General features: G+C 60.4%; 59 protein-coding genes. 31 read left to right on the top strand and 28 right to left on the bottom strand.

What is annotated here, in order from left to right; translation table 11 throughout:
- Nucleotides 1-36: 36 nt before the first annotated feature.
- On the bottom strand, nucleotides 37-294 hold the full coding sequence (locus tag E1832_RS04815) for a helix-turn-helix domain-containing protein (protein WP_076535506.1): 258 nt from the start codon (nucleotides 292-294) through the stop codon (nucleotides 37-39).
- Between the two features lie 124 nt (nucleotides 295-418).
- Nucleotides 419-670, bottom strand: coding sequence for a hypothetical protein (locus E1832_RS04810; RefSeq protein ID WP_133358606.1), 252 nt, complete (start codon nucleotides 668-670; stop codon nucleotides 419-421).
- A 210-nt stretch (nucleotides 671-880) separates the two neighbouring features.
- Here E1832_RS04810 and E1832_RS04805 point away from each other — a divergent pair, with 210 nt between their 5' ends.
- The 17 genes from E1832_RS04805 (at nucleotide 881) to E1832_RS04730 (ending at nucleotide 15904) form a co-directional block, all read left to right on the top strand.
- Entirely contained in the window at nucleotides 881-1249 is a 369-nt protein-coding gene (locus E1832_RS04805; protein ID WP_133358594.1) for a hypothetical protein, read from the top strand.
- 43 nt (nucleotides 1250-1292) lie between these two features.
- Complete coding sequence (locus tag E1832_RS04800) at nucleotides 1293-1907, top strand: lytic transglycosylase domain-containing protein (protein ID WP_133358593.1); 615 nt, start codon at nucleotides 1293-1295, stop codon at nucleotides 1905-1907.
- A complete protein-coding gene (locus tag E1832_RS04795) occupies nucleotides 1904-2197 on the top strand; it encodes a TrbC/VirB2 family type IV secretion system protein (RefSeq protein WP_110281104.1) in 294 nt (97 codons plus the stop codon). Before E1832_RS04800 ends, E1832_RS04795 begins: the two co-directional genes overlap by 4 nt.
- Nucleotides 2190-2468: a VirB3 family type IV secretion system protein gene (locus E1832_RS04790; RefSeq protein WP_009808059.1), complete on the top strand. Its 279-nt coding sequence runs from the start codon at nucleotides 2190-2192 to the stop codon at nucleotides 2466-2468. The genes E1832_RS04795 and E1832_RS04790 overlap by 8 nt, the downstream gene beginning before the upstream one ends.
- A complete protein-coding gene (locus tag E1832_RS04785) occupies nucleotides 2458-4821 on the top strand; it encodes a VirB4 family type IV secretion/conjugal transfer ATPase (protein WP_133358592.1) in 2364 nt (787 codons plus the stop codon). The genes E1832_RS04790 and E1832_RS04785 overlap by 11 nt, the downstream gene beginning before the upstream one ends.
- Complete coding sequence (locus tag E1832_RS22415) at nucleotides 4818-4985, top strand: hypothetical protein (RefSeq protein WP_165978795.1); 168 nt, start codon at nucleotides 4818-4820, stop codon at nucleotides 4983-4985. Before E1832_RS04785 ends, E1832_RS22415 begins: the two co-directional genes overlap by 4 nt.
- A gap of 55 nt (nucleotides 4986-5040) precedes the next feature.
- Nucleotides 5041-6129 (top strand): lytic transglycosylase domain-containing protein, encoded by a 1089-nt coding sequence (locus tag E1832_RS04780; RefSeq protein WP_133358605.1) that lies wholly within the window; start codon nucleotides 5041-5043, stop codon nucleotides 6127-6129.
- The gene (locus E1832_RS04775; RefSeq protein WP_133358591.1) at nucleotides 6129-6938 is read left to right on the top strand and encodes a type IV secretion system protein; all 810 of its coding nucleotides are present in this window, start codon (nucleotides 6129-6131) and stop codon (nucleotides 6936-6938) included. Before E1832_RS04780 ends, E1832_RS04775 begins: the two co-directional genes overlap by 1 nt.
- A gap of 14 nt (nucleotides 6939-6952) precedes the next feature.
- Nucleotides 6953-7609, top strand: coding sequence for a VirB8 family type IV secretion system protein (locus tag E1832_RS04770; RefSeq protein ID WP_133358590.1), 657 nt, complete (start codon nucleotides 6953-6955; stop codon nucleotides 7607-7609).
- A 101-nt stretch (nucleotides 7610-7710) separates the two neighbouring features.
- Nucleotides 7711-8406 carry a TrbG/VirB9 family P-type conjugative transfer protein gene (locus tag E1832_RS04765; RefSeq protein ID WP_133358604.1) on the top strand — a complete coding sequence of 232 codons (696 nt, stop codon included), beginning with the start codon at nucleotides 7711-7713 and terminating at the stop codon, nucleotides 8404-8406.
- The gene (locus tag E1832_RS04760) at nucleotides 8403-9782 is read left to right on the top strand and encodes a TraB/TrbI/VirB10 family type IV secretion system protein (RefSeq protein WP_133358589.1); all 1380 of its coding nucleotides are present in this window, start codon (nucleotides 8403-8405) and stop codon (nucleotides 9780-9782) included. The genes E1832_RS04765 and E1832_RS04760 overlap by 4 nt, the downstream gene beginning before the upstream one ends.
- A gap of 4 nt (nucleotides 9783-9786) precedes the next feature.
- A complete protein-coding gene (locus tag E1832_RS04755) occupies nucleotides 9787-10773 on the top strand; it encodes an ATPase, T2SS/T4P/T4SS family (RefSeq protein WP_133358588.1) in 987 nt (328 codons plus the stop codon).
- Complete coding sequence (locus tag E1832_RS04750; RefSeq protein WP_133358587.1) at nucleotides 10770-10964, top strand: DUF4177 domain-containing protein; 195 nt, start codon at nucleotides 10770-10772, stop codon at nucleotides 10962-10964. The genes E1832_RS04755 and E1832_RS04750 overlap by 4 nt, the downstream gene beginning before the upstream one ends.
- Nucleotides 10961-11374, top strand: coding sequence for a hypothetical protein (locus E1832_RS04745; protein WP_133358586.1), 414 nt, complete (start codon nucleotides 10961-10963; stop codon nucleotides 11372-11374). Before E1832_RS04750 ends, E1832_RS04745 begins: the two co-directional genes overlap by 4 nt.
- A gap of 12 nt (nucleotides 11375-11386) precedes the next feature.
- A complete protein-coding gene (locus E1832_RS04740; protein WP_133358585.1) occupies nucleotides 11387-12463 on the top strand; it encodes a TrbL/VirB6 family protein in 1077 nt (358 codons plus the stop codon).
- Nucleotides 12464-12566: 103 nt separating this feature from the next.
- Nucleotides 12567-13553 (top strand): AAA family ATPase, encoded by a 987-nt coding sequence (locus E1832_RS04735; RefSeq protein WP_133358584.1) that lies wholly within the window; start codon nucleotides 12567-12569, stop codon nucleotides 13551-13553.
- A 227-nt stretch (nucleotides 13554-13780) separates the two neighbouring features.
- Nucleotides 13781-15904 (top strand): S8 family peptidase, encoded by a 2124-nt coding sequence (locus tag E1832_RS04730; protein ID WP_206021001.1) that lies wholly within the window; start codon nucleotides 13781-13783, stop codon nucleotides 15902-15904.
- 83 nt (nucleotides 15905-15987) lie between these two features.
- On the opposite strand, the gene E1832_RS04725 is transcribed toward E1832_RS04730, so the two are convergent.
- The 4 genes from E1832_RS04725 to E1832_RS04710 form a co-directional block, all read right to left on the bottom strand.
- Entirely contained in the window at nucleotides 15988-17988 is a 2001-nt protein-coding gene (locus tag E1832_RS04725; protein ID WP_133358602.1) for a type IV secretory system conjugative DNA transfer family protein, read from the bottom strand.
- Nucleotides 17989-17996: 8 nt separating this feature from the next.
- The gene (locus E1832_RS04720) at nucleotides 17997-20330 is read right to left on the bottom strand and encodes a relaxase/mobilization nuclease domain-containing protein (protein WP_133358583.1); all 2334 of its coding nucleotides are present in this window, start codon (nucleotides 20328-20330) and stop codon (nucleotides 17997-17999) included.
- Nucleotides 20317-20910, bottom strand: a complete 594-nt coding sequence (locus tag E1832_RS04715) for a helix-turn-helix domain-containing protein (protein ID WP_133358582.1) — start codon at nucleotides 20908-20910, stop codon at nucleotides 20317-20319. The genes E1832_RS04720 and E1832_RS04715 overlap by 14 nt, the downstream gene beginning before the upstream one ends.
- 562 nt (nucleotides 20911-21472) lie before the next feature.
- Complete coding sequence (locus E1832_RS04710; RefSeq protein WP_133358581.1) at nucleotides 21473-21679, bottom strand: hypothetical protein; 207 nt, start codon at nucleotides 21677-21679, stop codon at nucleotides 21473-21475.
- 705 nt (nucleotides 21680-22384) lie between these two features.
- Between E1832_RS04710 and E1832_RS04700 the strand changes: the two genes are divergently transcribed.
- Both E1832_RS04700 and E1832_RS04695 read left to right on the top strand, forming a co-directional pair.
- Entirely contained in the window at nucleotides 22385-22630 is a 246-nt protein-coding gene (locus tag E1832_RS04700; protein WP_133358579.1) for a type II toxin-antitoxin system ParD family antitoxin, read from the top strand.
- Nucleotides 22617-22937: a type II toxin-antitoxin system RelE/ParE family toxin gene (locus tag E1832_RS04695; protein ID WP_133358578.1), complete on the top strand. Its 321-nt coding sequence runs from the start codon at nucleotides 22617-22619 to the stop codon at nucleotides 22935-22937. The genes E1832_RS04700 and E1832_RS04695 overlap by 14 nt, the downstream gene beginning before the upstream one ends.
- Before the next feature lie 32 nt (nucleotides 22938-22969).
- On the opposite strand, the gene E1832_RS04690 is transcribed toward E1832_RS04695, so the two are convergent.
- Both E1832_RS04690 and E1832_RS04685 read right to left on the bottom strand, forming a co-directional pair.
- Entirely contained in the window at nucleotides 22970-23962 is a 993-nt protein-coding gene (locus tag E1832_RS04690) for a nucleotidyltransferase family protein (protein ID WP_245513822.1), read from the bottom strand.
- A 157-nt stretch (nucleotides 23963-24119) separates the two neighbouring features.
- The gene (locus E1832_RS04685) at nucleotides 24120-25049 is read right to left on the bottom strand and encodes a DUF2493 domain-containing protein (RefSeq protein ID WP_133358577.1); all 930 of its coding nucleotides are present in this window, start codon (nucleotides 25047-25049) and stop codon (nucleotides 24120-24122) included.
- A 625-nt stretch (nucleotides 25050-25674) separates the two neighbouring features.
- Here E1832_RS04685 and E1832_RS04680 point away from each other — a divergent pair.
- Both E1832_RS04680 and E1832_RS04675 read left to right on the top strand, forming a co-directional pair.
- Entirely contained in the window at nucleotides 25675-25950 is a 276-nt protein-coding gene (locus E1832_RS04680) for a hypothetical protein (RefSeq protein ID WP_133358576.1), read from the top strand.
- Entirely contained in the window at nucleotides 25950-26282 is a 333-nt protein-coding gene (locus tag E1832_RS04675; RefSeq protein WP_133358575.1) for a type II toxin-antitoxin system RelE/ParE family toxin, read from the top strand. Before E1832_RS04680 ends, E1832_RS04675 begins: the two co-directional genes overlap by 1 nt.
- Nucleotides 26283-26794: 512 nt before the next feature.
- Here the strand turns inward: E1832_RS04675 and E1832_RS04670 are convergent.
- The 4 genes from E1832_RS04670 to E1832_RS04655 all read right to left on the bottom strand — a co-directional run bounded on the left by E1832_RS04670 (nucleotide 26795) and on the right by E1832_RS04655 (nucleotide 29563).
- Entirely contained in the window at nucleotides 26795-27553 is a 759-nt protein-coding gene (locus E1832_RS04670) for an HpcH/HpaI aldolase family protein (protein WP_133358574.1), read from the bottom strand.
- Nucleotides 27550-28332, bottom strand: coding sequence for a fumarylacetoacetate hydrolase family protein (locus E1832_RS04665; RefSeq protein ID WP_133358573.1), 783 nt, complete (start codon nucleotides 28330-28332; stop codon nucleotides 27550-27552). Before E1832_RS04665 ends, E1832_RS04670 begins: the two co-directional genes overlap by 4 nt.
- A gap of 3 nt (nucleotides 28333-28335) precedes the next feature.
- Nucleotides 28336-28782 (bottom strand): hypothetical protein, encoded by a 447-nt coding sequence (locus tag E1832_RS04660; protein ID WP_133358572.1) that lies wholly within the window; start codon nucleotides 28780-28782, stop codon nucleotides 28336-28338.
- Between the two features lie 139 nt (nucleotides 28783-28921).
- The gene (locus tag E1832_RS04655; RefSeq protein ID WP_133358571.1) at nucleotides 28922-29563 is read right to left on the bottom strand and encodes a TetR/AcrR family transcriptional regulator; all 642 of its coding nucleotides are present in this window, start codon (nucleotides 29561-29563) and stop codon (nucleotides 28922-28924) included.
- 271 nt (nucleotides 29564-29834) lie between these two features.
- Between E1832_RS04655 and mhpA the strand changes: the two genes are divergently transcribed.
- From mhpA to E1832_RS04615, 8 genes are all read left to right on the top strand, one after another.
- A complete protein-coding gene (gene mhpA / locus E1832_RS04650) occupies nucleotides 29835-31466 on the top strand; it encodes a bifunctional 3-(3-hydroxy-phenyl)propionate/3-hydroxycinnamic acid hydroxylase MhpA (RefSeq protein ID WP_133358570.1) in 1632 nt (543 codons plus the stop codon).
- The gene (locus E1832_RS04645) at nucleotides 31463-32536 is read left to right on the top strand and encodes a maleylacetate reductase (protein WP_133358569.1); all 1074 of its coding nucleotides are present in this window, start codon (nucleotides 31463-31465) and stop codon (nucleotides 32534-32536) included. The genes mhpA and E1832_RS04645 overlap by 4 nt, the downstream gene beginning before the upstream one ends.
- On the top strand, nucleotides 32533-33378 hold the full coding sequence (locus E1832_RS04640) for a dioxygenase family protein (protein WP_133358568.1): 846 nt from the start codon (nucleotides 32533-32535) through the stop codon (nucleotides 33376-33378). The genes E1832_RS04645 and E1832_RS04640 overlap by 4 nt, the downstream gene beginning before the upstream one ends.
- Before the next feature lie 125 nt (nucleotides 33379-33503).
- Complete coding sequence (locus E1832_RS04635) at nucleotides 33504-34790, top strand: ABC transporter substrate-binding protein (RefSeq protein ID WP_133358567.1); 1287 nt, start codon at nucleotides 33504-33506, stop codon at nucleotides 34788-34790.
- 65 nt (nucleotides 34791-34855) lie between these two features.
- Nucleotides 34856-35572, top strand: a complete 717-nt coding sequence (locus E1832_RS04630) for an ABC transporter ATP-binding protein (protein ID WP_133358566.1) — start codon at nucleotides 34856-34858, stop codon at nucleotides 35570-35572.
- Nucleotides 35569-36273 carry an ABC transporter ATP-binding protein gene (locus tag E1832_RS04625; RefSeq protein ID WP_133358565.1) on the top strand — a complete coding sequence of 235 codons (705 nt, stop codon included), beginning with the start codon at nucleotides 35569-35571 and terminating at the stop codon, nucleotides 36271-36273. Before E1832_RS04630 ends, E1832_RS04625 begins: the two co-directional genes overlap by 4 nt.
- Before the next feature lie 3 nt (nucleotides 36274-36276).
- Nucleotides 36277-37140: a branched-chain amino acid ABC transporter permease gene (locus E1832_RS04620; protein ID WP_133358564.1), complete on the top strand. Its 864-nt coding sequence runs from the start codon at nucleotides 36277-36279 to the stop codon at nucleotides 37138-37140.
- On the top strand, nucleotides 37140-38138 hold the full coding sequence (locus E1832_RS04615; RefSeq protein WP_133358563.1) for a branched-chain amino acid ABC transporter permease: 999 nt from the start codon (nucleotides 37140-37142) through the stop codon (nucleotides 38136-38138). Before E1832_RS04620 ends, E1832_RS04615 begins: the two co-directional genes overlap by 1 nt.
- A 3-nt stretch (nucleotides 38139-38141) precedes the next feature.
- On the opposite strand, the gene E1832_RS04610 is transcribed toward E1832_RS04615, so the two are convergent.
- On the bottom strand, nucleotides 38142-38897 hold the full coding sequence (locus E1832_RS04610) for an IclR family transcriptional regulator (protein ID WP_133358562.1): 756 nt from the start codon (nucleotides 38895-38897) through the stop codon (nucleotides 38142-38144).
- 89 nt (nucleotides 38898-38986) lie between these two features.
- Between E1832_RS04610 and E1832_RS04605 the strand changes: the two genes are divergently transcribed.
- A complete protein-coding gene (locus E1832_RS04605) occupies nucleotides 38987-40729 on the top strand; it encodes an FAD-dependent oxidoreductase (protein ID WP_133358561.1) in 1743 nt (580 codons plus the stop codon).
- Nucleotides 40726-41550, top strand: a complete 825-nt coding sequence (locus E1832_RS04600) for a 3-oxoadipate:acetyl-CoA acetyltransferase (RefSeq protein ID WP_133358560.1) — start codon at nucleotides 40726-40728, stop codon at nucleotides 41548-41550. Before E1832_RS04605 ends, E1832_RS04600 begins: the two co-directional genes overlap by 4 nt.
- Before the next feature lie 539 nt (nucleotides 41551-42089).
- Here the strand turns inward: E1832_RS04600 and E1832_RS04595 are convergent.
- From E1832_RS04595 to E1832_RS04525, 15 genes are all read right to left on the bottom strand, one after another.
- Complete coding sequence (locus E1832_RS04595) at nucleotides 42090-42818, bottom strand: DUF736 family protein (protein ID WP_133358559.1); 729 nt, start codon at nucleotides 42816-42818, stop codon at nucleotides 42090-42092.
- A gap of 125 nt (nucleotides 42819-42943) precedes the next feature.
- Nucleotides 42944-43249: a hypothetical protein gene (locus E1832_RS04590; protein ID WP_133358558.1), complete on the bottom strand. Its 306-nt coding sequence runs from the start codon at nucleotides 43247-43249 to the stop codon at nucleotides 42944-42946.
- Between the two features lie 15 nt (nucleotides 43250-43264).
- On the bottom strand, nucleotides 43265-47527 hold the full coding sequence (locus E1832_RS04585) for a strawberry notch family protein (RefSeq protein WP_133358557.1): 4263 nt from the start codon (nucleotides 47525-47527) through the stop codon (nucleotides 43265-43267).
- A 74-nt stretch (nucleotides 47528-47601) separates the two neighbouring features.
- On the bottom strand, nucleotides 47602-47997 hold the full coding sequence (locus E1832_RS04580; protein ID WP_133358556.1) for a type II toxin-antitoxin system death-on-curing family toxin: 396 nt from the start codon (nucleotides 47995-47997) through the stop codon (nucleotides 47602-47604).
- Nucleotides 47994-48218, bottom strand: a complete 225-nt coding sequence (locus tag E1832_RS04575; protein ID WP_108693368.1) for an AbrB/MazE/SpoVT family DNA-binding domain-containing protein — start codon at nucleotides 48216-48218, stop codon at nucleotides 47994-47996. Before E1832_RS04575 ends, E1832_RS04580 begins: the two co-directional genes overlap by 4 nt.
- Nucleotides 48219-48269: 51 nt before the next feature.
- Nucleotides 48270-48416 carry an antitoxin PaaA2 family protein gene (locus tag E1832_RS04570; protein ID WP_133358555.1) on the bottom strand — a complete coding sequence of 49 codons (147 nt, stop codon included), beginning with the start codon at nucleotides 48414-48416 and terminating at the stop codon, nucleotides 48270-48272.
- Nucleotides 48417-48551: 135 nt separating this feature from the next.
- On the bottom strand, nucleotides 48552-49070 hold the full coding sequence (locus tag E1832_RS04565; protein WP_133358554.1) for a type II toxin-antitoxin system YhaV family toxin: 519 nt from the start codon (nucleotides 49068-49070) through the stop codon (nucleotides 48552-48554).
- Nucleotides 49067-49393 (bottom strand): type II toxin-antitoxin system PrlF family antitoxin, encoded by a 327-nt coding sequence (locus tag E1832_RS04560; RefSeq protein WP_133358553.1) that lies wholly within the window; start codon nucleotides 49391-49393, stop codon nucleotides 49067-49069. Before E1832_RS04560 ends, E1832_RS04565 begins: the two co-directional genes overlap by 4 nt.
- 125 nt (nucleotides 49394-49518) lie before the next feature.
- Nucleotides 49519-50172, bottom strand: coding sequence for a DUF6927 domain-containing protein (locus tag E1832_RS04555; RefSeq protein ID WP_133358552.1), 654 nt, complete (start codon nucleotides 50170-50172; stop codon nucleotides 49519-49521).
- 103 nt (nucleotides 50173-50275) lie between these two features.
- On the bottom strand, nucleotides 50276-50869 hold the full coding sequence (locus E1832_RS04550; RefSeq protein ID WP_133358551.1) for a regulator: 594 nt from the start codon (nucleotides 50867-50869) through the stop codon (nucleotides 50276-50278).
- 74 nt (nucleotides 50870-50943) lie between these two features.
- A complete protein-coding gene (locus E1832_RS04545; protein WP_133358550.1) occupies nucleotides 50944-52926 on the bottom strand; it encodes a ParB/RepB/Spo0J family partition protein in 1983 nt (660 codons plus the stop codon).
- A gap of 465 nt (nucleotides 52927-53391) precedes the next feature.
- On the bottom strand, nucleotides 53392-54423 hold the full coding sequence (locus tag E1832_RS04540) for an IS110 family RNA-guided transposase (protein WP_133358549.1): 1032 nt from the start codon (nucleotides 54421-54423) through the stop codon (nucleotides 53392-53394).
- A 217-nt stretch (nucleotides 54424-54640) separates the two neighbouring features.
- Nucleotides 54641-55030 carry a DUF3768 domain-containing protein gene (locus E1832_RS04535; protein ID WP_133358548.1) on the bottom strand — a complete coding sequence of 130 codons (390 nt, stop codon included), beginning with the start codon at nucleotides 55028-55030 and terminating at the stop codon, nucleotides 54641-54643.
- A gap of 87 nt (nucleotides 55031-55117) precedes the next feature.
- Nucleotides 55118-55327, bottom strand: a complete 210-nt coding sequence (locus tag E1832_RS04530) for a DUF6330 family protein (protein ID WP_133358547.1) — start codon at nucleotides 55325-55327, stop codon at nucleotides 55118-55120.
- A 23-nt stretch (nucleotides 55328-55350) separates the two neighbouring features.
- The coding region (locus tag E1832_RS04525) for a zincin-like metallopeptidase domain-containing protein (RefSeq protein ID WP_245513820.1) at nucleotides 55351-55761 on the bottom strand (411 nt) is incomplete at its 5' end.

Raw genomic sequence — 55761 nt, 5'->3', positions numbered from 1 at the left:
GAAGTCACCTCCCGTGTTCTCGATTGATGAAATCGCTTAAATCCTGTGGTCGGGCTCCGTGGCGGCTTCGACGATCGCCAAGACATCGAACGGGTCAAAGCCGATGGCGCGCGCCAGAACGACCAGTTCGACGACGTCGATCCGGCGTTCGCCGCTCTCAATGCGCGCCACGAGAGATTGATGGCACTTGAGCCTGTCCGCCAAGTCGTCCTGGCCCAAGCCTGCGCTTTTGCGCGCGTCGACCAACGCCTGGCAGAGTGCCACCTGCCCTTTGCTTCTGATTGTTTTTGCCACGCGTCACATACCTTTTGTGACGTCGCTAGCGGATGAAATCTGTTATCTAAAAAGTAGATATTTGAAGGTGTTATCGGCGTCTGGTTTCCACGGGCTGCTAGTCTGATGCTCCCAAGGCTGCCCATCAATCCCCTACCAATTGCAGAAATCGGCCATAGTCCTCGCTGACTTCCCGCGCTTCTTCGAACGCGCGGGCGCGTTCGCTGTCGAGGCAACGGAAATAGCTCTGGATATCCTGGATGTAATTTTCGAAATCGCTGCGGATGATAGCCGCATAGTCCCGCGCGGCCTGCGAATCACTTGGCAGGAAAGGACGGGGTGGAGCGAAGCAGGATTCCGCCAAAACCGGCCCGGGAACGCAGATCAGAAGGGCCAGAGCTTGCAATGGGAGCAGGCATATCAACCTCGGGTTTCTCAAACCTGTTATCTCCTTGATCGCGGACACTGGCCGAGACTAGTGTTTGCGTGACCAAACTACAGCCAAAGCATGATATTACATCTTGCGGTTGATAATATACTATCGTAACTCTGGGCTTCAAGTGGGAATGCCTAGGGTTGCGCCATTGGAGAAAGCGTGAGCCGGGCCATGAACTGGGACATCGAAGCACCAAATGTGGTTACGGAAGCACGTTTCCGCGAACTCGTGGAAAGCGGCTATAGCGCAGAAATCCTGTGCCAAGAATCGGCACACAAGAAAGGCCCCAGTTATTACGGGGTCTGGATCATGCGCGTTGTCTCTGATGATGGGGTGGAAAAGCTCCTCGTCACCGCCCGTACACGGACGACCTATAACGACATCAAGATCCGCGAGTTCAAGACGATCTCCGGCGTGGTGTCTTTCTTCATTGGTCTTGGTTTTGCGCATGTCGACCTGCCGCTTGAGGCGGGGACAAGCCGTACGCACAAACTTGCGCCGTCAGAAAAAGCCCCATCAGACAAGGGCGCTGACACCTAGCCTTGTCTGTCTCTGGCTGGTCGCCGCGCCAGCCTCAGCGCAAATGGTCCTGGTCATGGAGAGCGACGGCTCTCTGACCCCATCCCGGTCTCAGAACAGTTTTGCCCGGAACTACAATGACGGCATTGGTCAGGGTTCGGCCTACGATGGGATCGCTATCTTCGGCGAGTTAGAGGCCGAGCAAGAGGGCGTCCAAGTCGCGGCCCTTGCCCGCCCGACTCCCCTGCCCCACGCAGATGTCCTCTCCGGGATTCAGACCACGGCTTTGCGCTATGCCGGCCATCCCGGCCTGCGTCGCGCGGGGCTTTCCGTGACGGATTGGCTGGCTCTCTATCGGGCCAATATCGAGGTTGAGAGCGCCTACCGGCAGGATGCGATTTCAAGTGCAGGTGCCATTGGCCTTGGCCAGCTGATGCCCGCCACTGCCCGTGATCTCGGCGTTGACCCACGCGACCCGCTGCAGAACCTCGACGGGGCCGCCCGCTACCTCGCGATGATGTTGGACACGTTCGGCGATCCACGCCTTGCCCTTGCAGCCTACAACGCCGGACCCGATGCGGTCCGCCAGTACGGCGGCATTCCCCCCTACCGAGAAACCCAGAACCACGTGGCCCGCGTCATGACTGTCGTGGCCCGATTGGAAGGATCAAATTCATGAAACAGATTTCAAACCTCTTCGTCGCCGCGCTGGCGATCTTCCTGCTCATTGCAGAACCGGCCCTGGCGCAAAGCATCGACCTCTCCCCAATCCAGAGCCTGCTGCAAGGTATCGTCGATGCGTTGACCGGCCCGCTTGGCGTCGTCATCGCCACACTCGCGGTCCTCGGCGTTTTCTTGAGCTGGTTCTTCAATATCATCGACCTGCGACAAGCGCTTTGGGTGCTTGTCGGCATCGCTGGTGTCGCCGCCGCCCCCACCATCGTTGCGGCGGTCTTTGCCGGTGGCTGAGCGCTCGCCTCTCTTTCTGGGCCTCGTACGCCCGCCCAAGCTCCTGGGCCTGCCCATCATGTATGCGATGGTCTGGCTCTTCGGCTCCGTGCTTCTCTTCGTCTGGGTCCAGCATATCGCGGTGCTGGCTGTCGCGGCCCTGCTCTACCCGGTGCTTTGGAAGGCCGCAGACTGGGATCCTCGCTTCATCGACGTGATGATGACGGCGCTGCAGGAAACCCCGCCCACGCGGAACCGCAGCATTCACGGCGGGGACAGCTATGCCCCGTGATGCTGCGCTCGATCCCCGCACGATGACACCGGAGTGGTATTCACGCGAGACCCGCCTCGCGCACATGCTGCCCTATGTGAGCTTAGTTGATGACCAGACCGTGCGGACGCGGGTCAACGAGCTTTTCCAGTGCATCCGGCTCGACGGGGTCAATAGCTACACGACCGATGACGCCTATCTCGACAAGGTGACCGCGCTCTTTGCTCGGATCATTGCGCAATTGGGGCCGGAGTTCAGCTATTACGTCCATAAAGTCTCGAAGGCGATCACGCCGGACCTCGAGCCGCTGCGCGAGGACAGTTTCGCGGGAGAAGTCGACCGGCTCTGGCGCAAGAAGCTAGAGACCAGCGGGCTGCGCGACAAGACGCTCACCCTTACGATCATCCATCGTCCGCCTCAAAAAAGCGTCCTGCCATTCCTGAACCGCAGCGCGCCTGATCGTCTCAAGGAAGCAACCGAGAAGCGCCTGCGCCGTCTGGGCGAGGCCGTGAGTGTGTTTTTGTCGGGCCTAACGGAGCTGAACCCACGCGTACTAACGGCCGAAAGTGGCGAACTCATCGGCTTTCTGGGGGCGCTCAATACCGGCCAGGAACTGCCGCTTTATCCGGCCAATACCTATGGCTTTCTGTCCTTCAACGTGGCCAACACGCGAGTGACGTTTCAGGGCGATCATTTCGAGCTTTCCGAGGGCGTCGTGGGGCACCGCTTCGGGAAAAGCTTCACCATCGGAGAATATTCCGAGGCCACCTCCTGCACCATGTTCGACATGCTGAACTTGCCGGTCGACATGATCGTCACCCATTCCTTCACGCCGATCAATTCGAACCTCATGGCGGGCCGCATCAAGCGGCAAAAGCGTCAGATGCAGGCCAGCCAAGATGCGGCGCTCTCGCTGATGGAAGCACTCGACATCGCCGCAGATGATCTCGAGGCCAAGCGCCAGAGCTTTGGCGAGCACCACATGATCGTGACGATCTTCTGCGATACAATCGATGAACTGCAGACGCTCAGCGCCGAAATTGTCAACGCCGCCGCCGCCGAAGGCGTGAAGATGATCGGCGAGCGCGTCGCGGCCAAAGCGCATTACCTCAGCCAGCATCCTGGCAACCAGCCCAAGCGCGTGCGCGCCAGTGCCATCACCAATCGCAACTTCGCGGATTTCGCGGCCTTCCACCGGACCCAACTCGGCAAACCCGCCACGAAAACCCCCTGGGGCCGGGTCATCACCTATCTGCCGACCCCCGAACAGAGCGCCTACCGGTTTTCCTATCACGAGCAAGGCTCGCCCGACAAAGAACCCACCAGTGGGCATACGCTCATCATGGGGCGGCCCGGCTCAGGCAAATCGGTGCTCTCGGCCTTCCTCATGACGCAAGCCCGTCGAGCAGGGGCGCGGATCTTCGTCTTCGACTACCGTCTCGGTATGGAGATGGCGGTCCGCGCCAATGGCGGGCGCTACGCGTCTTTGAAAGCCGGACAACCCACCGGCCTAAACCCGCTCTGGACTGAGGTCGACGCGCGCGGCACGGCCTGGCTTTCAGACTGGCTCGCCACCCTGCTCTATCGCGCAGACAAGCCGCTGACGCCGGCACAGACCAACCGCATCCAAGAAGTCGTGCGTCAGAACGCGCAGGCCTCCAATCCGGCCCTGCGGAACTGGCGGGATTTTGCATCGCTCTTTGTGTCCACCGATGATGGCGGCGATCTTCACCAGCGCCTGCTCGAATGGACGGAAGAAGGCCGCTACGGCTGGATATTCGGCCAGACATTGGAAGACACCTTCTCGCTCGAAGGCGATGTGGTGGGTTTCGATCTCACTGGCATTCTCGACAGCGAGGCCGACAAGGAACGGATGGCGGTCCTATCCTATCTCTTCCGCCGGGTCGAGCGCGAGATCGAGGATCGTCGCCCCACAATCATCGTGATCGACGAGGCCTGGAAGGCGCTCGATAACGCGTATTTCGCCGAGCGGCTGTCGAACTGGCTGGTGACCGCGCGCAAGCAGAACACCGTCGCGGTGATGATGACGCAATACGCGAGCCAGCTCGAACGCACCCGGACCGGCAAGACCATCGTCGAGGCGGTGCCGACGCAGATCTTGCTCCCGAACATCCGCGCCCATGCCGCCGACTACGCGATGCTGAACCTCTATGAGAAGGAACTCGATGTGCTTCTCAACACCGGCAGCGACAGCCGCCTTGCGCTCATCCGCGACGACCAGGGATCAATCGTCGTCGATGCCGATCTGAGCGCCCTCGGGCCCAATCTCACCATCCTCGGCGGCATGGAAAAAGGCGAGGCGATGGTCGGCGCCGATTACCGCGACCGCCCAGACTTTTGGAGGCTTTCATGATTCGTACTCTGTTCCTTCTCACCGCGCTCGGCGCTTTGGCCTCCTGCGCCCAGTACCAGGAACCGCAGGCGAACTGCTTCACATTCCTCGCGTCCACGGCACCTATCGCGCCTGATTGCACCTTTACGCCTCTAGATGCGCCGGAGGGCGACATTGAAGTCTAAACTGCCCCATATCCTCGTGCTTTGCCTGCTGCCCGGCATCGCCCTTTCCCAAGGCGTGCCGACCAATGACAGCGGGCTGACCGCGCGTGACATCGTCGAGACTGGCGATCGCGAGGCTGACTTGGCCGTTCAGGCGGACAAGCTTGCCGTGCGCGAACTCATTGCCGAGATCGAACGGGAGCAGCTGGAAACCCTGCAGCGCATCCTCGATGCCCAGACAAGCTTCGGCGGTCAGGGCCTACCAGCGATGATCTCTGGGCTAGAGGACGGCAGCGGCGATCCGGACCGCTCTGTCGAGGCGGTCTATGGCAGTGCCGAGATCGACCCCAATCCCGGCGGCGCACAGATGTTCGGAGACGCCGCCGAGAACATCGAGCAACTCATCATCCGCGTCGCCCAGGAAACCAGCGGGTTTGCCGGTGTGGGCCGCGCGGGCCTCTCCCCCGTTCAATGGCGCGCACTCCTACAGGCGCTCATCTGGCAGGAAAGCCGCTTCACCATCGGCGCGCGCTCGCCGGTCGGCGCCTTCGGCCTCACGCAGATCATGCCGGGCACAGCCAGCGATCTCGGGATCAACCCTGAATATTATGACAGCCCCTATCTGCAGGTGCATGGCGGCGCGCGGTATCTGGCGGCTCAGCTCAACACCTTTGACGGCAATATCATCAACGCCCTCGCGGCCTACAACGCCGGACCCGGTCGCGTGTTCGAATATGGGGGCGTGCCACCCTTCCGCGAGACCCAGCACTACGTTCAGGTCATCCCCGAACGCTACAATCTCTATCTGGGCCGCATCGGCGGGATCGAAGCGCTCGGTACGATCGACTCCGCGCTTCTGGCAAATGCAAACCTCTCCCTCACGGGTCATGGGGCGGCCTTTTATGGCAACAACTCACCCGCTGCGATCCGGCAGGCCGCCCTGCGCATTGCGGATATCGTCGAGCGGATTTCTGAGACGGAAGACGTGCAGGAAAGCGTCGCGCTCAACACCTATGCCCGCGCCGAACTCGTGCGTCTCGTCGCCGCGCGTATTCGTCTTCAAGCGGCGCGGACCCGCGTGCTTTCGGCCGAGGAATTGGCACAGGCCAGCGCCCGCATGGCCGAGGGCGCCTTCATGGAATTCACGATCAGGGAGATAGACTGATGAGAGATTTGCTCGTGAGAATGGCCTTGGCCACAACGCTTGGGGCTTGCCTGCATCTCGCAACCCTCTCCCCTGCCGCAGCGCAAGGCGTGCCGGTCGTCGATACCCAGAACATCGCGCAAAACATCCAGCAGCTCCGGCAGATGATCGAAGACGAGATCCTGCAGAACGAGCAGCTGACGCAGCTCCGCGAACAGCTTGCCACACTCACGGACCAACTCGCGGAGCTGCAAAGAACCTATGAAGCACTTACCCGCCTTGCCGAGCTTCCCGAGATTATCCGCACCGAGATGGAGGACGAGCTGAACGGCCTGCTCGATCAGGAATTCGGCGATATCCTCGCCACCATCGAGGCCATCAAGACGGGGGATTTCTCCGGTCTGTCCGGTTCCGGTGCGGGCGAGATCGAAACCCAGATGGACCGGGTACTGGCCGATCTCGGATTTGACGATGAGACCCTCTCGGAAATGGCCACCAGCGGAAATCCCGCGGCCAACCGCGTGGCGACGCAGGCCACAACCGGCGCGCTCGTCTCGGCCGCGGCCCAGAACAGCTACGAGGACGCGGGCCAATCGCTGGAACGCGTCGACCGGTTGGTCGGGCTGATCGATGACATGGACGAACTGAAGGAAAGTATCGACCTCAACACGCGGGTGACGGCGGAACTGGCAATTGCCCTCGTCGCCATGTGGCAGCTTGAGGCCGTGCATACCGTGGGTGACGGCACCGGCGGCGTGATTGATGCCGCCACAATCGCCGAAGAACAGCGCTTCATGGATTTCACCTTGCCGGACCTTCGGGCCGAATAATCGTGGGGGCATGAATGGTGGCGAGTGAACAAGAAATCATCGAAGAAGAGCTGGTCTATGGTGCGCTGCGCCGCGAACGGCTCTGGCAGCGCCTTGGGCTGATCGGGCTCATCTTCGGCATTCTCGGATGCCTGAGCGCGGCGACTGTCGCAATTCTCGATGTCGATCCGCCGCCTGTGGTCGTGCCCTATGATCCCGCCACCGGCTTTGCACTCCCAGAAGCCTCGGTCGGCGCCTCCTCGGTGACCGCCAACCAGGCGATCATCGAGGCGGAGGTGTTCCGCTATGTGACCGACCGGGAGGTCTATAACCAGCTCGACAACGATCTGCGCATCCGCAGCGTTCTGCGCCGGTCGGACGCGGCCGCCGAGAGCGGGCTGCGCCAGATCTGGAACAGCGCCAATGAGAACTACCCGCCGACGGTCTATGGCCCCAATGCGCGGCTCGACGTGGAGATCCTCAGCATCAACCGGATCGGAACCAACCGCGCGACGGTCCGCCTGCGCAAGCGCCTGACATCTATCAACGGCGTCCAAACCGGGCTTTTCACCGCCACCCTCCTCTTCGAGTTCCGCCCCGAGACCCGCCGCTCCATAGATGAGGTCTGGACCAACCCCTTCGGCTTCACGGTCCTCGAATATTCCATCCGCTCCGACAGATTGGAGAATTAATGCGTTTCTGGAATTCACTTCAAAGTATCTTGTCGCCAATGTCCCGAGAGCGCGCAGCGCGGCAGGGTATTGGCGACGCAACTCATTCCGGAAACGCATGTTTGTTGTTCACAAGATCGCTTGTTTTTGTCATTGCCCTGTTGCCCGGCCTTGCCTCCGCCGAAGCCATCCCGCGTGGCGGTCCCAACGATAGCCGGGTGCGCTTGGCCACCTACCAGGAGGGTCAGGTCTACCGCCTCAGCGTGTCGCTCACCCATGTGACCACGGTCGAGTTTGGAGAGGGTGAAAGCATCCGTTCGATCATCGCTGGCGACACGGAGGGCTTCGAGATTGACGGCGTGCCCGGCGGTCAGGCTTTCGCGATCAAGCCCGTCGCGCGCGGCGTCCATACCAACGTGACCGTCTATACCAACCGGCGCAGCTATTATTTCAACGTCCAGGAGACCCGCAGCCCGACCTTTTACGTGGTCCAGTTCCGTTACCCCGAGGATACCAGCCGCCCCACAGGTGCCATCGCGGCCCAAGCGCCGAACTATAATTACGGTGCCAGCGCGCGGACCGAGTTCACCCCGACCCGTGTCTGGGATGACGGGACGTTTACGTATTTCGAATTTCCGCGGAACGCGCCGGTGCCTGCGATCTTCCGCTACGCCAATGGCCGTGAGCGCACGGTCAACACGCAAGCCACCGAGGACGGCGTGATCCGGGTTTCAGGCGTGAACCGACAATGGGTGCTGCGGATCGGAGAGGAGGTGGTTTGCATCGAGGCCACACCACCTGCGGGGGTAGGCTCATGAGCGATACTGGAAACGCAGACCTCGAGAAACGCCTTGCTGCTCTAGAACAAGGCAAGGGCGCTGGTTCGCCCCCTGCCCCACGGCGCTCACCGCTGCTCGCTTTGGTCGTCGTCCTCGTGATCGGCGCGGGCGGTGCGTTGCTCTATCTCATGTCCCAACCCGAGGAAGAGGAAGCCCTTCCCACGGCCACGCCGGACGTGTTCCAGAACGAAGGCGACGGGTTCGGCGCCATCGAGACCTTGCCCCCGCCCGAGCCCGAGGTTGTGTTCGTCGCACCCGATCCGGTCGAGCCCAATGCTGAGCTTTTGGCGCAGATCACCGCGCTGCAGGATCAGATCGAGGAATTGCGCAACGCCCCCGAGCCGGTCGTCGAGGAAGACACCGCCGCCGCAGAGGCGATCGACGCGCTGACCGCTCAGATCACTGCGCTCCAAGCCGCCTCGGAAGCCGCACAGCAACGATTCCAGGACGAACTGACGGCGCGGGATCGCAGCCTTGACCAACTCCGCATGGATCTGGAACTGGCCCAACTCGAGGCCAGCCGACCCCAACCCGCCCCAGCGGGCCCCACGGAAGATGAGCTGCGCGCACGTGAGCAAGAGCGACTGCGTCGGGAGGAAGAAGCCCGGCGCATAGCCGAGCTGGAACGCCGCGCCGCAGAGGAACGGGCGTTCCAGGAACGCCGGATCGCGTCGCCCACCATCGCCTTTGGCGGTACCTCGGGCGCAAATGAGACGGCTCTGACCGAACGGACTTTTGGCGAGGTTACAGATTTCGTGCTGAACGGCGCGCTGCCCACGTCGGTGACGCAAGCTGAGGTCATTGCCAACCCGTCCAACACAATCATCCAGGGCACGATGATCCAGGCCGTCATGGAAACCGCCCTCGACAGCTCCCTGCCCGGCCAGACCCGGGCCGTTGTTTCCGAAGACGTGTTCAGTTTCGATGGCGCGCGCCTTTTGATCCCGCGAGGCTCCCGCCTGATCGGTCGCTATCGCTCTGGCGTCGATATCGCGCAGCGCCGGGTCACCATCGCCTGGGACCGGATCATCCTGCCTGACAACCAAACCATCCAGATCAGTTCCTTCGGAGGTGATGAACTTGGCCGCTCCGGCGTGACCGGCTTTGTCGACACGCGCTTTGATGAGCGCTTCGGGTCGGCAGCTTTGATTTCGCTGATCTCCGCAGCCCCAAGTGCTGCCGCCGCAAATGTTCAGGACGAGTCCGCGGCGGATGTGCTGGAAGACGTGGGCGATGATCTTGCCGATGCCACGGACAGCGTGATCGGCGACTACCTCTCCATCGGCCCGGTCATCTATGTCGACCAGGGCGCGCGCGTCACCGTGATGGTCGACCGCGATCTGGAGATATTCTGAGCCCATGTCGCTGAGCTATCTCGAAACCTCCCTCGACCGGATCGAAGCCGCCGCCCGCGACGATGTCATCGAGATCTGCATCAACCCCGACGGCTCCTGCTGGGGCGAATTCCAGGGCGATCATTTCATGCGAAAGCTGGACCAGGCGCTGACCGCGACGGACGTGAAGGACCTCGGCAACCAGATCGCCTCCTCCGCCAACACAACGTTGAGCAAGGACCGCCCGATCGTCTCGGTCTCGATCACCTACAAGGGGCGCCCGATCCGCGCACAGGTCATCACCCCGCCTGCCGTGCTCTCGGCCATGTCGATCAGCCTTCGGTTCTTCTCAAGCCTGCCGCTTGACGGGATTGCGCTTGATTTCCTCTACGGCAAGGAACGCAAGCTTGAAGAACTCCGCCTCGAGAAAACCCACGAACTGCGCGAAGTGGTGGCCGCGGGCGTGATCGACGATGCGCTGGCCTTCTGCGTCGACAACAAGCTCAACATGATCGTCTCGGGCGGCACCTCCACCGGCAAGACCGTGGCCGCGCGCAAGATCCTGTCGCACGTGCCATCCGAGGAACGCATCGTCACCATCGAGGAAGCCGCCGAGCTTCTGCCGACCCAGCCCAACGCCGTGACCCTCATCGCCAATCGCGATGCGGAGTTCCAGACCGCCGATGTGCTGCTCACCGCAACGTTGCGCATGCGCCCCGACCGGATCATCCTGGGCGAGGTGCGCGGCAAGGAGGCCATGACCTTCCTCGAGGCGATCAACACTGGCCATGGCGGGTCAATGACCACGCTGCACGCAGAAACCCCGCAACTTGCCGTGCAGCGTCTGGCCATCGCCGCACTCAAGACCGAGATCCCGATGACCTATGCGGACATGATCCAGTACATCGAGAACTCCATCGACGTGATCATCCAGGCCGGTCGTCATGACGGCCGGCGCGGTATCACCGAATTCTACCTCCCCGGCACAAGCGAAATCGGAGCATCCCAATGAAGACCTTTGAATATGACATCCTTAGTTTCCCCATGACCCGTAAGACCAGCCTCGCTGACATGCAGGCCAGCCTGAATGCCAAAGGTGCAGAAGGCTGGGAGGTCGTGTCGATCAGCTCCTCGGAATTCGCCAACGTGGGACACACTGTCTTCCTGAAGCGCGAGACCACACCCGCCGGATCCAAGACATGAGGCAGGCGGGCTGTACCCTTGTACTGACTGCGCTGGTTCTGGGCCTGACGTCGGCACCCGGCTTCGCTGAGCGCAATCTCGTGCCGACCCTCGAGCGCAGTTTCGACGTCTGTCCAGACCGGCCCGCTGAACCCATGTGGATGCAGGAGATCCCCCTGCGCCAAGCCTATCAGCGCGTGTTGGTTCAAGACATCTACCGCGCCCAGAATCTCGAGCGCATCGTCGAGATCGGCAACTGCGCCTGCGAAATCCGGTTCCCGTTTTGGGACGCGGCCGAGGCGGAGTTTCATGAGCAGCACGCGAGTGACGAACGCTGGAAAATGCTGGAAGCATCCGACGCCTACAACCGCCGCGCCAACGACGTTCGCCTTGAGGCTAAAGCCATCTGCGAAACCGCAGGCAATTGGTAAGGCAGCCCCGTCATGAGCGTCGTCACCTATTTCGTTGAAACCTCCCAGGGCTATCTCGACACCGCCGCCGAAACCCAGTTCGGATCGGTTGCGGCAACGGTGGGCACACTTCTGGTACTGGGAACAACACTCGTGGTGATCCTCGTCTTCCTGAACATGATCTACCAGTACAAGGCGATGGACGGGCGCACGGCCTTTTGGCTCGCGGTCAAGATCGGGCTCATCGGGATATTCGCGACCAACTGGGTGCAGTTCAATGCCCTCTCCTCCGCCATCCTGGCCGGGATCGACAGCATTGCGGGGGCGCTCGTGGCTTCGGTCGGCGGTGGAACTCCTGGCCCTTCTGGAACTTTCGCCGAAGAATTCGACCGTTTGATCGCCGAGTTGGGGGACTACTTGAATGCCGCAGGTTCAGAGTTGAACTGGATGGCCGGCGCCATGCTCGACATTGTCGGGGTCCTCTTGCTCTCGATACTCGGCGGGCTGGCCGCCTTCATCCTTGTGGCATCCCGCCTGATGATCGCACTTCTAATCGGGATCGCGCCGGTGATGATCTTCCTCACCCTCTTCGAGGTGACTAAAGATTACTTCGCACGCTGGCTGTCGGCACTGGTTTCCTTCGCACTCTACCCAATCGTCGTCGCAGGGGTGTTCGCAACGATCACTGGCGTCTCTTCCGCTCTGATCGGTGAGCTTGGCGACCCGGAAGGGGCTTCAAACATAGGCGCGCTCATCCCCTTCTTCATGATGGTCCTCATGGCCAAGGGCTTCATCATTGCCACGCCCTTCATCGTCCGCGCGATCTCCGGAAACATCATGATGCCCGCCCTCTCCGGTGGTCTCGGCGGCGGCTACAGCTTTGCCCGCGCCGCAATGGGCAGCCAGCAGGCCTACAATCGCTATCTGATCGGCGGGGCAAGTGGCGCAGAATACGCCGCCCTCAGGGCGCGGCAGTTCTTCGGCGTGCAGCAGATGCCCGTGAGACAAGGCATGGGGCAGACGGGTTCCGCAGGAGGAACAGGATCCGCTAACTCGGGGTCAAAAATGCTGGCGCAGCTGGCCAGACTTGGAAGGTTGGGGCGCCGGTGACCCCACTAGAGACTAGCAAGGAACACAATGACTACTCTGCTGCGCAATATTTGGTGGTTTCCCCTGTAGGTTTTCGCTAATCTTGAGCCTAGGAGGGCGCCGAATGGCTCGTGGCGAATTGATGAAGAAGCTTTTGCTGAATTACGGTCGGGACGATGAGTTCCGAGCCGTTGTCGAACAAATCATCACCGAAGAAGAGAAGAAGAATAACAAGGTTCTCGCGCGAGGGCTGCGCAAGGCCCTAGATGGATTGTCCAGCAGTACCGCTCCGAAAGAGTTTAGCCGTCTTGTCCCTTTCCCTGATGACGCGAACGAGTTCATCCAGCGCGTTGAACCCCGCTTCTCTCCAGAGGACATCCAGCTTAGCATTGAGAATGTCAGCCTTTTTTCAGGTTTGATCGAGGAATATCGCAAGAGCGACATGATCAAACGAAACGGCCTGCCCGTGCGCTCGAAGCTGCTCTTCTGTGGCCCTCCCGGCACCGGCAAAACTCTCTGTGCAGAGATTTTTGCTGGCCAGCTTGGTCTGCCATTCTTTCACGTCAAACTCGATCGCCTGATATCGTCCTTTCTTGGTGAGACTGCTTCCAATATTCGCAAGACGTTTGAGTTCGCTCGCAGGCAACCCAGTGTCTTGTTTTTCGATGAGTTCGATGCGCTTGCCCGATCTCGTGAAGAAGGAAACGACCACAGTGAGTTGCGCCGCGTCGTCAACTCACTTCTGATTTTCATTGATCAAATTCAGCCAAGCGGTTTTCTTATCGCAGCGACAAACTTGGACGGCCAGCTCGATCCTGCGATCTGGCGTCGCTTTGACGAGGTAGTTTGGTTTGATCACCCCGATGAGAACATGACGCGGAAATACCTCATCAATGCGATGAAAAACGTCACTCTCGATTTCGACATTGAGGACATGGTGCAGAGCACCACTGATTATTCCTATGCAGAGCTCGAAAAGATCTGCAATCAGGCCAAAAAGCTCGCGGTACTTGCCCGCCGAAAAACCATTTCTAAGAAGCATTTTAGGGAAGCCATCCGATATGCCGATCGTCGTCGCATGCGCATCCGGAAATTAACCCACAAAGCGTGAGATGACATTTGCCCCAGCATCAACACCTGCCTTTGGTGCGTCTTCCAGAGAGTTTTGACCGCCGCAAACATGGTATGGTCCCGCCTGCCCCCGCGCGCGGCGGCGGCCAGGGCGGACGTGTCCGACAAGAAATTGATCAAGCTGTTCAGGACCAGCGTGCACAGCAGCGCCCCCCTCGTTTCGTAGACCCTGCCCTTATCCTGCGTGTTGAAATGTCTGGGGCAACCATGGAAGAGGATTGGGAGGGGCTCGGCTTGACCGTTCTGTCAACCGATGACGACAACACGCTTGTGCTTTTTGCATCCACAGATGACCTGCAAGATTTTCGCTTCCGTCTCAACGAGTATGAGGGCCCGATTCCAGACGGTCAAATCAATCGCCGCTACGCCAGCTTCATCGACCGGATCGGTGATATTGCTACTGTTGCACCGCGCGACCGAATTGGAGTTCGTGCGCGGGAAGATGGCTTTATCGAAGCAGATGACTTTCAGGATAACACCGAATACGTCGTCGATATCGAACTTTGGGAGTTTGGTCCGCCGCAGGCGCGCCGAACGCTTGCCGAAGAGATTGTAGCCTGGGTCGAAGAACAGGGTGGCGAGCTATACGATCTCTACTCCGGACCATCGATCACAATTGCCCGTGTGCGAGCACGCGGACAAACGCTTCGCCCTGTCCTCGCAATTCCCCAAGTTGCGTTTGTCGATTTTCCACCCCAGCCAGACATCGTGATGGAGCCGCCCGAAGACTTTGCCATCGGGGATCTGCCCCCGGTTGCTGCCGAAGAAGAGGAATTACCGATTATCGGTATTCTTGATAGCGGCGTGAACGACAACCCGCTTCTCATAGGCGGTATCGTGGCCCAAGAAGGTTTTCCAGAAAGCGCACTCGGAACAGCTGACGTCTTCGGCCACGGTACTGCCGTTGCAGGGATGGCACGTTTCGGCGATCTGCGACTACAGCTGGGTTTGCCCGAGCTGCAACCATCGGCGCGCATTGTCTCGGCCAAAGTCGTCACGGATCAGGGGCAGTTTTTTGACCGGCGGACCCTACCGACGCAAATGCGGACCACAATTGAACGGCTGCGGAATACATATGGCTGCCGTCTCTTCGTCATTTCGCTGGGTGACGTGCGGGCCAGGTACGAACGTGGCCGGGTTGGCCCGTGGGCTACGACGCTTGACGAGTTGGCCCGCGAACTTGATGTGATGATTATCGTTTCCGCTGGAAACCGGGATCCCCGTGGCGGCAACGCCCTCGAGCAGGGGGTCACTCAATACCCGCGTTATCTTCTAGAGACCGCGAACAGGGTGTGCGAGCCCGCCGGGGCAGTCAATGCCGTCACCGTTGGGTCATTGGCAAACTCCAGCGGTCTTGGTCCCGAACATGAGTTTGACGTTCACATTCAGACCATTACACAGCCAGATGAGCCGTCACCGTTTTCCCGGGTGGGACCAGGTGGCGGTGGCATCAAAAAACCAGACTTTGTCGATTATGGTGGCACTTTGGTGTTTGACGCGGTCGGGCGCCGACTACAACGTGCCCCTGTCCTGCCCAACGCTGGTGTTCTAACAACACATGCAGACTTCCAGCGGCAGCTTATTGTGAGCAAAACCGGGACATCGTTTGCCGGTCCTCATCTTGCTCATAAAGCCGCGCAAATTCTTCGCGCTTTGCCAGATGCATCCGCCAACCTCATCAAAGCGCTCATGGCTGGATCAGCACAAGTGCCTGAAGCGACGCTGCGGCGACTCGACGGCATCGCCGATATCGAGCGAGAACAGATTTTTGGCAATGGCCTCGTGAATGCAGGTAAAGCGAGCTACTCAGACGATCATCGAGTTGTCCTCTACGCTGAAGACAGTCTCGGAATGGACCAATTTGCGATCTACCAAGTGCCCATCCCGGGCGATTTTCAAGGTAACGGGGCGCGCCGGATTCATGTTTCTCTGGCCTTCGATCCGCCTGTGAAACGCACTCGCGCAGAGTATATCGGCACAAGGATGAATTACCGACTAATCCGCGGATGCCCCTCCAACCAGGTTTTTGAACACTTCAGGTCCCATACCGGTGCAGATACCGAGCCCGCTGAAATCGCCGGGCGATACAATTGCAAGCTGGAGCCGGGGCCAAAACGGCGAGACCGGAACACGATCCAAACCTCGAGTGTGAAGTTCACTCAGGACACAGCACAGTATGGAAATGAGTATTTTCTTGTGGTGCGTTGTGTTGGTGGTTGGGCATCAGACCAAGAAGTGCTGCAACGCTATGCTATCGTTGTAGAGCTGGAACATGAAGCCCAGGTCGAGCTCTATGCGCGGATGCAGCAACGTGCGCGGGTACGTGCCTAAAGTCCGCTTTCTTCGGCCTGAGGCTATGGCTTTGCGTTTGCAGTGAAAGTCTGGAATGCTGCCGATCCTGCATGACAGATATGTCATGAGCGCCACCCCAGCTTTTCACCTTCCTCTCGCAACATCGCTTCCATATCGTCCAAGCCATCAACGGCAGAGCGCATCTGCGCCTCTTCATCCACCCCCACTGTCTCGGCATCTGCAACCTGTCCCCCAAAATCCATTTCCATCTGTCGTTGTTCCTCGGCGATAACGGCTTGAACGACGGGCGCGGTCTTCTTTGGGGCGACATGGGTTTGCTCTGACGATTGGCCATCAGCGGCCTGGCGTCCGGCCACCACATCGGCTTCAGATCCACGTGGCCCGTCCGGTGGCGGTGTCATCGGCATGGCGCGCATGCTCAGCGGCAGATTGCCCTGCGGCCCCCCTCCCCCCGGCTCCGGAAACGGCAACTCGCCCGACTGCGCCGCGTGGATCGCCTTGAACAGCCGGTCGTCAAAGTACTGGATCCGCTTCGCCCGGACCGGCATCTGGGCATCGATCACCATGACGATCTCGTCGAGCGGCAGGCGGCGGGCCTCGTCTTCGGGCAGCAAAGAGCTTTCCTCGGTCCGTGTGGATTGGCTACGGCCCTCGAAGGGGTTCTTGCCGATAGACTGGGATCGCGTGACGACGGTCTTCGTGGTCTTGCCGACCGCCTTACTCAGCTCCTCGACCGTCTTCTCGTCCGAGGGCGTCAGGTAGAGCTTCACGCCCGCATTGCCCTGCAGCGCGCGGCGGGTGTTCTCGCCGTAGATTTCATCGAGGGCGGGGATGGTTTGGGTGACCACGGCCAGATGGCCGCGATAGGTGCGCAGTGTCTCGATGCTTTCGACCACGATCGGCATCTTGCCCAAACGATTGAACTCATCGAGCATGATCATCACGGGCCAGGGCTCATCCGGCCCTGGGTCCTTTTCCTGCATGGCGGAGAGGAGATCGGAGAAGAAGAGCCGGATCAGCGGCGCCAGCGGCTTCACCATCAGCGGCTGGACCACGAGATAGACCGAAAAGGGTTTCTTGCGGATCGTCCGGAAATCAAAGTCCGACACCGCCGTTGCCTCATCGATCGCCGGATTCTGCCATTGGTCGAGCCCCGAGGTCATCAGGAGCGAGACGTAGGAGGTCAGCGTGTCGTTGTTGGTGGACGCGAGCCGCGTGAAGATCAGCTTGGCGGCCCTGTTGTCGACCTCGTGCCCCCGCGCGAAATACTCTTTCTGCTTGTTCCCGCCCGAGGCGGCGATGCGGTAAATTTCGCCGAGAGTCGGACGCTTGCGCTGGAACGCCAAAAGCCCTGCGGCCACGAAGAGATCAATCCCGCCCTTGAGGAGGCCCTGCACCCGGTCGTTGTCGCTCTGCAGGAAGAGCGTCGCCAGGAGCTGCAATTCCATCTGCTGGCGCGCGGGATCTTTCAGTTGATAGATGCGCAGGAGCGGGTTGTAGCGATGCGTGCGCTTGCCCTCCCAATCGGTGGGGGCAAAGCGATAGACCTTGTCACCTTGTGCTGCGCGGTGACGAGCCGTGGCCTCGAAACACTCGCCCTTCACATCGAGCGTCACGGCGGAGCCCTGCCAGGTCAGCAGGTTCGGAATGACGAAGCCCGTGGTCTTGCCGCGCCCGGTGGGGGCCACGATCAACGCATGGGGAAAGACCTTCGAGCAGATGTACTTCGCGCGGGATTTTGGAGTACCGAGCTTGCCGAGGATGAAGCCGGTGCCGGGCGCGCCAAAAAACCCGTTGGCCTTCATCTCGCGCGCAGTCTGCCAATGGGTCTGGCCAAAGCGTGTCAGAGCGGACCCCGAGAGGGCGAGGCTCAGCATCATGCCGGCGGCGGCGAAGCTGCCGATGATCAGGTGGATCAGCTGGGCATCCTCGGGGCGGCGATCGAGGATCGCCAGATAGTTCTGCGCGATATAGGCAAAGTCGATCTCGGCCCCGAAGCCTAGATCCTGGTAGGTCAGTACCGCCGAGGCGATGGTATAGCCCATGGCCCCGGTCACCAGCGTCACCAACAGGACGCCCGTGGCGATCCGCGCCTTTCCCATGGCGGCGCTCAATGGATCTGGCCCCGCTCGGTCTCGCCATCCACGTCTGTCGCGCGGTGTTTTTCATACTCGGCGTCGGCAAGATCATCGACCACCTGGCGCAAGGCCTCCGTGTTGGCCGTCGCGGCATCCGATTGCAGATAGACCTTGGCGACATAGAGCCGGTCGAGGCGGTCCTCGAGAACCTTTTCCAGCGCATCGGCATCGCCGGATGTGAGCCGCTCAAGTTGACGGTTATCAAGCACCCGCACGATCTCGTCGCGAAATGCGTCCCGCTCCGCCTCGGTCTCGAAGGGCGCGGACAACTCCCCCGCCCGCTCATGGTCCAGAACACGCTTAATCTCGTCTGCAAGGCGGTCGGCACGGTCAGACTGCGACGCAGTTTCACCGCGGGCTGCGAGGAGTGCGTCGCGCGTGCCAGACCCGAGCCCGTCGCGCATCTCGGTTTCGCGGCGGACCTGATTGATGGCCTCAGTGTTGCGTATCTCCACAACGGCCGCATAGGTCGCGCCGAGCCCGCGGGCGAGGTGGGACGGCATGTCCGGATAGCGCTCCGAGACGTCATCCGCGACCGCATCTGCAACAGGCGTGCGGAGGTCGCGTGCCTCCATGATCCGGTCGACCTCGCGGGTGATCTCGCTGGCGCGGGCCGCATCGGTGATGGTCTCCCTGTAGGGCTCGGACCGGTCGATCACATCGCCAGGACGTGCGAGCAGCTCCGGATGTACCTCGAGATACGCGCGCTGCTCTGTTTCGATCCGGCGCTCCGCCTTTGAGGCCACCTCCCAGTCCCGGTCCTCGATCTCCTGCGTTGTCAAACCCTCGGCGCGCATCTCCTGACGGATTGTCCCTTCCATCTCCCGCACCGCGTCCCGTTGATAATGGAACCGCTCGCTGACCGGTTCCGCTTCCACGACACCGTCCCGGCGCAGCACGTTCTCCCGTTCCAGAAGCGTGCCGAGGTTAACATGCACATCGTTGAGAATGTCGCGCGCCTGTTCCAGATCGGCGCGGCGTTCGAGGTTCAGATCGCGCGCCTCGGCCACCTTGGAGAGATCATCGGCGATCCATTGATGTTCGAGCGCGGTACTCGAGGCCCTGGTTTCGATCCGCGCCACCACTTCCGATGTGCTGATCCCGGTACCGCGCAGGGCGGTGTCTATGCGCGACCGCAAGTCCGGCTCGGCCAGACGGTCCAGCTGACTGGTGTCGATGTTCGCCTCGGAATAGATCCCACCCTCCGACGGCACCTCAGACAGCGTGCTCGAACGCAAACCGAGAGGCTGCATGTGCTGGACCTGCGTCTGGATCTCGATGAGGCGTTTTTCCAGGACGGGACGTTCCGCGTCAGGCTTTTCGGCGATCATGCCCTGAACCCGCGCGAGCTTCTCCGCATAGAGGCTTCTCAGATCCTCGAAACTTTGATCCTCGGCCATATAGACATCTCCTGTTCGGTCCACCTGCCCGCCCCGCGCCAGCACCTCGCCCGCGCGGAAGAGGGCTGCGGCGATGTCTTCCCGGGCTTCCCGGGAGGCCTCCGCGGCTAGCGAGTGGTAGACAGTTCTGGTATTGGCAATCTCCGCGAGCGTCCGGGTCAGATCGGCCCCCACTCGTTCGCGCTCGCGGGGCGCGCGCCCCTCTTCCTTGGCAGCATAGACCTCGCGGGTCCGGGCGGGGTAATGCACAACCCCGCGATCGACGCGGCGCGTGGCCTCCAGGCGCACGCCGTACTTCTCCGCCTCCTCGACCATGGCAAGGCGGAAATCGTCATAGTTGAAGCGATGGTTGCGCCCGAGGAAAAAGAACTCACCTTCTTGCGAGCGGCGGTTCAGCACCAGATGCGCATGCGGGTGATCGCGGTCTTCATGCACCGCGATGATGTAGTCGAAATGCCCCGCGTCACTCTGGAAGAACCGCTCGGCCACATCCGTCGCGATGTCACGCACATCCTCGCCCCGCGTGCCGATGGGGAAGGACATGAGCATGTGGGTGGTCTGGCCCAGCTTGGGTTTGAAGCCTGCATCCCACCGCTTGGCAAAGCGCTCGGTCAGATCCTTGATGTCACGCGCCTCGAGCTTCGCTTTGCCATCGAGGAACCCGCTACTGTCCACGATATGGGTGGACTTGGTGGTGAGGTACTCGAGCTGGTTTGTGAGCTGCGACTTTGTATGCGCGCCCCCGCCCCGGATCGCCTTGAAGACGGCTGGCCGATGCCCTGCCGCCGCGCGCACAAGCTGGCTCTGCTTGGCAACATGCAGCCCCTGCATCGAGCCCCGGATCCGGCTCCAGCCGTCCCGGAAGACCTCGCCGGTGACCGCGTCCACCGCATCATTCAGCCGCATGGGCAAACTCCCTCAGCGCGGCACTGGCCTCGAGCTGCATCGCGTCGCGCCGACGCCGCAGGAGCAGATCGATCTCGTCGGCGGAATCGAGGATGAACCGCGCCAACCCGCGCATCTGCGCAAGGCGCGGCTCAGAAAACTCGGCACGCGTGCCACCATCAGCCCCCTGCCCCATCCGATTGGCCCGCGTCATCTGCTTGGCGATCTGTGCGACCCCATTGCCAACCTCATGCAAAGAGGACCTGTATCGCGCCATCTCTACTGCCATCTGCGCGTCCGGAACGAACACCCCGCCCGCCGCCTGAATGAGCCGCCGCAGCCCCTCGGCCCGGCTCTCGATCCCCGCCTTCGCCAACACCGCATCGAGCGCCTCAAGCTCCGCAGCGGTGACCTTCACACTGACTGCTGAAACCGGGATCGCGGCATCTGCCTGGCGCTCTGCATCGGCTTTGAGCGTGTACTGGATCGCCCGGGGCGACACGCCAAACCGCTCCGCCAACACGGATGTCGATACACCTTCCGCAGCCTCGCGAACGATCTCCATGCGCTCCGCATCTGTGAGACGTTTTGAACGAGACATGCGAAGAAAGACCTCCTATTTCCTGCCACCTTCCACCAAGGCTGCCCCCACCTTACGATAATATACCTCGCTGTCAATTATATACTTACGTTGCATTCAGTCTCAGGCAGCCTTGGTGTCCGCTTCCCCCGCGGCCCGCAGGGACGCGGGCCTGCCGCCCTCACCACCGGGCGACCCACCTGTCCAATGGGTCCCCTACCCCAGCACCGCCCGAGGGTCTGACCGAACACGCATGTGTTCTGACGGAACCGCGGGCGGGCCCAAACCTCACCGACAGGGCGGACAGGCAGGGTCAAGGAGGGCCAGATTTGGCTTGCCAAATCTCTGCCGCAAAAACCGGGAGGCCCTGGCCGATAGGTTTTTGTGGATGGCCCCCTTGAGGCTGACTGGCCGGTCTGTCGCGGCATGATCATTCTGGGCTGCGATCGTCCTTTGAGTGCGCGGCTATCGGCACCAAGAGGAGGTCGCTGTAGGCGATCACACGCGCCGGTGACGGCATCTCTGGAACAGGGATCGGGCCGCCCCAAGATCGTCCTGGGGTGGCCCATCCTCGTCAGAGGATTCAGTCCTGGGGATCCTTCGCGCTCGGCGGGAACATCACCAGCTCCGAGACCGCGACCGGGAAGTCGAGCTTGAGGCTGAAGAACTCCGAGCCATCCCCGCCCCGGGTGTTGCGGAACATCGCACCCACGCGCTGAAAACGGGTGCGCTCCTGGCCATCGGTGTCGGTGAACTTGACGGGGACGGTGGCGACGTAGTGGTTGGTCATTTGGGTTACTCCTTGTTGCGATGGGGATCACCCGGCACGGGGGCAAGAGGCCCGGTCGCAAGTGCAAATGCGGAGGGTCCACGGCTCCGCCGTGGAAGCCGTATTTGTGCTTGCCGGAGCGAAGCGGAGGGCACGATTGGGCCGACCCCGTGCGATCCACATCTATGAGCAAAAAGGAGTGATCCGGATGACCCCTGCCATCACGCCGCAGCCACCATCCGCGTCCGCGTCCCGCCAAGCCTGGCCGGGGTGCTGACGGAGCCCGCCCGCGTGGATGAGATGTTCAGAAACACCACCCGAGGGACGCGCAAGTCTTCAGCCTCATGTGCGACGTCTCGACCCCTCCCGCCTGGCGCCGCTGACGATGTGCCTGAGGTGCGCACCATCCCCAGCCCGCACCGATGCGGATGGGCCGCACTCTGACGGGCTGGGTAGAGGGATGACGGTGCTGGACGCCGTGAGCTGCCGATCAAGTGTGACCGATCGCACGCGCCATGAGCCATGACGAAAGGACCGCGCCAAGCGTAGCTCCCGACGCCCCTTCCGGTCACGGACGGTATTGCTGGGATGGCCTATCCCCCAAAAGCGTCCGCAATGCGGCGCGCGGGCAAAGCTCATGGCGTTCGATGCGGTGACAAAGATTGTCATCTTTTTTGACAATATCCGGCATTCAATGATAGGTTTGGTCCAAGAAGGAGGATTGCCATGGCAACGATGAATGTATCTCTTCCCGATCCGATGAAGACCTGGGTTGAAGCACGCCTGAAGGATGGCAGCTTCAGCAATACGAGCGATTATGTGCGCCACCTTATCCGCCGTGACCAAGAGCGTGCTCAAGCGATCGAAGCTTTGCAGCAAGCGATCAATGAAGGCCTCAAGAGCGGTGAGCCGGAGCCGTTCGATTTCAAAACGTTCAAGGCGCGGATGCGGGAGAAGCATGCCCGCAAGTAGTCCCATCGCCTACCTGCTGACGCCAGCAGCCCAACGCGATCTGGAAGACATCTGGCTTTATACAGCGCAGACGTGGTCGATGGCGCAAGCAGATCGATACAGCGATATCATAGAAGATACCTTCGATCGGTTGCTCTTCATGCCAGAGATGGCCCGTGAGCGCCCAGAATTCGATCCGCCCGTCCGCATTCATCCCAGTGCTGAGCATCTGATCATCTATCGGGTCGAGGAAGACCAGTTGGTTATTTTGCGCGTGCTCGGAGCAGGGCAGGATTGGCACGCGATCCTGAGAGCGGCAGATCAGTAGCTGGTAGATTCCGAACGTCTTCAACTTGACAATTACATGCCCAAGCTCTCGAGGATTGGTTTCGTCTCAGGCATTCGGTTCAGCGAGTTGCCGATGTGTTCCCGCCAGCGCGGCCCAACCTCCAATGCGGTGGCATAGGCCCGAGCCAGATCATCGGGCCGGTCCTCGGCCATCGCTTCGATAAGGAAAGCCGCCTGCTCGCGGTCCTTCGCGGACTTCAGGCTCCCCGCCCCGTCACGCCGCCGATCAGCAACGATCAGCTTGTGGATTGCATAGCGCGCCGGGCGCGGGACCTGCACGAGAATGCCAGACCTGTAGATCGCCGCCGCATGGATCGGCTCGGCAATCAGGAAGTTGAGATAACGCAAGGCTTGGGCGTCCACACCCAATGCCGGCAAATCACGGAGGGTCTCATCCCCGAACGCCGGTGTCAGGAACTCGACCAGCTGGCCACTGCCGCCTTGCGCCCATCGCCAGGTCCGGCCTTGGTCATGGGCTGGCAAAGGGTCAAATTTGAGCGCCGAGAACGTCTCGGCCAGACCCGGGTCGACCTGATCCTGCAACGCAACGCTGAGCTTCTCGAACTGCGCGATGTCGATGTCGCCAGTATTGGCCATACCGCCAATTGGCAGACGGATACCAAGCTCGCCTTCATAGAGGCGAAATGCATTGGTTCCGACGATGGTGCCACCCAAACGGAAGGTTCCGGCTGCGGCCATGGCCGACAGGATGGACCCGGTTGCCCGGTCGGTGGGGGTCATGCCTTCGGCGCGCAAGAGTCGGACAAGCCGAGACCGTTCCGCCTGCCGATCCTTGGCGGTCGAGCGCAGCTCCTCAATCCGGTTGATACGTGCGCGCGTCTCGTCGCTGTCTTCGCCGATATAGATGAAGCGCATCTCGGTGCCGACACGCCGGGCTGCGTACCAATAGGCCTTGTCGCCGCGCTCCTTGAGAGTCGGCTTGCCTTCGACACCGGACAAAGCGTCGTCCTTCAAAAGACGTACCAGATCGGTATAGGCGCTCATCGCGATGCTGCTGAGTGGAGTCATGCCTATCAATTCCAAGTTTTGCTTGGCACGCATATACCTATCAAAACATAAAATTGCTAGGCAAAAGGAACTGAGGGCACCTCCACATCCCTGAGAAACGACGAAAGGGCCGCCCGAAGGCGACCCTCTCTCTTCAATCCTGCGACGCCTTCTTCGCCGGGTCCGCAACCCGCATGACCGTCAGGCCTTTCGCTTCCGCCTTCTGCCCGAGGTTCAGCGCGACCCCGTTACCGCCGAAGAGAACAACCCCCGTCGCCGCGAACTTGTCGTCCAGCATCTCGTCGTTGCACTTGAACGGTGCCGCCCGCCCATGCGCGGACCAGCGCGGATCGAAGCGCGCTTGCGCGACCCCGCGTGCTCGGGCCCACCGGGCGGCGATCATCTCGGCTCCGTGCTTGCCACCCTTGTGGCAGAGGAAGATCTCCTGGTTACGGTTCTGCTTGATCCGCTCCCGAACCTTGTCGAGCGTGTTGAAGATAACATCGACATCGGTCCAGTCGGTGGCACCCGAAACGATCAGGGGCACCCCCTCGACTTTCGACTTCTCGGCGGTTTCCCGATCATGCTGATCGAGGAGCTGCCGGGCCTCGAAGACCGCCCCGGTCTCTTTCGCCCGGACGCTCGCCCGCGACCCGGCTGCCGGGATGAAGGCGTGGCCCGTTTCGATCTCGTAGCATTCCGCTGCGGCCTCGCTCATCACCTCGATTGCGCCGACGATCTCGCGCAGCTGCAGAAAGCGCGACTGCGCCTCTTCGAGCGCGGTCTCGGCGATCTCCGATCCGTCGTGGGATTTTGCCAGCGCGCCGATCTTGTCGGCGGTGCGGTCGACCTCTTTGCCGAGTGCTAACTTGCGGCGCTGCAGGATTGTCGCGAGCCCGTGGGCCAATGGTTCTATTTCCGCTTCGAGCCCGGTCCCACGCAGCGGACCGAGGAGAGCCTCGAAGCTCTCGCGGATGATGTGGTCGGTCAGGATGTGATCTTCCGGGATCGGCAGCTGCGCGTCCTTTTCGGTCAGTCCGAAAAGCTCGATGGTCTCGTAGGTGTTTGCGGTGTCGTAAGCCATGTCTGGTCTCCAGTAGTCGGTTGTGGAGCCACCACGTGAGTGTGGGGGCATGGCCGAATGCCTGGTTTCCGAATCTGCCCGGGTCAGGGACGGCGCAGCCGCCGGCTTGCCGGGCGCAAAAGTTTTCCGAGCGAAGCACCCGACACACGCGCACCCTCACGCACGGGACCGCCCCGCGCCACGGGCCCCGCCATCGCCGAAAAGTTTTGCGATCCTTGACGCGGGCTGATTTGGGGGCCATCCGGAGGATATGCTTCCACGCTCATGTGTGTGTGTTTTGATGGTAGGTTTGCCCGACCCGAGCAGGCAAACGGCCCGACCGGACGCGGGAGACGGATGGAGCGGCGGGATCGTTTTGCCCCGCAAAACAGACCAGAGCGCAATCCGGCGGAGCGACCGGGGTGGGACGTGCTCGCGAGGCGGGCAAACCGGGATGCCAAGCGCAACGCCGCGGTGAGGCCGCATGGCCGAATGCGCGACGGACCGAAGGGCCGTTCTCCCCTGCGACTTGGCGTAATGAGTTGAGGAGGCCGCAAGGCTATCGACGCACCACGCCTTGTCGGCCTGCAAGGCTTGCCAGATATTGCAATACTTGGTAGTCTATTGGAACACCAAGGAGTTTGCCATGAGCGTTCAAAAACAATCTGTCAGCTTCACCGACACGGCCTACACTTTCGCCAAGGAACTGGTTGAAGCGGGCGAGTACCCGAACATGAGCGCGGCGGTCTCGGGTGAATTGGCGAAGGCCAAGGCAGAGCGGGATCGTGAACGGTCTTTGTTTGAGGCAGAATTGGAACGCCGCCTGTCTCTTCCACTCGACCACTGGGAACCCGTCGGCGAAGCCTCAGACGTAACTGCAGGCGCGCGGGCTCATCTTGCGGCGATGGCTCAGAAGACCTGATGCGTTTTATCAGGCATCCGTTCTTTGAACGGGACCTTATCGGTATCGTTGATCATATTGTCGATGTGACAGACGGTGACGTTGCTGCAACAAGCCGCAGGCTCGATGAAATCGATACCCTTATCCAGAAGATTGCCGAAAACCCAAAATCCGGTGCTCGCCTCAGCGGCAAGCTGGACGGATGGCTCGTGCGCCATGGCGGCGCAGGTCACCGACTGACCATCGTATTCAAACCGGATTTAGATGCGGGGCATATTTATCTCGCTCTCGTCGCATTCGGCGGTCGGGACTGGATGAGGGTCGCGTCGGCAAGACATGTGTTCGCAGACTAAATTCAAATCTCTCTGCTGCAAAAAATACTAGGACCTGACCTTCGCTGCGCTCGACCTGAACAGGAAAGATGCGGGACGAAGCGGACTTGTGCACATGCGGCTATTGTCAACGCAGCATTTGATCGCCCGTGCAGAACGCTTGTTGTTGCGGTGCAGAGCAAATCACCGAAGCAGTCATTCCAGGGCGTCGATTTGGCTCGACCGAAACTAAACTTTCGCCGCAGAGTAATCGGACAACTCAGATGCGGGACAAATCCGACTTTTGCCGACGTAGCTATTGCGACTGCAGCATCCTCTCGCACCTGCGGCGGCATTTTTGGGCGGCGCAGATGCGAGCGGATGGTTCTCTTAACTCCGGACCAACAGCACACGTCCGCAGCGGCGTGGCCCGCAAAACCAGACGTGCGATGGTTTGGGTAGCTCCTGCGACATTGACGCCAAGAAGCGCCAAGGGGGAAGCGGGCACAGACAGCTGAAACGCCCAGTGTTTTGGCCGCGAAAAACTTCGATGGTTAATTGTTCAATCGCTGTTTGAGGCCACGTTTCAGCGCAGCCATGTCGATGTCGCGTGACACAAATGTTGCCCCTGTGTCTGTCACGGCATCCGCGAAGGCTTCATCTGCCGACAGGAAACCTGCGGGAATACCAGTCTTCACGATCCGCTTGATCGTAGTCAAAACAGCTGACTGAACATCTGGATGGCTTGGCTCGCCCGCAAGGCCCATTGCCGCGGCCAGATCGGCAGGGCCGACAAAGATACCATCGATGCCTGGAACGGCTGCGATGGCTTCGAGATTGTCCAGTGCTTCGAGTGTTTCAATCTGAACGAGAATGGCGATCTCTTCGCGCGCACCCTTGTGATAACCGGATATGTCGCCAAAGGCGGTTGCGCGGGTGAGGCCCGAAACGCCTCGGATACCGACTGGCGGATATTCAACGGACGCCACTGCGAGGGCCGCGTCTTCGGGCGTGTTGATCATTGGCACAAGGATGTTTTGTGCGCCAAGGTCGAGGAGCTTCTTAATCTCGGCAGGGGCGAGCTCTCCTGGCCGCACGATCGGGCTTGAGCCGTAAGGCGCGACGGCCTGCAGGAGTGGCAAAACCGTGAGCGGATCAAGTGCGGAATGCTCTGTATCAAAGAGCATCCAGTCGAAACCAAGCTGCGCACACATTTCCGCGACCAGCGTGTCATTGATCGTGCACCAAAGGCCGCGTTGCAATGTGCCAGCCTTGAGCGCTGCCTTGAAGTGGTTCTTGCGAAGGGCTGTCATTGAAAAGACACCCCGATGCTGCCAAACGGGCCGTAGTCGGCGAAGATCACATCGCCTGAGGCAACATCGACAGGACGCGTGAAGGAACCGCAAAGAACGATATCGCCTTTCTTGAGGCCGCCGCCAAGCGGCGCGAGCTTGTTCACGAGCCAAGCGATGCCAGCGGCCGGGTGTCCCATGATCGCAGCAGAGACGCCCGATTCTTCGATGACACCGTTTTTCGAAAGCGTTCCTGAGATCCAGCGCAGGTCTTCGTCGAATGGGCGGAAGATGCGCCCCCCCATGACGATCGCGCCATAGGCGGCATTGTCTGCGATGGTGTCGACAATGGCGCGGGGCACTTCCGTGCGATAGTCGATGATTTCAAGCGCAGGCTGGACAAATTCTGTCGCGCGCAAGACGTCATGCAGCTGACAGCCTTCGCCGGAAAGATCGTCGCCCATCACAAAGGCCAGCTCTGTCTCAAGGCGCGGCTTGATAAAGGTCCCCGCTGCTATCTGAGCGCCGTCCTTGTAGAGCTGGTCGTCGAGAATGACGCCATAGTCAGGTTCGGTCATCTTCGAGGCCATCTGCATGGCGCGGCTCGTCAGGCCGATCTTGCGCCCAACGATCTTTGCCCCTGCCGCGATACGCGCCTCAGCCCAGCGGCGTTGAACGTCATAGGCGTCTTCCAGTTCCATATCGGGCCACTGCTTCGAAGGCTGAACACAAGGAACGCGAGAGCGTTCGGCTTCAAGAATGGCATCCACGGCGGCTTGTCTTTGGGTTTCAGTCAGCATCGCTCAGACAGCTCCGTTAAGACGCGCGACCATCCAAAGCGCGATAAGGGTGATGATGCTGATCGGTGTGAACAGCGAGACATTGGCATCCACGGAAAATTTCCAGCCGAAGATGTTGTAGTGAAACTCGGGCACGCCGTTCACTTCGTCTTGCAAAACGCCGCCGTAGATGTTGCGCGTCAGGAAGGCCGTCCAAAAGCCTGCATAGGCAAAGGTCGCGAGCAGAGCGGGGACCCAGAGCCAGACGACATCGGTGCCTGCGGTCCATATCAGGTAGAGCGCCATGAGCGCGATGTAGTCGTAGCTCGACACTTGCCAGACTACATGCCACCGCGCATGACCTGTCCAAGACGGGTTGGTCGCGTGGCTATCATTGAAGTCAAAAAATGAGGGAATGGCGCTGTAGCCCAGTGTGACAAAGGTCAGCAGAAGTTTTGCGGTCAGTAACATGGTCTCTCCTCCCAAGAGTGTATTGCCTAGCAATACAGTATATTAACATAAGATACGCAAACTAAAGCTGCTCGGTCAAACGCTCATTTCGTTGAGGGTTTTGGCCAATAGGAAGTTGTAATTTCAAAGGGATAGCGTGCTAACGCTTGGGCAACGCTGGGCGGTCACGATTCGCAAGATCTGCAGCTTCAGCCCGGCCTACGCCTGTCATACACAACAGAGTGACGACGGTTTCGTCCACCACATCAATGGGCATTTCTTCGGTGGTCACCGCCAGCGCAACGCCAACAATCGCATGGCAGGCCATCTTCCATGTAAGCGCAGGATCTTCGACCCTGAAGCGCCCGGCGTGCGTCGCGTTTTGCAGGTCGCGGATGGCGAAAGGGCCCATCCGCTGGAAAATCGCATTGGCGATGACTTCCGAGCGATAAAGAAGTTGCCGCCAGCGCATATCATGGGTTGCCGTGTCAATGACGGTGCGGACGCCGAATGCGTAGACCTGTGCGGGGTCATCGAAGGTGTCTGTGACCTTCTCGATCTGCAGAGCCAATTCGTGCATCAGTTCCTCGAGCACGGCGATGGCGAGGTCTTCCTTGGACTTGAAGTAATTATAGACCGTGCCCGCGCCAACATCAGCCAGCTCAGCGATCTCGAGCATAGTCGCAGCATCGATACCCTTGCGCGACATGATCTGCCGCGCAGCATCGATCAACGAGCGCCGGTTGCGCTTTTGTCGCCGTGCGACGCGGCCTTCGGTTTTGAGCTCTGCCTGGCTGTTCATAGTCCCTCGCATTCAAGGGTGAATCGTATTCATTTTTCATCGGTATTACAAGCACAGCGGGCCATGGTTCATTGCTGAGTTGGGTGGTTTGCGCCTCAATCCCTACGTAAAATCCTATTTATTACAGCTGGTTGCGCCTAATTTGATATAGATCAAACTTCAAACTTGACGAGCGTTCAGTTCTGCGAAATCCTCATGTTCAAGCGCAGCCACGGGCTGTTGGCGCACCTGGCGGGAGGGCCACGGCGCCAGATGCAAGGGAGAAAATGCAATGACAAATGAAACGATCAATACTGATGTGGCCATTGTCGGCGCCGGTCCGGTTGGGACGTTGCTCGCGATTCTGCTGGGGCAACGCGGCAAGCGTGTGACGCTGGTCGAGCGCTGGGGCACACATTACGAACTGCCCCGCGCTGTGACGTATGACCACGAAATCGCTCGTATCCTTGCCACGCTCGGCATGGACAGTGAGAACGATCCAGCGATCAGCTATCATGATGAGCTCTACTACTGGAAAAACAAAGACCGCGAGAACCTGCAGATCGTGGACTGGCAATCGCAGTCGGCTTCGGGCTGGCGCGTGCGTTACTGGTTCAACCAGCCGATGATGGAAAAGCGCTTCCTTGCGATTGCGGCCACCATGCCGAGCGTCGAGATTGTGCGCGGATGGGTGGGTGAAGCACTGGAACAGGATTCTGATGGCGTCACCCTGACCATCAAGCGCAATCCTGAGGAAACCGACAGCGGCGAGACCAAAGTGATCCGCGCCCAATACCTTGCAGGCACGGATGGGGCGAACAGCTTTGTCCGCAACAGCCTTGGCATTGAGAATGAGGACAAGGGTTACTTCTTTGACTGGCTGATCCTCGACATGATCATGAAGTACGATTACGTCGCCGAACGTTCGCATGAGCCCGCGCAGTGGCAACTTTGCGATCCGTCGCGCCCGACGACGATTGTCCCTGGTGGGCCGGGGCCAGACCCCGAAGGCCCTGCACGTCGGCGTTGGGAATACATGCTGCTGCCCGGCGAGAGCGTCGAGGAAATGACCACCGAGACCAAAGCGTGGGAGCTTTTGGCAAACTGGGGTGTCACACCCGAAAACGCCGAGCTGGAACGCAGCGCCGTTTATCGCTTTCAGGCTCGCTGGGCCAAAGAGTGGAACAAGGGCCGTTGCGTGATCGGTGGCGACGCCGCGCACCTGATGCCGCCCTTCGCCGGTGAAGGCATGTGCGCAGGCGTGCGCGATGCAGTTGCGATGGCGTGGCGCTTGAACGGTATCCTTGAGGGCAAGTATGGCCCCGAGGTGCTGGACAGCTACACCTCTGAGCGCGTCGAACATGCCAAACACTACATCAACTTCAGCCAGGAACTGGGCCAGATCATCTGCATCCATGATGAAGAAGAAGGCGCCAAGCGTGACGCGATGATGATGGAAGACCTAAAGGCGCGCGGCGGCACGCCCGTGCCAACCGATCTGTGCCACCTTGGAAAAGGTGCATGGTGCGACGAGAGCGCCCATGCGGGCGAGCTTTCGGTGCAGGGTATTGTCGAGGCTAACGGTAAGCGCGACCGCTTTGATCAAGCTGTCGGGCAAGGCTGGATCCTGTTCGGTTATGAGACCGACCCCGCCGCCGCGCTCACCGAGGCGCAACGCGCCCAACTTGAGCAAATCGAAGGCTTTACCGTCGAGCTTTGCGGCCCCGGTGGCGGATGTGAAGTGGTTGATGTCGAAGGGACGTTCAAAGCGTGGCTTGATGATATCGACGCCAAATACGTGCTGATCCGCCCAGACTTCTACGTGGCGCTGACGGCGAACAACGCTGAAACTCTTCAAAGCCGTTTTGACAAGGTGATGGCCGAGCTGCACCTCGCGAGCCAGACCGCGGTGGCGGCGGAATGACTGCGCCATTCACAGCATCTTTTCACCCCGCGAGGATTATCTTCGGGCCGGGCACATTGGCTCAGGTTGCCGATGAGATCGCGGGACAGGGCTGCGCGCGTGCCTTGGTGCTGTCTACTCCATTTCAAAAGGCGGATGCCGAGGCTTTGGCCGCGTCGCTAGGTGCGCAAGCCGCTGGCGTCTTTGCCGAAGCCGCTATGCATACGCCCGTCGACGTCACGAACCATGCGCTTGAGGCCTATCAGGCCGCCGGTGCAGATTGCGTTGTTGCGCTTGGGGGCGGTTCAACCATCGGCCTTGGCAAAGCCTTGGCCTACCAAACGGATTGCCCGCAGATCGTCGTGGCGACGACCTATGCCGGATCGGAGGTCACGCCGATCCTTGGGCAGACCGAGAACGGTCTGAAAACCACGATCCGCGACGCCAAGGTCCTCCCCGAGGTGGTGATCTATGATGCGCAGCTGACACTGGGGTTGCCTGTGCCGATGAGCGTGACAAGCGGGCTCAATGCCATCGCGCACTCTATCGAGGCTCTTTACGCACAGGACCGCAACCCCGTGACATCGATGCAGGCTGTCGAAGGCACACGCGCGCTGCGCGATGCCTTACCTGTGATCGTCGCGGATCCTTTGAATGAAGCGGCGCGCAGCGAGGCGCTTTATGGATCTTGGCTGTGCGGTGCCGTGCTCGGAACGGTGGGCATGTCGCTTCATCACAAGCTCTGCCACACGCTGGGCGGCTCCTTTGACACACCACATTCCGAGACACATGCGGTACTCATCCCGCATACGGCGGCCTACAATGCAGAGGCGGCACAAGACGCGCTGAGCCCTGCGGCGGAGCTTTTCGGTGGCGAAATTGGCGGTGGTCTGTGGGACTTTGCAAAGTCGCTCGGCGCGCCTCTTGCCTTGAAAGACTTGGGGCTCAGTGAAAGCGATCTCGACCGTGCGGCCGAAATTGCAACTCAGAACCCATATTGGAACCCGCGCCCGATCGAGCAGGATGCCATTCGCGCACTGCTTCAGGACGCATGGGCGGGCAACCGCCCGACATCGGGAGGAAAGACATGACCCAGTATTTTACCGAAGATGGCTCAGCAGAGGTCGTCAATGCGCGTATGGGGAGCGGTATCAATCCGCGCCTCAAGGCAGTGATGGATAGCCTCGTGCGCCACTTGCACGCTTTCGCAAAAGACGTCGATTTACGTCAGGAAGAATGGGACATTGCCATCGATTTCCTTACGAAGACTGGCCAGATCTGTTCGGACGAGCGGCAGGAATACATCCTGCTCTCGGATGTTCTGGGTTTTTCGATGCTGGTGGACGCGATTAATAATCGCCGCCCGGCTGGTGCCACGGAAAACACGGTGTTCGGCCCGTTTCATGTCGCTGATGCACCAATCCGCGAGATGGGGGATGACATCTGCCTTGATGGCAAGGGTGAGCGCTGCTTGTTTGAGGGCAAGGTTGTCGATCGCCACGGAGAGCCGATCGAAGGCGCCTGCGTCGATGTCTGGAGCGACAACGCCGATGGCTTCTATGATGTGCAGCAGCCCGATATTCAGCCCAAATGGAACAACCGCGGGCGTTTCATCACGGGAAAGGACGGCGCATACAAATTCTACGGGATCAAGCCAGTCAGCTATCCGATCCCTGACGATGGCCCTGTGGGCAAAATGCTGGGCTTGATGGGACGCCATCCCTACCGCCCCGCGCATATGCACTATCTGGTGACGGCGCCAGGCTTTCAGAAGATAGTGACACATACCTTTGTCGGCGATGACAAGTATATCACAGATGACGCTGTTTTCGGCGTGAAGGAAACGCTGATTGCCCCATTCGAACATGTTCAGGAGGACGACACGATTTGGCGCTCACCCTTCGACTTCGTGATGGTGCCCGTGAGTGAATGATTGACAAGCTGGATAAATATGACCCAACATGAGATAATCTGTATTGCAGAGTGGGCTATTCTGAACAGCGAACTAGGGAATAGCCAATAACACGGTCGATGAGGACGACCGATAGGGAGGAAAAAATGACCAAATTCAATGCAATGAACCGCCGCACATTTATGAGGGGCGGCTCGGCCTTTCTTGCGGCCCCCGCGATTCTGAGCGCGAGCCGTGCCAGTGCGCAATCATCGAAATTCACCATTGGTTTCGTGAACCCAGCCACGGGCCCGCTTGCGGGCTTCGGGGAATCTGACCAGTACATCATGGATGCTGCCAAGGCCGCGATGGCCGGGATCGAGAATAACGGCAGCCCTGTCGAGATCGAGATCATCTACAAGGACACACAGTCCAACTCGAACCGCGCTGCCGAGGTTGCTGTCGAGCTCATCGAGCGCGATGGCGCCAACCTGATCGTGGCATCGGGCGCGCCTGACACGGCCAACCCTGTTGCCGACCAATGCGAACTCAACGAGATCCCTTGTGTGACGACCGTCGCACCGTGGCAGCCCTACTTCTTCGGCCGCAACGGCAACCCTGCCGAAGGCTTCGAGTTCTCCTATCACTTCTTCTGGGGCCTTGAAGATGTGATTGCGAACTTCCTGAACCTTTGGGATGACAGCGGGGTCTCATCCAAGAACGTGGGCGGCCTCTTCCCCAATGACGCTGACGGAAACGCATGGGGCGATCCCGAGCTCGGTCTGCCCAAGCCCCTCGCCGCGCGCGGCTACAATGTGATCGACCCTGGCCGCTATCAGGTGATGAACAACGACTTCTCCAGTCAGATCGCGGCCTTCAAAGAGGCGGGTTGTGAGATCGTCACAGGCAACCAGATTCCGCCAGACTTTGCGACCTTCTGGAGCCAGGCTGCACAGCAGAACTTCAACCCCAAGGTTGTCACCATCGGTAAGGCGCTGCTCTTCCCGTCGGTTATCGAAAGCCTCGGCGAGCGCGGCGACGGGCTGACCACCGAAATCTGGTGGACACCGTCGCACCCCTTCGCATCAAGCCTCACAGGCGAGACGGCGAAGCAGCTTGCGGATGGCTATACAGCCGCAAGCGGTCGCCCCTGGACGCAGCCCATCGGCTTCGTGCACGCTCTCTTTGAGATCGCTGCCGATGTGGCGAAGCGCTCGGAGGCACTGGACGATCCTTATGCCAACACGGCGGCTCTCGCGGCGACGAACCTCGATACGATCGTGGGCAACATCGCCTGGAATGGTGGCGCGAAGAACCCCGTCAAGAATGTGGTGCGCACACCGCTTGTTGCCGGTCAGTGGCAGCTTGACAGCGGCGCGCCTGAGCTTGTCGTGACAAACAACGCCGAAGCGCCGAACATCCCCGTTGGCGGCGAAATGAAACTGATCGGCTAATAGCCGACAGGTATCCTCCTTTCTGAAAAGGACGCGGGCAGCTTGGGCTGCCCGCAGACAGCGCGATGACACTTCTTGATCTTCAGGATCTGCAAAAGTCTTACGGGGCTTTGGCGGTGACGCAAAATTTCTCCATGTCCGTGGAGCAAGGGGACCTTGTGGGTATCCTAGGCCCCAACGGGGCAGGCAAAACCACCCTGTTCAACCAGATCACGGGTACGGTCAAACCGGACCATGGCGAGGTGTGGTTTGATGGCGAGATGGTGACACAAATGGACGCGTCAAAGCGGTGTCAGATGGGAATTGCGCGCAGTTTTCAGGTGCCGCACCCTTTTGTCGGGATGACGGTATACGAAAACATCCTCGTTGGCGCGACGTTCGGGCGCTCAAGCTTTGATCCGCGCAAGCAAGCGCTTGAGATCATGGATAAGACGGGCATGGACGACAAGGCAAACCAGCTTGCGGGATCACTCACGCTTTTGGACCGCAAACGCCTTGAGATGGCGCGCGCTTTGGCGGCAGACCCGAAGCTTCTCTTGCTCGACGAGATTGCTGGCGGCCTCACAGACAGCGAATGTGTCTCGCTCCTCAACACGATCCGGGAAGTGCATGAAACAGGGGTCACGATCATCTGGATCGAACATGTGGTGCATGCGCTCATGTCGGTTGCCAAACGGCTTGTCGTGGTTGATTTCGGCCGCAAGGTGACAGAGGGCGATCCTGAAACCGTGATGAACTCTCCAGAGGTCAAATCGATCTATATGGGAGAAGATGCAGCATGAGCGAGAGCATCCTCGAAGTTCAGAACCTTGAAGTCTTTTATGGCAATGCCCAGGCGATACACGGTATATCGCTTACGATCGAACAGGGCGAGCTTTTATCGCTTATCGGCTCAAACGGGGCAGGCAAGTCTACGCTCTTCAAGTCGATCTGCGGCATGGTCAGGCCGCGCTCGGGCACGATCAACTTCAAAGGTCAGACAACCGCGGGGCTCAGCCCCGCGCGCATCACCGAAATGGGGATTGCCATGGTTCCAGAAGGGCGGCGGCTCTTCCGGTCTCTCTCGGTTGAAGAAAACCTTATCCTTGGCGGCTATGTCCGGCGGCCGGGTCCATGGACCCTTCAAAAGGTCTATGATGTGTTCCCGATCCTTAAAGAGCGTAAGGACTACCCAGCGACAAGCCTGTCTGGCGGCCAGCAGCAGATGGTGGCGATCGGCCGTGCACTGATGTCGAACCCGGAGCTTTTGCTGCTTGACGAACTTAGCCTCGGTCTTGCCCCTGTCGTCATCAAGGACATCTACGAGCTGCTTCCCAAGATACTTGGCGAAGGGATGGCAACCATACTTGTCGAGCAGGATGTCACCCGGGCGATGCAGGTCAGCGATCATTTCGTCTGCATGCTTGAGGGCAGAATTTCACTTTCAGGCCAGTCGGATGCGTTCTCGCATGATGAAATCTCGGCCGCGTATTTTGGGACCTGAACCATGGAATGGATAAATGTCATCGTGCAAGGCGTGCTGATCGGAGGGCTATATGCGCTCTTTGCGGCAGGGCTTTCGCTGATCTTCGGGGTCATGCGCCTTGTCAACATCGCCCATGGTGATTTCATCGTCGGCGCAGCCTATCTTGCCATGGTGACAATCACCATGACAGGGCTGCATCCCCTTCTAAGCCTCGTCATAGTTGTCCCGCTCATGGCAGCCATCGGTTATGCAATACAACTCGGCCTGCTTAACCGCGTTCTTGGCGACGATATCTTGCCACCACTGATTGTGACTTTCGGGCTCTCAATCATTTTGCAGAATGTTCTGCTGACGACCTTCTCCGCAGACAGCCAAAAGCTCAATGCAGGTGCGTTAGAGATTGGCAGTATTCCCGTTTTGCCGGGGGTGGATATCGGCTACATGCCCTTATTGACCTTCGTCGCAGCGGTGGCGATTATCGCTGGGCTTCAGTTTCTCTTTTATCGAACCTCCATGGGCCGTGCCTTCCGCGCGACATCGGATGATGGAGAGATTGCGCAGATCATGGGGCTCGACAATCGCAAGGTGTTTGCCTGGGCGATGGCGCTCAGCATGGCGGTTGTAGCTGTCGCCGGGGTTTTCCTGGCCATCCGCGCCAACTTTGATCCGTTCATGGGGCCAAGCCGCCTGATATTTGGGTTTGAGGCGGTCATCATCGGCGGGCTTGGCAACCTGTGGGGCACGCTCATCGGCGGGATCATCCTTGGCGTGGCGCAAGGCATCGGTGCACAGATTGATCCTGGTTGGCAGCTTCTGGCGGGCCACATCGCTTTTCTTGTCATTCTTGCCGTAAAGCCGCGCGGCCTTTTCCCGAGGATCGACTGATGCAACATGCGACGATCACCCGTTCGACTCAGGCCAGCCGCATCGCAGGTATTCTGGCACTCTGTTTTCTCGTGTATATCGGTGCTGCGCCCTGGTGGGCAGGCTCTGCTGACTTGCGCCTGATCACCGAGATCCTCTTTTATCTGGCGCTCGCCAGTATGTGGAACCTTTTGGCAGGTTACGCTGGTCTGATCTCAGTGGGTCAGCATGCCTATGTAGGTTTGGGGGGCTATCTCATGTTCTCCTGCGTCCTCTTTCTGGGGATGAACCCTCTTTGGTCGATCCCCGTTGCAGGCGTTGCTGGTGCGTTGATCTCAATCCCAGTGGCATGGCTCGTCTTCCGCCTCAAAGGCCCATACTTTGCCATTGGCACCTGGGTCGTGGCAGAGGTCTTCCGCCTTTCCGCAGCGCAGATGTCTTCTGTCGGGGGCGGCTCGGGGCTGTCTATTCCCGTCGCCGTCATGCGAGATTTAGGCCGCAAACCTGACCGCGAAATGCTCATCTACTTTACAGCTTTCGCTCTTTGCGTGGGAGCGATCCTATTGGTCTACTTTCTCTTGCGGTCCCGCGTAGGTCTCGCACTGACGGCGATCCGGGACAATGAAGTCGCGTCGTCTTCGCTCGGTGTCAAGATCGGCCGGATCAAGCTCTTTGTCTACGTCGCTGCCGCGGCCGTGACGACGATGATTGGCGCGCTGATTTTCGTCACCAAACTCCGAATTTCGCCAGACGCGGCTTTCAGCGTGAATGACTGGACAGTTTTTGTGATCTTCATCGTGGTCATTGGCGGGATCGGGACGATCGAAGGGCCGATCATCGGGACCTTGCTCTTCTTCCTCCTCAGAGAATTCCTAGCCGATCTCGGTGCAATCTACCTGATGATCCTTGGCGCCATGGCGATCGGTATCATGCTGGCCGCGCCCAAAGGGCTTTGGGGGTTGCTTGTCAGCCGATATGATTTCTCGATATTTCCCGTTGGCTATCGGGTTCGGAGGTGAGCGTTAGATGCTGCGCCCGTATTCTTCTGTCACCTTCGCCCGAAGAGACAAAAGCGCGGCTTTCACATTCTCACGCTGGCGCTCCATCCGAGCGCTCGGCATGGCAATGGATAGGGCGAAATCCTTGCCTCCAATCTGCGGAAGCGTCACGGCGATGGCGCTCGCGCCTTCGTCATATTCTTCATTGTCTACGAACAGCCCCGACTTGCGGCTGTCCGCCAGCTCTTTGAGTAAAGCTTTGCCGTCTGTTGTCGTCTTGGCGGTAAAGGCTTTCGGGCTTGGGCCGATAAACTCCAGAGCCGCGGCTTCGTCCAGCATCGAAAGATGTGCTTTGCCATTGGCGGTCGCATGAACGGGATGCTGCAAACCGACATAGGAAATGACACGGATCGCTTCGTTCGAGGCGATCTGCTCAATCACGAAAACGCGGCCGTCTTCGAGCGTTGTCAGGTCGATGTTGTCACCGATCTCGGCGTGCAGGTCCTCCATGAAGGGTTTGAGCAGGGCGCGTGCGTCGATACGCACCTGCGAGCCAAGGCGGGCCAGTTCCATTCCAAGATAGGCGCCCTGTTGCCCGAAGGCTTTGGTCACAAGGCCTTCTTTGTTGAGAACGCCGATCAGGCGCTGGACGGTCGAGCGCGGAAGGTCTGTTGCTTTTGCGATCTGGCCGAACGATGCTCCAGGCCGCTCTGCAAGGGCTTGAAGGATGGCAACGGCGCGGCTGATTGTTTGGCCATCGGAACGTTTTTGTGCAGTCATGGACGCCTTACCTTCGGGTAGGCGCTTATTCTGCGATAAACTGACCCGACATGCAATGCAGTGGGTGGAGAGGAAATAGGGAGGGAACGATGACAAAAATCGAAACAGATGTGCTCATTATCGGCACAGGGCCTGCGGGTTCGGCTACGGCTGCGCTGTTGTCGTCTTATGGGATCAGTAATATGGCGGTGAACCGCTATCATTGGCTGGCAAATACGCCTCGAGCGCACATCACCAACCAAAGATGCATGGAAGTTTTGCGCGACATCGGACACGAAGTAGAGGCCGAAGCTTATTTGCACGGAGCACATCAGGATTTGATGGGCGAGAATGTGTTTTGCGAAAGCCTTGCGGGCGAAGAGATCGGGCGCATGAAAAGCTGGGGTAAGCACCCTCTCAGCCGCGCCGAGCATCAGCTGGCCTCTCCGTCGCATATGATCGACCTGCCGCAGACATTCATGGAGCCGATTCTCTTTGGTGCCGCTTGCCGCCGCGGAACGCAAGCGCGCATGTCGACCGAGTATCTGCATCATGAACAAGACGAAAGCGGCGTGACGGCCACATGCCTTGACCGCCTTTCAGGCGAGAAGATCACGATCCGTTGCAAGTATCTCATCGGCGCGGATGGAGGTAACTCGAAGGTGGCTGAGCTGGAGGGATTGCCGTTTGAAGGCGAAATGGGCGTTGGCGGCTCGATGAACATCCTCTTCCGCGCAGATCTTTCAAAGTATGTCGCGCATCGCCCTTCGGTTCTCTACTGGGTCATGCAGCCCGGCGCGGATGTGGGCGGGATCGGCATGGGGCTGGTGCGCATGGTGCGCCCCTGGAACGAATGGCTGATCGTCTGGGGCTATGACATCAACGAGCCTGCGCCTGAGGTTGACGAGGCCTTTGCCACGGAAGTTGCACGCCAACTCGTGGGCGATCCCGAGCTCGAGATCGAGCTCCTGAGCGCCAATACATGGACGGTGAACAACATGTATGCGACCCACATGCAAAAGGGACGCGTCTTCATCATGGGGGACGCGGCGCACCGCCACCCGCCGTCAAACGGGCTTGGCTCAAACACCTCGATCCAGGATGGTTTCAATCTGGCATGGAAGTTGGCGATGGTAATCAAGGGCCAAGCAGGTGAGGGGCTTCTCGAAAGCTATTCGCAAGAGCGAGCGCCCGTGGCCAAGCAGATCGTGACCCGTGCGAACCAGTCGATCGGTGAGTTCGGCCCGATCTTCGAGGCGCTTGGCATGGATGGCGGCGTTGATCACGACAAGATCCGCGCCAATATGGATGCGCGCTGCAAGGCGGGGCCTGATGCCGAGGCGCAGCGCAAGGCCCTGAGAGAGGCGATTGCCTTCAAGAAATACGAATTTGATGCGCATGGCGTGGAGATGAACCAGCGCTACACCTCATCGGCAACGCAGACGGACGGCCAGCCCGAGCCTGACTTCGAGCGCGATTGCGAACTGCACTATGCGCCGACTACATGGCCCGGCGCGCGGCTGCCGCACGCTTGGGTTTTCGATGCGAATGGCGCACAGCACTCGACGCTCGATCTTTGCGGCCGCGGGCAGTTTACCTTGCTCACAGGTGTTGGCGGGCAGGCTTGGGCCGATGCTGCGGCGCAGATGGACACGCCCATCAGATGCCATGTCATCGGGCCGCGGCAGGCTTTTGTTGACCACACAGGAGATTGGGCGCGCCTGTCGGAGATCAGCGATACGGGCGCCATCCTTGTTCGCCCTGACCATCACGTGGCTTGGCGATGTGATAAGCTTGCCGCTGATCCCAAAGCAGAGCTTACACGCGTTTTGAAGAAGGTCCTCTCCCTATGAACAAACCCTGTATCATCTGCGTTGCGATCACAGGATCGCTCCCGCGCAAGGAAGACAATCCTGCCGTTCCAATCACGGTTGACGAGCAGGTGGAAAGCACCCACGAGGCCTTTGAGGCGGGGGCAAGTATTGTTCATGCTCATGTGCGCAATTATGATCAGAGCCCAAGCTCGGATCCCGAAAAATTTGCGCGCCTCAAGGAAGGGATCGAAAAGCACTGCCCCGGGATGATCATCCAGTTTTCAACAGGTGGTCGCTCGGGCGCGGGCAAGACGCGGGGCGGAATGCTCTCTTTACGCCCCGACATGGCGTCGCTTTCTGTCGGGTCGAACAACTTCCCCTCGCGCGTTTACGAGAACCCGCCTGATCTGGTCGAATGGTTGGCCTCCGAGATGATCACCTACGATGTGAAACCCGAGATCGAAGCCTTTGATCTTTCCCATATCCTGAAAGCCAAGGAAATGTCCGAGCAAGGCGCGCTCAAGGGCACGCCCTACGTCCAGTTTGTCATGGGGGTGAAGAACGCCATGCCCGCCGACCGCGATGTCTTTGACTACTACATTCACACGGTCAAACGGCTCTTTGGCGAGGACGCGCCTTGGTGCGCTGCGGGCATCGGTCGGCATCAGCTTGAGATCAACGAGTGGTGCGTTAAGGCGGGTGGCCATTGCCGCACGGGGCTCGAAGACAACATTCGGCTTGATCGTGATACTTTGGCTCCGTCGAATGCCGCTCTGGTGCGGCAGGTCGTTGATCTTTGTGGGCAATATGAGCGCCCGGTGGCAACAGCGGCAGAAGCCAGACAAATGCTGGCGCTTTAAGCCGCGTTGTCGCAGAGCGTCTCAATGCTCTTGGCCTGATGCTTGAGACAGAGATCAGGTTGCGTGGAACGCCATCTTGAGTGTTCCTCGCGCCCTCTGCGTTGCCTGCCAGCGGGTCGAGATGTGCGAGCGATCATGAACCCGGCAGGGGAAACAAACCGACATGCAAACATCTCAAGCGATTTGAGTCACGCAAATAAGGGTTCACGCGATTTGATCGTCGGGGTATCAGCTCGATGAATGCAGTGTTCGCGAACTGCTAAGTAGCAATCCTCAGTTTTCTGTGCCCAACACGAATGGCACCTTTTCTTGCTGCTGTGCGACACGGCGGTCAACGCCATTGCAGAAAGATTCTCGCTGCGAGCGCACGCAGCGAGAACAACGAATTCACAGGTTGGGCTCTTCGGTTGCATTGGCTGCGGGCGACACGAACGTCTGCAATGTAAGCTAGGCTCATTCAATCAGGCCAGCACGGAAAAAGGGGAACCGTGATCCCACGGCTCCCCTTTCGGTTCAGATCGTCTCACCTCGCGCGCTGATCACGCAACCAGCGACAGCCCCGCGCCCGCGTCTTGCGCTTGATCACCGCTGTCGATGAACGGAATGATCGAGAAAGTCTGGCCACCGCGCTGTTCTAAGTTCTGGACGGCGTTGACACGCAGGTCGCCATCGGGCGTGTTGATCAGAAGCGACAGGTAGTCATTGCCCGTGCGGCTGCTCTTTGCCATCCAGGCCGAGCCGACGCGGATCGGTGTGCCCCTGGGCGAGCTGACCTCGATGCGGTAGTCAGGGTGGGTCTCCTCAGATTTATAGCTGTTCTCGATCAGCATGAACTCCAGATCGAACATCATGTTGGCGATGTAGCCGGTGAAGGCGTTGTCAGCGTCCATGGCGGTGAGCTCGCCCGAGATCGAGCCGGACTTCATCAGGCCATTCGAGACCAGCGGGATGATCTCGAATTCACCGCTTTTGGCCGCCCGAGCTTCCTTCGTCTGCACGGCATTGACGCGGAACGGGCCGAGGCCGACATCGAGCTGCATCGAGATGTAGGGGTTGCCGCTGGTATTGCCGGTCTCGTTCCAGGCCGTGCCTATGCGAACCTTGCGGCCCGACTTGTTGATTGCCGTCACATCAAAATCCGGGCTGCGCTCGGACATCTTCGGGCGGGTTTCGAGCTGGATGGCGATGTCAAAGCGCGTCGAATGGATCATGCCGGTGTATTCGGCGGCTGCGGTCTCGACGTTGCGGGTGAGGGTTCCTGCGAACATGGGAGAGTTCCTTCTTGGATTGGCCGGTGCCTGACGTCCTTGTCAGCGCATCCGGGATTGCTTTTTCGACCCCTCGTGGGATCACAAACCAGAAAGCTCGCTTTCCTTTCTTCCCAACCTTCAGTTCAGCGCTGGCGCCTGAGAGACTGTGCCACCTCCCCGCCGGGTATGACGCCCCTCCCCTGCCCGTCTGGTCTCGGTTGCCTGTCCTGGCTCTTCTCGTCGCCACCCTCCGGTCCTGCGATAAAGAACTCTGCTTCCTCCCCGTTCAACCGCTGGCCGCTCCGGTCGGTCAGCCCGATGGTGCTACCGTTCGGCACGTAGGTGATCAGGTAGTGGCCGAGGCTGTCCTTGTGGACAATGTAGCCGGCATTGGCCCAATGCACGGTCTGCCCGGCATCGACGGCCGCCTTGATGTCATCGAGAGTCATGACTTCCCCCCTTCCCTATTCTGCTGCCAATGGAGCGGCGTCTGGCAGCTGCCCCACGATCCGGGCCAGAATGCTGACCGTGTCGATCCCGTCCCCATGCGGCAGGAACACCCGCAGCTGGAAGGCGATGATCTCGGTGAAGCAGCCGAGGGCCTTGAGACCCTCGATCATGCCCCGATCCGCTCCACCCAACTCAAGGCGCATCTCGCCTGCCACCCGACGGCGGGTCAGGGTCAGGACGCGGCCCAGATCGACCTGGGCAGTGGTGCCGAGGGCGGCGGTCAGCATTTCTTGCGGTGTTTGCGGGTTGTAGACGAGGAAGCGGGCGCGCAGCGCGGCCGCCCCTTCCTCGCTCAGCGTGCGCCCAATCATCGCGGCCGCTCCGTCAGGCGTGACCCTGTAGATGCGTTCATTCGTGGTCGGAATGTCCTTCCAGATCGGCAACAGCAGCCCGGTCAGCAGGTAGAGCTTGGTCGTGGTGGTTTTCGGCAAGGACGCGGCCTCTTCATCCCAAAGCCCTGCAAACTCGGGCTTGCCGATCTCTTCCCAGGCGGAGGACTCGAACCGCGTCTCCTCCAGATAGCTCGACCCGTTGGGTCGCACTGCCTTGCGCATGAGGGTGACGATATCCTCGTCATACATCTGCATAGGGCGGGCCGAGATGAGCGCCGCGCGGCCCGAGGCGCGATTGACCATCGGTAGCTTGTCGGGATTGCGCGACAGCGCCTCTTCGGCGCCCAGCACATGCACCGGGTCGGTGACCTCGAGCCCGATGATCCGCGTCACGGCGCCGGATTTCGGGCAGGTCCAGAGGTCTTCGGTGGAAACCTGCTCGATCCTTTCGCCACGCAGGGTTTCCACGCCAAGATCGAGTGTGCCCGCCGCGCGCGCCCGTTCGGTCTGATCAGCGATCCGGCGCATGAACTCCGCAAAGAGCGCGTTCTGCATGTGGATGGGCAGCGCCAGCACCCGGTTGAGAAACCGCTGGATCGGCGGAAGCTCCTCAAGCAGCACACCGTCCTTGTCGATCAGCCGCAGGGCTGTCCAATCGGTGAAGCTCTCGTAGCTCATCGCCTCGGCGCGCCCGGCGGCAAGATCGGCGAAATACCCACGCAGAGCCGCCCGCGCGATCGGGCTTTCGAGATTGTCCTCCTCCCGGAACATGCCCTGCGAGCCGGTCTCACGTTGGCCCTTGGTCAAGGCCCCCAGCTGGTCTAGGCGTTTGGCGATCGTCGAGGTGAACCGCTTCTCGCCATGCACATCCGAGGTGCAGACCCGGAAAAAGGGCGCGCTGACCTGCGCCGAGCGATGCGTGCGCCCCAGCCCCTGGATGGCCGCGTCCGCGCGCCAGCCGGGCTCCAGTAGATAGTGCCGCCGCCGTTTCTGGTTCTTCGCCGTTTGTGCCGCATGATAGGAGCGGCCCGTGCCACCTGCATCGGAGAAGATCAGTATATCCTTTTCGCCATCCATGAAAGCTTGGGTCTCGGAGGAATTACTGCTGAGGCTGCGCTTCTCGATGAAGAGATGGCCGTCGACGGCCTTGAGGGGCCGGATGGACCGACCCGTGACTTCAGCGACGGCCTCGTCGCCAAAGGCCCAGAGGATCTGGTCGAGCGCCGAAGGGATCGGAGCGAGCGTCATCAACTCCATCATGGCCGCATCGCGCAGGGCGAGCGCCTCGCGCGAGACAACAAGCGCGCCGGTCTCATCCCGCAAAGGTTCCGCCACCATGTTGCCGTCGATCTCGACCAGCTTTTGCGCGTGGATCGGGAAGGCCTGTTCGAGGTAGCCCAGAACATAGTCGCGCGGCGTCAGGGCACCCTCGACGAGCTCGTCTTCTGCGTCCATCGTTTCAAGCCGGCGTTTCAGCAGGCTTTCGCCTGTCGAAACCACTTGAATGACGCAAGCGTTGCCCGCCGCCAGATCGTCCTCGATGGCACGGATGATGCTTGGAGCTTTCATGCCCATCAGGAGATGGTTGAAGAAGCGCTGCTTCGTGCTTTCAAACCGGGACTTGGCCGAGGCGCGTGCGGCCGAGGCATTGGTCTCCCCCGAGGCATCGTTGACACCGGTCGCAGTCAGCGCAGCTTCGAGATTGTGGTGAATCGTCCGAAACGCGGTCGCATAAGCATCGTAGATCTCGATCTGGGCCGGGGTGAGCGCATGTTCGAGCACGTCATACTCCACCCCATCGAAGCTGAGGGCGCGGGCCGTGTAGAGCCCGAGCGTCTTGAGATCGCGCGCAACCACCTCCATGGCGGCGACACCACCAGCTTCCATGGCCGACACAAAGCTCTCGCGGCTCGGGAAGGGATATTCGGGGCCCTGCCCCCAGAGACCAAGACGCGCGGCATAAGCCAGGTTGTGCACGCTCGTGGCACCCGTGGCCGAGATGTAGAAGACGCGAGCGCGGGGTGCTGCCAGTTGCAGCCGCAAGCCTGCAAGGCCCTGCTGGGAGGGTTTGACCCCCCTGCCCTGCTCGGAGCCTGCGGCGTTCTGCATGGCATGGGCTTCATCAAAAGCCAGCACGCCCTCAAAGTCTTCGCCCATCCAGTCAAGGATCTGGCTCAGCCGCGTGGTGCCGCATTTGCCCGCGGACCGCAGCGTGGCGTAGGTGACGAAGAGGATACCGTCACCCATCGGGATGGGCTGATCCGGTTTCCATTTGGAAAGCGGCTGAATGTCGGCAGGCGAGCCGCCGAGATCGGTCCAGTCACGGATCGCGTCCTCGATGAGCGTGGCGGATTTGGAGACCCAGATCGCCTTCCTGCGACCGGCCAGCCAGTTCACCAGGATGAGCCCGGCGCATTCGCGCCCCTTGCCGCAGCCGGTGCCATCCCCGAGGAAGTAGCCGAGGCGATAGGCACGTGCGTCTGGGTCACCATCGGCACGGGTGAGCTTGGTCTGGTCGTCATCGATCGTGAACCGACCCGGCAAATCACGCCCATGGGCATCATGGGCCATGATGATGGTCTCGAGCTGCGCCTCGGAGAGATGCCCATCCTCGATCAGCCTGGCAGGCAGGCGCAATTCCGCACTGGCCGCGCCAGAAGGCACGGGCGGCGCCACGGAAGCCATGGCGATGCTTTCGACCAGCGGCGTGGGATGCTCCTGCGCACCCGCGATCTCGATCCGCTGTGGGCGGTAGCGCGCATAGATGTCCGAGACGGGCGTGTTGTCGCGGGGGACATCGAAGCTTGTGAAGCTGAGCGGGATGGCAGCATTGGCGCGGGGTTTGGAGGCGGCGACTGTGGCAACTGGGCGCTTGCGCGTGACAGGTACTGGACCGACCGATCGCGCATGAGGGTTTGTCGCAGCCCGTTGGGCGGGGCGCGCCTCGGGCCGGGTTGCGGCCACGGCGTCGACAAAAGGAAGGGCTTCATCCAAGTCCCTGACGCTGGCGCGGATCATCTCGCCGTCCTCCTGCACCTTGTCGAAGACCATGAGCTGGGTTTCCACAGAGGTGCCGAGCTTGCGGTAAACCTGTCCCGGCATCGTGAGGGCCAAGCGCGGCTTCAGGAGACCGCAAGCGCGGGACCAATGCGCGGCATCGCGTTCGGGCGTGAATCCCGGCGGCATGATCGCCACCAGCCGCCCACCCTGTGCCAGGCGCTTTGCAGCCGCAATGAGATGTTTCGCGGCGATGTGCTTGTCCCGGGAGCGATCGACCGAGGAGGCGAAGGGCGGGTTCATCACCACGACGTCGGGCAGAACCGGCGTCTGCAGCAAATCATCGATATGCTCGCCGTCATGGCCTGTCACCTCGCCGCCAAAGACCGCGCGCAAAAGGCTCTTGCGAAAGGGGTCGATCTCGTTGAGCAAAAGCGTGGCACCGGCCCGGGCGGCGAAAGCGGCCAGGGCACCGGTGCCCGCCGAGGGCTCCAGCACGGTCTCGCCCTTGCGGATCGCAGCCGCCCGCACCACCAGCGCCGCGAAAGGCAACGGTGTGGAAAACTGCTGCAGCCGGATCTGCTGCTCGGAGCGGCGAGTTTCCGTCAGCAGCCGCGAGGCAAGCAGCCTTGCAGCGGCGATGTCACCTGCCGTGCAGGCCTCACGCAGCAGCACCTGGACGGCCGCGGCCTGCATCAGGTCGTAGGCCATGCGCCAGTCCCAGGCGCCCCCGGCATCACTGCCAAGAAACGTCTCGCGCATGATGCGCGCGAGCGCTGAGCTGCGCAGGGGTTGTTGGTCGATCTCCGCGCCGATTTGCGCCAGCGCAGAGGTGAGGTTAGCGTCGGAGATTGAAAGAGTCGGGTTCGCCGGTTTGGGCTTGGTCATGGGGATTTTCCTTTGGATCAGGGTCTGAGTTCCAAAGGACAAAAAGCCCACTTTCGCTTTTCAGTGGGGATCTATCAGCCCGCGCCGCCGTCCCGAGCCAAGTCACGCAACCAGGTGGCAAAGGCCGCTTCCGTCAGGTCCCCTGACGCCAGATCTTCCATCTGCCGCACCCCCATGCCTGGGTCTGGCCGAACAAACACTCCGTTCAGGCGCAGGAAGGTGAAGGCAGCCACGAAGGCGGTGCGCTTGTTGCCGTCGACAAAGGCATGGGCTTTGGCAATGCCGTAGGCATAGGCTGCTGCGATGTCGAACAGGTCCGCATCCTCATAGACGGCTCGGTTCAGCGCCCGCGCGCATCCCATTTCCAGAAGCGCCGGGTCCCGGGTTCCAGACGCACCGCCATGGCGGGCAATCTGGCGATCGTGAATGATGTGCAAGGCGGGCAGCGGGACCCAGATCCAGTCGCTCATGCAAGGGCTTGGAGCAGGTCGCGGTTCTCATCCATGACGATCTCGGCCGCGGCCAGAGCTGCCTGCAGCTCGGGGTTTTCCGTCATCAGTTTCAGCCCGCCATCATCCGTGCGCACCGCGTAAAGGGTATCGCCCTCTTTGGCATCGAGCAGCGCCAGCATCTCGGTGCTGAGCGTCATGACGGCGGAGTTGCCGACTTTGCGGATCTTAGCTTCGATCATAGCAGGCCTCAATTGATTATACGAATGTATATACGCAAGACCAGTCCAAGGTCAAGATTTCTGCTGGCGCCTGGCCTCGATCAAGGCCTGGGCGTCTTGCATCGCCTTGGCATGGGGCGTTGCGGGGCTTGGATCGTCAAACGCTTCCTGCACCTGCGCGCGAAACCACGCGTCATACGAATTGACATCAGCCGCCACGGAAATGCTCCTCGAGACCGAGGTGCGGCTGTTCCTTACCCGTTGGGTCCATTGCGCTTTCTCCGACTATGCTATGGGTCGATGCTACATCACCCACAGTGGCGCCGTAAACGGCAAGGCCGTAAGGTTCGCCACTCACCGATCGGGTGCCGCTTCAAGAGACGTCTCGAACCGCTTGTCCGCCTCCGCCGCCTCTTTCAAGAGCGCGTCGAAATTGTCAGGTGGGTTGCCATCTTCCAGCATCCCTTTGAACGTCGCATAGGCATCCGTCTTGCTGCCGTAGGCGCGCAGGGTCTTATCGTCGTTCACCCAGGCCACCACGATGACCTTCGCATCGCTGTTGAAGCGGTAGAACAACCGATACTGCTGGAAGAATTTCGCCCGGAACCAGTGCTTGCGGTGATCCCCGAGCGTGCTGCCTTGCCGGTAGGCGGCGGCACCCGGATCTGCCGGTATGGCCTCGATGACCAGCTTGAAGATGGCGGCCAGCCGTTTCGTGGAATTTTTCCTGCGCCAGTTCTTGGGATCGCGTGCCTTGCGCGCTTCAACTTCCTCGATCAGCCCTTCGAGCTGGTCCAGAAAGAGCGGATGCGCATAAATCGACCATCCGTTTACGACAAGGGGCGCCCCTGCGGGCACGCTATCGCCGCTCATTCATCCTCGGGCGATAGCGGCGCATCGAGATCGACCTCAACGTCTCCGACCAGTGCTGCAAGACGGCCATGCAAAGCCCCATCGAACGCCCGAATGCGATCCGGATGCGCCTTGATATCGGCCTCGACAAAATCGAGAAAGGCGCCGAGCGCGGGATCATCCTCGTCGCTGCGCACGGGCTCGATATAGACCCTGCCACTCGGCTCGGTACAGTAACGAATCTGGTCGCCCTTACCCAACTTGAGCTGTTTGCGCACACCCGCCGGCACGGTCGTCTGATACCGGTTCGTGAGTTTCGAGACCTCTTGTGCGAGCGTTGTCATGGCAGGTTCCTGAAAGAAAAGGGTCTTTGCTGCCCGTGATAGGTAATGCATTTGCATTGTCCTGTCAAGATAAGCCGCAGGATCTGCTGTCTCCGGGCAGGTCGATGAGCTGTCCAGCGCAGCACCTATTCTCGCCCCGCGAGATACTCCGCCAGCACAGGACTGGCCGCACTTTTCGCGGAGCTGAGCAGCTCCGAGCCCGCAAGCGTCGCTTTCGACAGGCGCACGAGCGCGCCGGTTTCCTCGATCCGGTAGCAGCGGCGTTTTTGCCGCCCGCGCCTGTAGTGGGTCGCGGTGACGATATGGCAGGTGCTGCCATCGGTGAGCGTCACAGGGGTCGCGAGCCTGATCTTGTCGCCTTCCTCGTAGTCCGGGATCGCAGCCCAATCCCGGCAGCGCTGGCGCCAGGCATGGGCGTAGCTGTCCGGGTCTTTCAGGTTGGAGAGAAGCTCGATCAGCCCAAGGGGAGCACGACACTCGTTCGGGCCAGCACTTTCCTCCATGTCTTTGTAGCCCCAGCAGCCGTCATCATATCGGGTGAGGAAGACAGCCCCGAATGTGATCGAGCCGTCCGCATCGGTGACATAGGTCGCATCCTCGACAGAAGTGCCGTCGCGGTTCGTGACCCTTGCCGCCGCATACCACGTGGAACCGACCTTGCAGGCCTTGACCAGTTCGGCTTTGCGCGTGTCGCCCTCAAAGGTGCAAAGCCGGGTGATCTCTGCTTTCTCATCCGCGTAGGATTTGACGCGGCCGTCGGTGTAGAAGAGCCAACCCATTTCAGAGTCCTTTCTCTCGTTTGGGAAAATTGTTGTCGCCAATGTCCCGAGAGGACCGCAGGCCCGGAAGGGTATTGGCGATGTGTGTTTGAGAAAGGGCGCGTTACGCCACCCTCTGGTCATCGGTTTCCATCAGCGCATCGAGCGGCACGCGGTAGGGCTGCATGGCGTCGAAATCCTCGCAATTGCCGCAGTTCTGCACGATTGCGAAGGTGTCGCAGGCATCCTTGAGGATGACCCGGAAGGTACCGCCAAGACCTGACGGCACCTCGTAGGTTCCGCCGATGAGATAGTCCGAGGCCCGGCGCACGAAGACACGGATGCTGTGGCCATCGGTGGCGAGTCGGATGGCCCCCCGCCCCCGGTCGATGAGCAGCTGCACATCCTCGAGGATGTCGGTGTAGAACTGGCCGGTCAGATCACGAAACGCCATGCGGCGCTGCGCCATCCAGTCGGTGTCCCGAAACGGGTTCATGCCATCGGCGAAGGCGAAGGAGGGATCGGCCTGCTCGGTCGTGACGATGCGGGTGGTCGTGCCATCGATCCCGTTCGAGCGCAGATGCACGCCATTGCCGACGATGAGGATCAGGGCGGGCCTGTCCACGGGCCCGTTCCAGTTGGGCAGGAAGGTTTTGCAGGCGCGCGCATGGGCGATTTGCGCCGCAACTGCGGACGCAGAGAACTTGAGAATAGCCATGGGGATGTCTTTCGGTTGGGTATGAGAAGATCGACCCGCGCAGGCGTCATGGCTCGCGCGGGTCGCGTGAGGACTCAGGCCGCTTGCGCGATCTCGCTGTCAGGCTCGGGAGATTGCGAGGCATGCTTCGCCTCATCACAGGCGACGCCGGCGGTCTGCATCATGGGCGGGCACCAGGCGGCCACAGCAGCGCGCTGCGCGTCCGTGAGCGTCGCGAAAGGCTCGGCGAAGAGCTTGTCGCAGAAGGCGACGATCTCCTTCTTGCTCGACGAGGCGAGCGTCACCGCCTCCTGGGCGAGACCCAGATCTTCGCCGAGGATTTTCAAGAGCCAGGCCTTCTTGAAGCGGTTGAAGAGCGCCGCATTCGGCGTCCAGTGGGCGCGGATGTCGGGCATGATCTCAATCTCGAACTTATGCATCAGGCTGTCGCGCTGGCGGTCCCGCGCGAAGCAGGACTGCGTGGTGCTGGCTGTGGCATAGGCCACGAGCTTGGCCTTCTCCCCTGCATCGAGCGCGCGAAACGCCGCGAACTGATCAGCGGGCGCGCGGGCGTCATCGAGCCAGGACAGATCAAGCGCCTCATGCGCCGCCGCCACCTGCTCGAGCGAGGTTGCGTCGATCTCGTCCATCTTGGCATGGCTGCGGTATTCCTTGCGGGCATCGATCTTGATCGCCTGCGTGACACTCATGCCGCTGGCCAGAACGTCGCTCACCAGCTTGAAGAGCGTCAGATCGAGCGTAGCTTCCGGATGCAGCGCCATCGCGGCCCCAAGCGCCATGGCTCGCTCGGTCTTGAGGTCCTCAGCCAGTGAGGCCGGATAGGTGATTTCGCCGGCGTCTGGGGCCTCCTCCCCGGTCGGGCTAGCCGAGGAGCCGCGCGCGCCCTCCTCTTTGACGGTGTCCTCGGGACGCACGAGGCCCACATGGAGCGTGATCTGCCCACCCTGCCACGACGCGATCACGCCTGCGCGGGCAAGGTCCTCGGCGCTGTAGGCCTCCTGCAGATCGCGAGCCTCCTCTTCCAAAGCGTCCACACGTTCGTAGAGGGCATTGTAGGCGTCATCCTCGAGCCCTTCATCCTCCATCTCGAGCTGAAGCTGCTCAAGCTCGGCGGTGATCTCATCGATGCGCTTCTGGGCAGCCTCATCCGGCTCGATCGGGCCGGGATAGACGCGGCCATAGTCGGCCCTGGTCGCGTAATCGTAGCGGACCATGGCATCGGCCCAGGCAAAGCCCAGCTTTATGCGGGCCTCCTCGGCGGCGGCCGCGAGCTTCTCGAGCAGGATGGTTTCGACCAGCGCAGCGTCTTCCAGCACCGAATGCTCTTCCAGGAGATCGGCTGCGATGGCCCCACCACGGGCCTCGTATTCCTCGCGCACGAAGGTACCGATGTCGTCGCTGACCTGCACCCCGCGCGATTTGAGCGCCTGACGGACGGTGTAGGCCTGCAGATAGCTGTCTTCCTTGGTGAGCGCGTCATAGACCTCGCGCTGCACCTCCTGGCTCGGATGCTCCGCAAAGGCCTTCATCGTGTCGAGCGTGATCGTCTTGGCCCGGGCCGCGGCGCGGATATCGGGGTGGATCAGGCCGTAGCGCAACCGGCCTTTCACGGCCGCCACCGTGGTGCCGAAGGTCTTGGCTATCGTCTCGGGCGTTTGGCCGTCGACTTCCATCATCCGGGCGAAGGCCTCGAACTCGTCGATGGCATTCATCGGCGCCTGGGTGATGTTCTCAGCAAGCGACAGGGCCGTGGTGACATCGCAATCCTCTGGCACAAGACGGCAGTCCACCTTGGTCTTCGCGGTGAAGCCCTTCGCCGCCTTGTCGGCGACCAGCTCCTTCAGCGCGGCATGGCGCCGGCCACCGGCGAGCACGGCATATTTGCCGTCGAGCTTCTGGACAAGGAGCGGCTGAAGCAGACCCAAAACAGCGATGCTGGCCTTCAGATGCGCGATGTTTTCGGGATCATAGGTTTCCGGGGAGTTACTCCGCACATTTGCGGGGTGAGCTGTCAGATCGCCGATAGCGACGGAGAGGGGTTTGAAACCTGTGGTCATGGGGTATCCTTCCAGGTGGGTGAGGTGTGGCCCGCGCCTTCACGCGCGTGACCAATCCCCGGCTTCGGGGATCACCACGACAAAAGGCCCACTTCCGTAATGGGGCGGGCCTCTGTCAAGGGTTTCGGGCAAGTCACAAATTCCGGCGAAGATCTCATTCCTCACCAGGTTTAAGACACAAATTCAAAAGCTTACTTTTTCTTTTTCACTGCATCCGCACGTCAGGACTGAGGGACACCCCCTACCCGGGCTTCGTTCTTCCGTCCGTAGTCAGCCTCAAAGCTGCCACTCTATGCCTGGTCCAAATCTGGTCCTGGGTGCCCATCTTTCCCGCGTATTCAGCAGTTGCTGATAACTTGCGGGCCTCCGGCATCTCCAGGAACCTCGTCCCGGCAAGGGACCTCGTCGTACCTGTCGTCAGGTGCAGTGCGTTCCTCCGTCTAACCAGGTCTGGAATTATTTTGCTCAGGCCGTTGCCGTAGGGCTCTGTGCATAGCGGAACGGTGTGCCGTCCCGCCACATGCGGTGCAAAACAACCCCAATGCGCCGAGCGAGTGCTATCAAGGCCCGTTTCGATCCACGCCTATGTGCCACTCTGAGTGCCCAGGCCTGAAGCCAGTTTGGTGCTCCGCGGTGCATCAGGATCATCGCCGCCTGATACAACGCGGTTCGAAGCCCGCGATCACCGGCTCGCGTGATTTGTCCAACGATGTCCATCTCTCCGGATTGCGTGCGCCTTGGCGTAAGCCCCGCCCACGGTCCGACATCCTTCGACCGCGCAAAGCGGGTCGGATCATCAATGGCAGATTTGACTGTCAGGGCGACGATCGGACCGACACCCGGCATCGTCATCATCAAACGGCAAACATCGTCGTGTTTTGCCAGACCCGCGATTTTGGCATCCAAGTCAGCCAACTCGGCGCGCAACTGGGAACGCGCGCGCAGAAGAGCCTCAGTCGACGCGGACAGGATCTCATTCTGCTCAACCAGTTCCCGCACCCGGGCCTCGTACCTAATCCGGGTGACATGCCCCAGCTTCATGCCAAAGTTTCGCAGAACACCCCGCATCGAAAGCTCAAGGTTGATGATGGCCTGCTGAACTGACTTGCGCGCCGTCAGCAGCGCGCGGATTTCCTGGGAGGACACAGATTTGCGGTGCACGGGCCTGTACCATCCCATTTGAAGCAAGCGCGCAATGCCCTGGGCATCGCGCCTGTCGGTCTTGATCGGCATGGCTTTCAAGGCTGCCTTCACCAATCGTGTTTCCATCATGACCACGTCAAAGCCAGCTTCTTCCATTCCCTTGCTCAGCCATTGGGACAAAGGTCCGGCTTCGAGCCCGATCGCATCGATCGAATATGACAATGACGCTATTGCACGTACCAATGCCTCAGGCTCGCTCTCCGCCTGTAATTCTTCAACAATCCTCCCCTGTGGCCCCAGCACACAAATCGCCGTGCTTGCCAGAGATACATCCAATCCGATAAATACATTCATGTCGTTGCCCTTCTATTCTTAGGAATTGAGGCGCATGGAAACATACGACCTCGTAGACGCGCTGCAGGCGCATCAAGGGCAACGGCACTCCACATCATGCTGACAAACAAGCGAAACATGTCCGATTCGCCGACAGCCCCATTACGGCATCTCTCCCTTTGAAGGGTCAGTGGGCCTTCATCGGCTGCGATGTCAGGAGGAAGCGTCCCCTGCCCTTCTACCAGTCGCGCGCCAGCATGATGGTCAGCACGCGCGTGGTGGTCGTGGGGTTGTCCGGGGTCTCGGCCCCGTAGCGAAAGTCGGAATCCGCTTCATACAGATCGATTTTCCAGAACACAGTCTCGCCGCGGACCGTGACCGACCCGAAATCGTGCCAGCCTTCAGGGTCATTCTCAGGCTCGAACGTGGCAAACTCGCCAGTTGCCTTCACCGCCTCGGCCATGAAGCCGTCGCCAGCCTCCATGAGCGAGCGGGTGACATGCATCCGGCCCTGTATGGGCTGCACCGGCGGCACCCCGAGGCATGCGAGCTTGCGAAACGCGTCGTTCTGCGCGGCGATCACACTCGGATCCGGGCAGTCTGGCTGGGGTTGAACGGTCATGGACATGGGAATCTCCTTTGAGAAGTTGAAACACCCTTCCCAAAGCCCGCTTTTTCTTTTCCGCTTGGCGCAAGGACCGAAGCAGAAGGAGCGCTACCCGAACAGCCCCTTAGGTCTGTAATTCGGGTTGGGGATGGTTTCGACCCAGCCACCCTGTTCCTTGATGGTCTCGAGCGCTGCCGAGAGTGGATAGGCGCCCTCGGACGCGCTCCACCAATAGGCACCGTGCTTGAAGGTGATGATCTTGCGGTGGCCATCTTCAAAGCAGGCCACCCGCAGGGTCTTGGGTTCCTTGCGTGACATGGGCGTCTCCGTTCTGTCTGTGGTCAGGCGGCCTCGGCGCTGCTCCCTGCCCTGCCCGTCTCCGACCGTGCGATCAGATAGTCGCAGGCACGTTGCGCGTCCGCGGCGTGGCGGAAGATCGCGCCCTTATCTGAGCGAAGGACACGCAACCAGTTGTGCAGGTATGCGGCATTCATCTCGAGCGTATGGGCCGTGAAGCCGAGTGTCTGACCCAAAAAAACCGAGGTCAGTTCGGCGACGATCTCTTCGCGTGCGTAAGAAGTGTTGCCGAACTTCGAGAGCCCGAAATCGCGGTTCAGTCGATGGGGGGCTTTCGTGGCATGACCCTTATGCCGATGTCGGCATAATTCCCATAATGCCGCGCTCCGGTTTATGCCGCGCCGACCCTTACAACCTGTTGCGTTGCGGTTAGATCGGCGCAGCATATCGGCATA

The organism is Antarcticimicrobium luteum (assembly GCF_004358185.1).
Taxonomy (GTDB): Bacteria; Pseudomonadota; Alphaproteobacteria; order Rhodobacterales; family Rhodobacteraceae; genus Antarcticimicrobium; species Antarcticimicrobium luteum.
Note: the sequence above shows the minus strand (reverse complement) of the source record. Positions and strands in the feature narration are given on the sequence as shown.

Excerpts from the sequence above, each read along its gene's own strand:
- E1832_RS04805 (WP_133358594.1), top strand. The coding sequence starts at position 881 with ATGAACTGGGACATCGAAGCACCAAATGTGGTTACGGAAGCACGTTTC.
- E1832_RS04800 (WP_133358593.1), top strand. The coding sequence starts at position 1,293 with ATGGTCCTGGTCATGGAGAGCGACGGCTCTCTGACCCCATCCCGGTCT.
- E1832_RS04795 (WP_110281104.1), top strand. The coding sequence starts at position 1,904 with ATGAAACAGATTTCAAACCTCTTCGTCGCCGCGCTGGCGATCTTCCTG.
- E1832_RS04785 (WP_133358592.1), top strand. The coding sequence starts at position 2,458 with ATGCCCCGTGATGCTGCGCTCGATCCCCGCACGATGACACCGGAGTGG.
- E1832_RS22415 (WP_165978795.1), top strand. The coding sequence starts at position 4,818 with ATGATTCGTACTCTGTTCCTTCTCACCGCGCTCGGCGCTTTGGCCTCC.
- E1832_RS04775 (WP_133358591.1), top strand. The coding sequence starts at position 6,129 with ATGAGAGATTTGCTCGTGAGAATGGCCTTGGCCACAACGCTTGGGGCT.
- E1832_RS04770 (WP_133358590.1), top strand. The coding sequence starts at position 6,953 with ATGGTGGCGAGTGAACAAGAAATCATCGAAGAAGAGCTGGTCTATGGT.
- E1832_RS04760 (WP_133358589.1), top strand. The coding sequence starts at position 8,403 with ATGAGCGATACTGGAAACGCAGACCTCGAGAAACGCCTTGCTGCTCTA.
- E1832_RS04755 (WP_133358588.1), top strand. The coding sequence starts at position 9,787 with ATGTCGCTGAGCTATCTCGAAACCTCCCTCGACCGGATCGAAGCCGCC.
- E1832_RS04750 (WP_133358587.1), top strand. The coding sequence starts at position 10,770 with ATGAAGACCTTTGAATATGACATCCTTAGTTTCCCCATGACCCGTAAG.
- E1832_RS04745 (WP_133358586.1), top strand. The coding sequence starts at position 10,961 with ATGAGGCAGGCGGGCTGTACCCTTGTACTGACTGCGCTGGTTCTGGGC.
- E1832_RS04740 (WP_133358585.1), top strand. The coding sequence starts at position 11,387 with ATGAGCGTCGTCACCTATTTCGTTGAAACCTCCCAGGGCTATCTCGAC.
- E1832_RS04735 (WP_133358584.1), top strand. The coding sequence starts at position 12,567 with ATGGCTCGTGGCGAATTGATGAAGAAGCTTTTGCTGAATTACGGTCGG.
- E1832_RS04730 (WP_206021001.1), top strand. The coding sequence starts at position 13,781 with ATGGAAGAGGATTGGGAGGGGCTCGGCTTGACCGTTCTGTCAACCGAT.
- E1832_RS04725 (WP_133358602.1), bottom strand. The coding sequence starts at position 17,988 with ATGGGAAAGGCGCGGATCGCCACGGGCGTCCTGTTGGTGACGCTGGTG.
- E1832_RS04720 (WP_133358583.1), bottom strand. The coding sequence starts at position 20,330 with ATGCGGCTGAATGATGCGGTGGACGCGGTCACCGGCGAGGTCTTCCGG.
- E1832_RS04715 (WP_133358582.1), bottom strand. The coding sequence starts at position 20,910 with ATGTCTCGTTCAAAACGTCTCACAGATGCGGAGCGCATGGAGATCGTT.
- E1832_RS04710 (WP_133358581.1), bottom strand. The coding sequence starts at position 21,679 with ATGACCAACCACTACGTCGCCACCGTCCCCGTCAAGTTCACCGACACC.
- E1832_RS04700 (WP_133358579.1), top strand. The coding sequence starts at position 22,385 with ATGGCAACGATGAATGTATCTCTTCCCGATCCGATGAAGACCTGGGTT.
- E1832_RS04695 (WP_133358578.1), top strand. The coding sequence starts at position 22,617 with ATGCCCGCAAGTAGTCCCATCGCCTACCTGCTGACGCCAGCAGCCCAA.
- E1832_RS04690 (WP_245513822.1), bottom strand. The coding sequence starts at position 23,962 with ATGAGCGCCTATACCGATCTGGTACGTCTTTTGAAGGACGACGCTTTG.
- E1832_RS04685 (WP_133358577.1), bottom strand. The coding sequence starts at position 25,049 with ATGGCTTACGACACCGCAAACACCTACGAGACCATCGAGCTTTTCGGA.
- E1832_RS04680 (WP_133358576.1), top strand. The coding sequence starts at position 25,675 with ATGAGCGTTCAAAAACAATCTGTCAGCTTCACCGACACGGCCTACACT.
- E1832_RS04675 (WP_133358575.1), top strand. The coding sequence starts at position 25,950 with ATGCGTTTTATCAGGCATCCGTTCTTTGAACGGGACCTTATCGGTATC.
- E1832_RS04670 (WP_133358574.1), bottom strand. The coding sequence starts at position 27,553 with ATGACAGCCCTTCGCAAGAACCACTTCAAGGCAGCGCTCAAGGCTGGC.
- E1832_RS04665 (WP_133358573.1), bottom strand. The coding sequence starts at position 28,332 with ATGCTGACTGAAACCCAAAGACAAGCCGCCGTGGATGCCATTCTTGAA.
- E1832_RS04660 (WP_133358572.1), bottom strand. The coding sequence starts at position 28,782 with ATGTTACTGACCGCAAAACTTCTGCTGACCTTTGTCACACTGGGCTAC.
- E1832_RS04655 (WP_133358571.1), bottom strand. The coding sequence starts at position 29,563 with ATGAACAGCCAGGCAGAGCTCAAAACCGAAGGCCGCGTCGCACGGCGA.
- mhpA (WP_133358570.1), top strand. The coding sequence starts at position 29,835 with ATGACAAATGAAACGATCAATACTGATGTGGCCATTGTCGGCGCCGGT.
- E1832_RS04645 (WP_133358569.1), top strand. The coding sequence starts at position 31,463 with ATGACTGCGCCATTCACAGCATCTTTTCACCCCGCGAGGATTATCTTC.
- E1832_RS04640 (WP_133358568.1), top strand. The coding sequence starts at position 32,533 with ATGACCCAGTATTTTACCGAAGATGGCTCAGCAGAGGTCGTCAATGCG.
- E1832_RS04635 (WP_133358567.1), top strand. The coding sequence starts at position 33,504 with ATGACCAAATTCAATGCAATGAACCGCCGCACATTTATGAGGGGCGGC.
- E1832_RS04630 (WP_133358566.1), top strand. The coding sequence starts at position 34,856 with ATGACACTTCTTGATCTTCAGGATCTGCAAAAGTCTTACGGGGCTTTG.
- E1832_RS04625 (WP_133358565.1), top strand. The coding sequence starts at position 35,569 with ATGAGCGAGAGCATCCTCGAAGTTCAGAACCTTGAAGTCTTTTATGGC.
- E1832_RS04620 (WP_133358564.1), top strand. The coding sequence starts at position 36,277 with ATGGAATGGATAAATGTCATCGTGCAAGGCGTGCTGATCGGAGGGCTA.
- E1832_RS04615 (WP_133358563.1), top strand. The coding sequence starts at position 37,140 with ATGCAACATGCGACGATCACCCGTTCGACTCAGGCCAGCCGCATCGCA.
- E1832_RS04610 (WP_133358562.1), bottom strand. The coding sequence starts at position 38,897 with ATGACTGCACAAAAACGTTCCGATGGCCAAACAATCAGCCGCGCCGTT.
- E1832_RS04605 (WP_133358561.1), top strand. The coding sequence starts at position 38,987 with ATGACAAAAATCGAAACAGATGTGCTCATTATCGGCACAGGGCCTGCG.
- E1832_RS04600 (WP_133358560.1), top strand. The coding sequence starts at position 40,726 with ATGAACAAACCCTGTATCATCTGCGTTGCGATCACAGGATCGCTCCCG.
- E1832_RS04595 (WP_133358559.1), bottom strand. The coding sequence starts at position 42,818 with ATGTTCGCAGGAACCCTCACCCGCAACGTCGAGACCGCAGCCGCCGAA.
- E1832_RS04590 (WP_133358558.1), bottom strand. The coding sequence starts at position 43,249 with ATGACTCTCGATGACATCAAGGCGGCCGTCGATGCCGGGCAGACCGTG.
- E1832_RS04585 (WP_133358557.1), bottom strand. The coding sequence starts at position 47,527 with ATGACCAAGCCCAAACCGGCGAACCCGACTCTTTCAATCTCCGACGCT.
- E1832_RS04580 (WP_133358556.1), bottom strand. The coding sequence starts at position 47,997 with ATGAGCGACTGGATCTGGGTCCCGCTGCCCGCCTTGCACATCATTCAC.
- E1832_RS04575 (WP_108693368.1), bottom strand. The coding sequence starts at position 48,218 with ATGATCGAAGCTAAGATCCGCAAAGTCGGCAACTCCGCCGTCATGACG.
- E1832_RS04565 (WP_133358554.1), bottom strand. The coding sequence starts at position 49,070 with ATGAGCGGCGATAGCGTGCCCGCAGGGGCGCCCCTTGTCGTAAACGGA.
- E1832_RS04560 (WP_133358553.1), bottom strand. The coding sequence starts at position 49,393 with ATGACAACGCTCGCACAAGAGGTCTCGAAACTCACGAACCGGTATCAG.
- E1832_RS04555 (WP_133358552.1), bottom strand. The coding sequence starts at position 50,172 with ATGGGTTGGCTCTTCTACACCGACGGCCGCGTCAAATCCTACGCGGAT.
- E1832_RS04550 (WP_133358551.1), bottom strand. The coding sequence starts at position 50,869 with ATGGCTATTCTCAAGTTCTCTGCGTCCGCAGTTGCGGCGCAAATCGCC.
- E1832_RS04545 (WP_133358550.1), bottom strand. The coding sequence starts at position 52,926 with ATGACCACAGGTTTCAAACCCCTCTCCGTCGCTATCGGCGATCTGACA.
- E1832_RS04540 (WP_133358549.1), bottom strand. The coding sequence starts at position 54,423 with ATGAATGTATTTATCGGATTGGATGTATCTCTGGCAAGCACGGCGATT.
- E1832_RS04535 (WP_133358548.1), bottom strand. The coding sequence starts at position 55,030 with ATGTCCATGACCGTTCAACCCCAGCCAGACTGCCCGGATCCGAGTGTG.
- E1832_RS04530 (WP_133358547.1), bottom strand. The coding sequence starts at position 55,327 with ATGTCACGCAAGGAACCCAAGACCCTGCGGGTGGCCTGCTTTGAAGAT.